This is a genomic window from Streptomyces sp. NPDC050422, assembly GCF_044458665.1.
Classification (GTDB): domain Bacteria; phylum Actinomycetota; class Actinomycetes; order Streptomycetales; family Streptomycetaceae; genus Streptomyces.
The window spans coordinates 1-57,671 of the sequence record NZ_JBITIE010000011.1 but is presented as its reverse complement, the minus strand read 5'-3'; the positions used below and the strand labels follow the sequence as shown (position 1 = coordinate 57,671).

Annotated in this window: 48 protein-coding genes and 1 riboswitch (1 of these 49 running past the window's edge); of the genes, 39 read left to right on the top strand and 9 right to left on the bottom strand. The window is 72.1% G+C overall.

The features are described from left to right. The 5 genes from ACIBJG_RS18645 to ACIBJG_RS18625 form a co-directional block, all read left to right on the top strand. Window positions 1-259: the 3' portion of a flavodoxin family protein gene (locus tag ACIBJG_RS18645; RefSeq protein ID WP_399308610.1), read on the top strand. It extends 194 nt beyond the left edge of the window; only the last 259 of its 453 coding nucleotides appear in the window; its start codon lies off the left edge, out of view; its stop codon occupies window positions 257-259. A gap of 203 nt (window positions 260-462) precedes the next feature. Further along, window positions 463-575: riboswitch (SAM riboswitch) on the top strand. Between the two features lie 39 nt (window positions 576-614). Further along, complete coding sequence (locus ACIBJG_RS18640; RefSeq protein WP_399308609.1) at window positions 615-731, top strand: putative leader peptide; 117 nt, start codon at window positions 615-617, stop codon at window positions 729-731. A gap of 73 nt (window positions 732-804) precedes the next feature. After that, window positions 805-2,031 carry an LLM class flavin-dependent oxidoreductase gene (locus ACIBJG_RS18635; RefSeq protein ID WP_399308608.1) on the top strand — a complete coding sequence of 409 codons (1,227 nt, stop codon included), beginning with the start codon at window positions 805-807 and terminating at the stop codon, window positions 2,029-2,031. Between the two features lie 18 nt (window positions 2,032-2,049). Then, window positions 2,050-3,453, top strand: a complete 1,404-nt coding sequence (locus tag ACIBJG_RS18630) for an NtaA/DmoA family FMN-dependent monooxygenase (RefSeq protein ID WP_399308607.1) — start codon at window positions 2,050-2,052, stop codon at window positions 3,451-3,453. A gap of 161 nt (window positions 3,454-3,614) precedes the next feature. Further along, the gene (locus ACIBJG_RS18625; protein ID WP_399308606.1) at window positions 3,615-4,142 is read left to right on the top strand and encodes a GNAT family N-acetyltransferase; all 528 of its coding nucleotides are present in this window, start codon (window positions 3,615-3,617) and stop codon (window positions 4,140-4,142) included. Between the two features lie 19 nt (window positions 4,143-4,161). Here ACIBJG_RS18625 and ACIBJG_RS18620 read toward each other — a convergent pair whose 3' ends face one another. Next, a complete protein-coding gene (locus ACIBJG_RS18620) occupies window positions 4,162-5,103 on the bottom strand; it encodes a LysR family transcriptional regulator (protein ID WP_399308605.1) in 942 nt (313 codons plus the stop codon). A gap of 96 nt (window positions 5,104-5,199) precedes the next feature. On the opposite strand from ACIBJG_RS18620, the gene mdlC reads away from it, so the two are divergent. The 3 genes from mdlC to ACIBJG_RS18605 are packed head-to-tail and all read left to right on the top strand — an operon-like array spanning window position 5,200 to window position 9,555. Beyond that, the gene (mdlC, locus tag ACIBJG_RS18615; protein ID WP_399308604.1) at window positions 5,200-6,780 is read left to right on the top strand and encodes a benzoylformate decarboxylase; all 1,581 of its coding nucleotides are present in this window, start codon (window positions 5,200-5,202) and stop codon (window positions 6,778-6,780) included. 41 nt (window positions 6,781-6,821) lie between these two features. Then, window positions 6,822-8,276: a benzaldehyde dehydrogenase gene (locus ACIBJG_RS18610; protein ID WP_399308603.1), complete on the top strand. Its 1,455-nt coding sequence runs from the start codon at window positions 6,822-6,824 to the stop codon at window positions 8,274-8,276. 34 nt (window positions 8,277-8,310) lie between these two features. Beyond that, on the top strand, window positions 8,311-9,555 hold the full coding sequence (locus ACIBJG_RS18605; protein WP_399308602.1) for an MFS transporter: 1,245 nt from the start codon (window positions 8,311-8,313) through the stop codon (window positions 9,553-9,555). Window positions 9,556-9,676: 121 nt separating this feature from the next. Here ACIBJG_RS18605 and ACIBJG_RS18600 read toward each other — a convergent pair whose 3' ends face one another. Continuing rightward, the gene (locus ACIBJG_RS18600) at window positions 9,677-10,609 is read right to left on the bottom strand and encodes an aminoglycoside phosphotransferase family protein (RefSeq protein ID WP_399308601.1); all 933 of its coding nucleotides are present in this window, start codon (window positions 10,607-10,609) and stop codon (window positions 9,677-9,679) included. A gap of 154 nt (window positions 10,610-10,763) precedes the next feature. Here ACIBJG_RS18600 and ACIBJG_RS18595 point away from each other — a divergent pair, with 154 nt between their 5' ends. The 3 genes from ACIBJG_RS18595 (at window position 10,764) to ACIBJG_RS18585 (ending at window position 14,769) form a co-directional block, all read left to right on the top strand. Then, on the top strand, window positions 10,764-12,167 hold the full coding sequence (locus tag ACIBJG_RS18595; protein ID WP_399308600.1) for a hypothetical protein: 1,404 nt from the start codon (window positions 10,764-10,766) through the stop codon (window positions 12,165-12,167). Window positions 12,168-12,271: 104 nt separating this feature from the next. Then, the gene (locus ACIBJG_RS18590; protein ID WP_399308599.1) at window positions 12,272-13,525 is read left to right on the top strand and encodes an AAA family ATPase; all 1,254 of its coding nucleotides are present in this window, start codon (window positions 12,272-12,274) and stop codon (window positions 13,523-13,525) included. Next, on the top strand, window positions 13,522-14,769 hold the full coding sequence (locus ACIBJG_RS18585) for a VWA-like domain-containing protein (RefSeq protein ID WP_399308598.1): 1,248 nt from the start codon (window positions 13,522-13,524) through the stop codon (window positions 14,767-14,769). The genes ACIBJG_RS18590 and ACIBJG_RS18585 overlap by 4 nt, the downstream gene beginning before the upstream one ends. Window positions 14,770-14,781: 12 nt before the next feature. On the opposite strand, the gene ACIBJG_RS18580 is transcribed toward ACIBJG_RS18585, so the two are convergent. Further along, a complete protein-coding gene (locus ACIBJG_RS18580; RefSeq protein ID WP_399308597.1) occupies window positions 14,782-15,381 on the bottom strand; it encodes a TetR/AcrR family transcriptional regulator in 600 nt (199 codons plus the stop codon). 238 nt (window positions 15,382-15,619) lie between these two features. Here ACIBJG_RS18580 and ACIBJG_RS18575 point away from each other — a divergent pair, with 238 nt between their 5' ends. From ACIBJG_RS18575 to ACIBJG_RS18545, 7 genes are all read left to right on the top strand, one after another. Beyond that, window positions 15,620-16,177, top strand: a complete 558-nt coding sequence (locus tag ACIBJG_RS18575; RefSeq protein ID WP_399308596.1) for a (2Fe-2S)-binding protein — start codon at window positions 15,620-15,622, stop codon at window positions 16,175-16,177. After that, window positions 16,174-17,166: an FAD binding domain-containing protein gene (locus ACIBJG_RS18570; RefSeq protein ID WP_399308595.1), complete on the top strand. Its 993-nt coding sequence runs from the start codon at window positions 16,174-16,176 to the stop codon at window positions 17,164-17,166. The genes ACIBJG_RS18575 and ACIBJG_RS18570 overlap by 4 nt, the downstream gene beginning before the upstream one ends. After that, complete coding sequence (locus ACIBJG_RS18565) at window positions 17,163-19,325, top strand: xanthine dehydrogenase family protein molybdopterin-binding subunit (protein WP_399308594.1); 2,163 nt, start codon at window positions 17,163-17,165, stop codon at window positions 19,323-19,325. Before ACIBJG_RS18570 ends, ACIBJG_RS18565 begins: the two co-directional genes overlap by 4 nt. Further along, entirely contained in the window at window positions 19,318-20,448 is a 1,131-nt protein-coding gene (locus ACIBJG_RS18560) for an XdhC family protein (RefSeq protein ID WP_399308593.1), read from the top strand. Before ACIBJG_RS18565 ends, ACIBJG_RS18560 begins: the two co-directional genes overlap by 8 nt. A gap of 30 nt (window positions 20,449-20,478) precedes the next feature. Beyond that, entirely contained in the window at window positions 20,479-21,348 is an 870-nt protein-coding gene (locus ACIBJG_RS18555) for a hypothetical protein (protein WP_399308592.1), read from the top strand. A 63-nt stretch (window positions 21,349-21,411) separates the two neighbouring features. Beyond that, the gene (locus ACIBJG_RS18550; RefSeq protein ID WP_399308591.1) at window positions 21,412-22,221 is read left to right on the top strand and encodes an NPP1 family protein; all 810 of its coding nucleotides are present in this window, start codon (window positions 21,412-21,414) and stop codon (window positions 22,219-22,221) included. Window positions 22,222-22,278: 57 nt separating this feature from the next. Further along, entirely contained in the window at window positions 22,279-24,468 is a 2,190-nt protein-coding gene (locus tag ACIBJG_RS18545) for an alpha-galactosidase (RefSeq protein WP_399308590.1), read from the top strand. A 21-nt stretch (window positions 24,469-24,489) separates the two neighbouring features. Here the strand turns inward: ACIBJG_RS18545 and ACIBJG_RS18540 are convergent, their stop codons facing one another. Beyond that, window positions 24,490-26,157, bottom strand: a complete 1,668-nt coding sequence (locus ACIBJG_RS18540; RefSeq protein ID WP_399308589.1) for an IclR family transcriptional regulator C-terminal domain-containing protein — start codon at window positions 26,155-26,157, stop codon at window positions 24,490-24,492. A 172-nt stretch (window positions 26,158-26,329) separates the two neighbouring features. Here ACIBJG_RS18540 and ACIBJG_RS18535 point away from each other — a divergent pair, with 172 nt between their 5' ends. From ACIBJG_RS18535 to ACIBJG_RS18485, 11 genes are all read left to right on the top strand, one after another. Next, window positions 26,330-27,115: a CoA transferase subunit A gene (locus ACIBJG_RS18535; protein WP_399308588.1), complete on the top strand. Its 786-nt coding sequence runs from the start codon at window positions 26,330-26,332 to the stop codon at window positions 27,113-27,115. Then, window positions 27,112-27,759 carry a CoA transferase subunit B gene (locus ACIBJG_RS18530; protein WP_399308587.1) on the top strand — a complete coding sequence of 216 codons (648 nt, stop codon included), beginning with the start codon at window positions 27,112-27,114 and terminating at the stop codon, window positions 27,757-27,759. The genes ACIBJG_RS18535 and ACIBJG_RS18530 overlap by 4 nt, the downstream gene beginning before the upstream one ends. A 58-nt stretch (window positions 27,760-27,817) precedes the next feature. Then, a complete protein-coding gene (gene pcaH, locus ACIBJG_RS18525) occupies window positions 27,818-28,615 on the top strand; it encodes a protocatechuate 3,4-dioxygenase subunit beta (RefSeq protein ID WP_399308586.1) in 798 nt (265 codons plus the stop codon). Beyond that, window positions 28,615-29,229, top strand: a complete 615-nt coding sequence (pcaG, locus tag ACIBJG_RS18520; protein ID WP_399308585.1) for a protocatechuate 3,4-dioxygenase subunit alpha — start codon at window positions 28,615-28,617, stop codon at window positions 29,227-29,229. Before pcaH ends, pcaG begins: the two co-directional genes overlap by 1 nt. Before the next feature lie 109 nt (window positions 29,230-29,338). Beyond that, entirely contained in the window at window positions 29,339-30,730 is a 1,392-nt protein-coding gene (gene pcaB / locus ACIBJG_RS18515) for a 3-carboxy-cis,cis-muconate cycloisomerase (RefSeq protein ID WP_399308866.1), read from the top strand. 127 nt (window positions 30,731-30,857) lie between these two features. Beyond that, window positions 30,858-32,048, top strand: a complete 1,191-nt coding sequence (pcaC, locus tag ACIBJG_RS18510) for a 4-carboxymuconolactone decarboxylase (RefSeq protein ID WP_399308584.1) — start codon at window positions 30,858-30,860, stop codon at window positions 32,046-32,048. A gap of 3 nt (window positions 32,049-32,051) precedes the next feature. Beyond that, window positions 32,052-33,227 carry a 4-hydroxybenzoate 3-monooxygenase gene (locus ACIBJG_RS18505; RefSeq protein ID WP_399308583.1) on the top strand — a complete coding sequence of 392 codons (1,176 nt, stop codon included), beginning with the start codon at window positions 32,052-32,054 and terminating at the stop codon, window positions 33,225-33,227. Window positions 33,228-33,247: 20 nt separating this feature from the next. Further along, entirely contained in the window at window positions 33,248-34,153 is a 906-nt protein-coding gene (locus tag ACIBJG_RS18500; protein WP_399308582.1) for a LysR family transcriptional regulator, read from the top strand. 130 nt (window positions 34,154-34,283) lie between these two features. Further along, the gene (locus ACIBJG_RS18495; protein WP_399308581.1) at window positions 34,284-34,841 is read left to right on the top strand and encodes a quercetin 2,3-dioxygenase; all 558 of its coding nucleotides are present in this window, start codon (window positions 34,284-34,286) and stop codon (window positions 34,839-34,841) included. Next, a complete protein-coding gene (locus ACIBJG_RS18490) occupies window positions 34,838-35,878 on the top strand; it encodes an alpha/beta hydrolase fold domain-containing protein (RefSeq protein WP_399308580.1) in 1,041 nt (346 codons plus the stop codon). Before ACIBJG_RS18495 ends, ACIBJG_RS18490 begins: the two co-directional genes overlap by 4 nt. An 82-nt stretch (window positions 35,879-35,960) precedes the next feature. Next, entirely contained in the window at window positions 35,961-37,190 is a 1,230-nt protein-coding gene (locus ACIBJG_RS18485; protein ID WP_399308579.1) for an MFS transporter, read from the top strand. A 29-nt stretch (window positions 37,191-37,219) separates the two neighbouring features. Here ACIBJG_RS18485 and ACIBJG_RS18480 read toward each other — a convergent pair whose 3' ends face one another. Both ACIBJG_RS18480 and ACIBJG_RS18475 read right to left on the bottom strand, forming a co-directional pair. After that, window positions 37,220-38,695, bottom strand: a complete 1,476-nt coding sequence (locus ACIBJG_RS18480) for a sulfatase-like hydrolase/transferase (protein WP_399308578.1) — start codon at window positions 38,693-38,695, stop codon at window positions 37,220-37,222. After that, on the bottom strand, window positions 38,692-39,654 hold the full coding sequence (locus ACIBJG_RS18475; protein ID WP_399308577.1) for a TauD/TfdA dioxygenase family protein: 963 nt from the start codon (window positions 39,652-39,654) through the stop codon (window positions 38,692-38,694). The genes ACIBJG_RS18480 and ACIBJG_RS18475 overlap by 4 nt, the downstream gene beginning before the upstream one ends. Before the next feature lie 531 nt (window positions 39,655-40,185). Between ACIBJG_RS18475 and ACIBJG_RS18470 the strand changes: the two genes are divergently transcribed. The 7 genes from ACIBJG_RS18470 to ACIBJG_RS18440 all read left to right on the top strand — a co-directional run bounded on the left by ACIBJG_RS18470 (window position 40,186) and on the right by ACIBJG_RS18440 (window position 49,092). Next, window positions 40,186-41,391 (top strand): ROK family protein, encoded by a 1,206-nt coding sequence (locus ACIBJG_RS18470; protein ID WP_399308576.1) that lies wholly within the window; start codon window positions 40,186-40,188, stop codon window positions 41,389-41,391. Between the two features lie 261 nt (window positions 41,392-41,652). Next, window positions 41,653-41,724: a putative leader peptide gene (locus ACIBJG_RS18465; protein WP_359142836.1), complete on the top strand. Its 72-nt coding sequence runs from the start codon at window positions 41,653-41,655 to the stop codon at window positions 41,722-41,724. 337 nt (window positions 41,725-42,061) lie between these two features. Further along, window positions 42,062-43,654, top strand: coding sequence for an ABC transporter substrate-binding protein (locus ACIBJG_RS18460; protein WP_399308575.1), 1,593 nt, complete (start codon window positions 42,062-42,064; stop codon window positions 43,652-43,654). Between the two features lies 1 nt (window position 43,655). Further along, complete coding sequence (locus ACIBJG_RS18455) at window positions 43,656-44,600, top strand: ABC transporter permease (protein WP_399308574.1); 945 nt, start codon at window positions 43,656-43,658, stop codon at window positions 44,598-44,600. 5 nt (window positions 44,601-44,605) lie between these two features. After that, window positions 44,606-45,493 carry an ABC transporter permease gene (locus ACIBJG_RS18450; protein ID WP_399308573.1) on the top strand — a complete coding sequence of 296 codons (888 nt, stop codon included), beginning with the start codon at window positions 44,606-44,608 and terminating at the stop codon, window positions 45,491-45,493. Further along, the gene (locus ACIBJG_RS18445) at window positions 45,490-47,343 is read left to right on the top strand and encodes an ABC transporter ATP-binding protein (RefSeq protein ID WP_399308572.1); all 1,854 of its coding nucleotides are present in this window, start codon (window positions 45,490-45,492) and stop codon (window positions 47,341-47,343) included. Before ACIBJG_RS18450 ends, ACIBJG_RS18445 begins: the two co-directional genes overlap by 4 nt. A 117-nt stretch (window positions 47,344-47,460) precedes the next feature. Beyond that, window positions 47,461-49,092, top strand: a complete 1,632-nt coding sequence (locus ACIBJG_RS18440) for an MFS transporter (RefSeq protein ID WP_399308571.1) — start codon at window positions 47,461-47,463, stop codon at window positions 49,090-49,092. Between the two features lie 148 nt (window positions 49,093-49,240). Here ACIBJG_RS18440 and ACIBJG_RS18435 read toward each other — a convergent pair whose 3' ends face one another. Next, window positions 49,241-51,532 carry a glycoside hydrolase family 3 N-terminal domain-containing protein gene (locus ACIBJG_RS18435; protein ID WP_399308570.1) on the bottom strand — a complete coding sequence of 764 codons (2,292 nt, stop codon included), beginning with the start codon at window positions 51,530-51,532 and terminating at the stop codon, window positions 49,241-49,243. 128 nt (window positions 51,533-51,660) lie between these two features. Here ACIBJG_RS18435 and ACIBJG_RS18430 point away from each other — a divergent pair, with 128 nt between their 5' ends. Further along, window positions 51,661-52,260 (top strand): TetR/AcrR family transcriptional regulator, encoded by a 600-nt coding sequence (locus tag ACIBJG_RS18430; RefSeq protein ID WP_399308569.1) that lies wholly within the window; start codon window positions 51,661-51,663, stop codon window positions 52,258-52,260. Window positions 52,261-52,545: 285 nt separating this feature from the next. Continuing rightward, window positions 52,546-55,545 carry a carbohydrate binding domain-containing protein gene (locus ACIBJG_RS18425; RefSeq protein WP_399308568.1) on the top strand — a complete coding sequence of 1,000 codons (3,000 nt, stop codon included), beginning with the start codon at window positions 52,546-52,548 and terminating at the stop codon, window positions 55,543-55,545. A gap of 93 nt (window positions 55,546-55,638) precedes the next feature. Here the strand turns inward: ACIBJG_RS18425 and ACIBJG_RS18420 are convergent, their stop codons facing one another. Next, the gene (locus tag ACIBJG_RS18420) at window positions 55,639-56,523 is read right to left on the bottom strand and encodes a carbohydrate kinase family protein (RefSeq protein ID WP_399308864.1); all 885 of its coding nucleotides are present in this window, start codon (window positions 56,521-56,523) and stop codon (window positions 55,639-55,641) included. 232 nt (window positions 56,524-56,755) lie between these two features. Further along, entirely contained in the window at window positions 56,756-56,989 is a 234-nt protein-coding gene (locus tag ACIBJG_RS18415; protein WP_399308567.1) for a hypothetical protein, read from the bottom strand. An 85-nt stretch (window positions 56,990-57,074) separates the two neighbouring features. Between ACIBJG_RS18415 and ACIBJG_RS18410 the strand changes: the two genes are divergently transcribed. Next, the gene (locus tag ACIBJG_RS18410) at window positions 57,075-57,539 is read left to right on the top strand and encodes a hypothetical protein (RefSeq protein ID WP_399308566.1); all 465 of its coding nucleotides are present in this window, start codon (window positions 57,075-57,077) and stop codon (window positions 57,537-57,539) included. The last annotated feature ends 132 nt before the right edge of the window (window positions 57,540-57,671 follow it).

Genomic DNA, 57,671 nt, shown 5'->3' with positions numbered 1-57,671 from the left:
CATGTCGGGCGCCCTCAAGCACTTCTTCGACCAGGTCTACTACCCGTGTCTGGACGCGACGCAGGGCCGCCCCTTCGGGTACTACGTGCACGGCGGCAACGACGTGACCGGGGCGGCTCGGGCCATCGAGTCCATCACGAAGGGCCTCGGATGGCGCCGCGCGGCCGACGCCGTGACCGTCACGGGAGAACCCGCCAAGTCCGACATCGACGCGTGCTGGGAGCTCGGGGCGACCCTCGCAGCCGGTCTGACCGACTGAACCGGTGGCCCCGAACCGGGGCACATCCGGTCCGGGACGACCACCACGGTTGCCAGGAACCCTCCGCAGAAGGGGACTTGCACGGGTTCCGGCCGGACGGAACAGATCGCGCGGCCGCGTTGTTGTGACTCAGGGCACGGCGAGCACGACCATGATCCACGGGGCATTGCGCGGCGCGGCCGTCGCGCGTAGCGTTCGCGGCAGGTCATGAGCGTCAGCGTCAAGCCCTGGCTTGCTGACCGGCAACCCTCCCGCGCGGCGGGGTGCTCCAGGTGACGACCAGGCGGAGCCCGTCCGGGTTCCGCAAGCGCGAGGCCCCAGGGCCCGCCGAGCCGGAAGAGCGGAGGCGAGGGCCATGCCAACGGTGTCCTGCCCGCTCGTCAAGGTGCTCGCCCCCCGGCGCCGCGTCCACCTCTACTCCCGGCCGCACATCGACCTCCAGCGCGTGGCCGGCGCGCTCTGTTGTTCCTGACCCGTACCCGCGACGCCGCACCTCCCGACGAGGCCCGGCGATCATCCACGGTCGTTCAGGAAGGCACCCTCCCGTGTCCGCATCGTCCTCCCCGCACCCTCCCCTTCCCACCCCTCTCCACCTGGCCGTCGCGCTCAACGGCGCGGGCTGGCACCCCGCCGCCTGGCGCGAGCCGGTGGCCCGGCCCGAGGAACTGCTCACCGCCGCGTACTGGACCGACATCGTGACCGAGGCCGAACGCGGCCTGCTCGACTTCGTGACGATCGAGGACGCGCTCGGGCTCCAGTCCTCGCAGTTCGCCGAGCCCGACGACCGCACCGACCAGGAGCGCGGGCGGCTCGACGCGGTGCTCATCGCCGCCCGCGTCGCCCCGCTGACCCGGCACATCGGGCTCGTCCCCACCGTGGTCGCCACCCACACCGAGCCGTTCCACATCTCCAAGGCCATCGCCACCCTCGACTACGTGAGCACCGGGCGGGCGGGGCTGCGCGTCCAGGTGTCGGCCCGGCAGCACGAAGCCGCCCACTTCGGCCGCCGTACGTTCCCGCGCTTCGGCGTCGACGAACTGGACACCCCGGCCGTACGCGAGCTGACCGGCGAACTCTTCGGGGAAGCCGCCGACTACGTCGAGGCGGTGCGCCGCCTGTGGGACAGCTGGGAGGACGGCGCGGAGATCCGGGACGCGGCCACGGGACGCTTCATCGACCGCGACAAGCTGCACTACATCGACTTCGAGGGCCGGCACTTCAGCGTCAAGGGCCCCTCGATCACACCCCGGCCTCCGCAGGGCCAGCCCGTCGTCAGCGCCCTGGCGCACCGGAGCCTGCCCTTCCGGCTGGTGGCCCGCTCCACGGACATCGGATACGTCACCCCGCACGACACCGGTCACGCCGTAGCCATCGTCGAGGAGATCCGCACCGAACAGGCGGCAGCGGGACGGGCGGCGGACCCCCTGCACCTCTTCGGGGACCTCGTGGTCTTCCTCGACGACGACCCCGCGGCCGCGGCGGCCCGCCGCGACCGTCTCGACGGCCTCGCGGGACACCCGTACTCCAGCGACGCGAAGGTGTTCACCGGCACACCCGCGCAACTGGCGGACCTGCTCCAGGAATGGCAGTCGGCAGGGCTCTCCGGCTTCCGGCTGCGCCCCGCCGTGATCGGCCACGACCTCCCGGCGATCACCCGCGACCTGGTGCCGGAACTGCAGCGCCGAGGCGCCTTCCGGACCGCCTACGAGGCCGACACCCTGCGCGGGCTGCTCGGACTCGCCCGCCCCGCCAACCGCTTCGCCACCGTCTGAGCCGGAGGGACCACCGACATGAGCACCAGCAACGGCGCCGGCCACAGCACCGGCAAGCCGCTCAAGCAGATCCATCTCGCCGCCCACTTCCCGGGCGTCAACAACACCACCGTGTGGAGCGATCCCGCGGCGGGCAGCCACGTCGAGTTCAGCTCGTTCGCGCACTTCGCCCGCACCGCCGAGCGCGCCAAGTTCGACTTCCTGTTCCTCGCCGAGGGGCTGCGCCTGCGCGAACAGGGCGGTGAGATATACGACTTGGACGTGGTCGGGCGCCCCGACACTTTCACCGTGCTGTCCGCCCTCGCCGCCGTCACCGAACACCTCGGCCTCACCGGCACGATCAACTCCACGTTCAACGAGCCCTATGAGGTGGCCCGCCAGTTCGCCAGCCTCGATCACCTCTCGGGTGGGCGCGCGGCGTGGAACGTCGTCACCTCGTGGGACGCCTTCACGGGCGAGAACTTCCGCCGGGGCGGATTCCTGCCGCAGGAGGAGCGGTACTCCCGGGCCAAGGAGTTCCTCGCCACGGCCAACGAGCTGTTCGATTCATGGCGCGGCGACGAGATCGTCGCCGATCAGGGGTCGGGGACCTTCCTCCGGGACGTGCGGGCCGGATCCTTCGTGCACAAGGGGCAGCACTTCGACATCGAGGGGCAGTTCAACGTCCCGCGCAGCCCGCAGGGCCGCCCGGTGATCTTCCAGGCCGGCGACTCCGACGAAGGACGGGAGTTCGCGGCGGAGGGCGCCGACGCGATCTTCAGCCGCTACAGCACCCTCAAGGAGGGGCAGGCGTTCTACACGGACGTCAAGGGCCGCCTCGCCCGCCACGGCCGCACCCCTGACCAGCTGCTGATCCTCCCCGCGGCGACCTTCGTCCTGGGCGACACCGACGCCGAGGCGCAGGAACTGTCCCGCGAGGTCCGGCGGCAGCAGGTCAGCGGTGCCACCGCGATCAAGCACCTCGAGTTCGTCTGGAACCGCGACCTCTCCTCGTACGACCCCGAGGGACCGCTCCCCGACATCGATCCGGACCTCGGCGAACACACCGTCGCCCGCGGCCGCGCCCAGGTGCGCATGTACCGTGACCCGCTCGCCACCGCCCGGGAGTGGCGGGAGCTCGCGGCCGCGAAGAACTGGTCGATCCGCGATCTGGTCATCGAGACCGGAAACCGTCAGGCCTTCGTCGGCTCGGCGGCCACCGTCGCCCGGACCATCAACGACTTCGTCCAGGCGGACGCCGCCGACGGCTTCATCCTCGTCCCGCACATCACCCCCGGCGGGCTGGACGTGTTCGCCGACACGGTGGTGCCCCTCCTCCAGGAACGCGGAGTGTCCCGTACCGAGTACGAGGGAACGACCCTGCGCGACCACCTCGGCCTGCCTCACCCCGACGCCGTCGCGGCCCGGCGGGTGGCCTCATGAGGTTCCTGCCCAGGGTCCTCGGGCGCCTGTCGATTCTGTCCGGCTCCACGACGGCCGACGCGGAATCCGGCTGATCGGCAACACCGTCGTGAGGCGCCTGCGCCGGCCGTTTTCATCCGGCGCACTGTTTTCATCCGACGCACTGTGACGAGGGATCAGCCATGGGCAACAGCACCGCGATCCGCCTGATCGAGCCCACCGACGCCGCTCCGATCGCCGCGCACCGGGTGCGAGACCTGGAGGCCTTCCGGCGGTGGGAACCGGCCCAGCCGGCCGGCTTCTTCACCCCGGAGGGCCAGGTGGAGCGGATCGACCGTCTGCTGGCCGGACACCGGACCGGCGGGGTCTGGCCGGGCGTGGTGCTCGCCGACGACCAGGTGATCGGGCAGATCACCGTCGGAGGCATCCTGCCGCAGCCCCACCTGCGCCGCGGCTCCGTCGGCTACTGGATCACCGGTCTCGCCCAGGGCCAGGGCCATGCCGGGCGCGCCGTCGGGCTCGCACTCCGGGTGATGACGGACGAACTCGGGCTGCACCGCGCCGAGGCGTCGACCCATCTGGAGAACCTGCCGTCGCAGCGGGTGCTGCGCCGCAACGGGTTCAGCCCGTACGGCGTCGCGCACTCCTCGATCCTTTTCGACGGGAGCTGGCGGGACGGGCTGCTGTGGGAGCGGATTCTCGGCGAATGAGAGGCTCCCGGGACAGCCCTCAGCCCCGGTCGCCGCTCCACGGCGGAAGCTGGGCCGGGCTCACCTGTTCGCCGAGGACCTCGGACATGAAGTGGACCAGCCACCGCTGCGCGGGGCTGCGCGACGACTCGTGCCGGGCGTACAGAGCCACCTCGATCGGCTCGGTGTCGAACGGCAGCCGTACCAGCCGTACTTGATGGGAAGCGGTGAACACCTCACCGACGTACTCGGGCACGATGGCGATCAGGTCCGTCTGTTCCAGGACGTACGGAAGGATGGACAGCCGGGTCACCTCCAGAGCCACCCGGTCCAGCAGTCCGTGCGACGCCAGCACCGCCCTCGGCGTGATGTGACCACTGGGGCCGAACACTGTCGCGTGGCTCTCCTCCGCGAGGTCCGTGAGCGTGACGGACTCTCCCCGGACGCGGGGGTGGCCGGCCGCGACCATGCCGACGTAGCGCTCGCGGAAGAGCGGGATCCGCACGATCTGCTGCGGTGACAGCACCGGCGTGGCCACGAACGCGTCGAGGTCCCCGCGACGCAGCTGGCCCTCGGCCTCGTCCACGTCGAGCGGCCGGATCGTGAAGGAGACCCCGGGCGCGCGCTCACGTGCCGTCGCCAGGAGGCGGGGGAGCAGCGTCGCCTCGCCGAGGTCGGTGAGGGCGACGGTGAAGCGCCCGGACATGCTCCCCGGATCGAAGTCATCGGCCTGGCGTGCCGCGCCGTCGATCTCCGTGAGCGCGCGCCGCAACGGCTCGTACAGCCGCCGCGCGTCGGCCGTCGGGGCCAGCCCCCGGCCGGTGCGGCGGAACAGCTCGTCGCCGAAGTGCCGGCGGAGCCTGCCCAGGCTGTAGCTGACCGTGGGCTGGGTGACGTGGAGTGTGTCGGCCGTCGCCGTGACGCTGCCCGTCTCGTACAGCAGCACGAAGACGCGGGCCAGGTTGAGATCGAACTCCTTCATATAGATGGATTCTATATCGCAGCACGGAAACATCTATTGGCGTTCATGTCGCGGTCTCCCTAGCGTGTCGCACGTCACTCCCGGAAAGGAACGTCCGTGCCCTCCGTGCGCCGCATCTCCCATGAACTCCTGGAACGCCAGGGCCTCACCACCGTCTTCGGTAACCCGGGCTCCAATGAACTGCCCTTCCTCGCCGGCCTTCCCGAGCCGTTCCGCTACGTGCTCGGGCTGCACGAGGGTGCCGTCGTCGGCATGGCCGACGGGTATGCCCAGGCGACCGGGCGCCCGGTCCTCGTCAACCTGCACGCCGCCTCCGGCTCGGGCAACGCGATGGGCGCGCTCACCAACGCCGTGGCCTCCCGGACCCCGCTCGTGATCGTCGCGGGACAGCAGGTACGGCCCGCCGTGGGGCCGGAGGCCAATCTGGCCAGCGTCGACGCCCCAGCGCTCATGAAGCCCCTCGTCGGCTGGGCCGCGGAACCGGCATGCGCCCAGGACGTCCCGCGCGCGCTCGCCCAGGCGGTCTTCGAAGCGGAGCTTCAGCGCCGGCCGACCTACCTCTCCGTCCCCTACGACGACTGGATGGCCGAAGCCGACGAGAACAGCCTCGCGGTGCTCGACCGGCGGGTCCACCGCGCCTCCACGCCCAGCGAGGAGCAGGGCCGCCGCCTCGTCGACCAGGTCACCGCGGCCCGGCGCCCTGCGCTCGTCCTGGGCGGCGACATCGACTCCGCCGGCCTCCTCGACGACGCCGTCCGGCTGGCGGAGCGCCTGGGCGGGCCGGTGTGGGCGGCACCCTCGCTCTTCCGGCTGCCCTTCCCAAACCGGCACCCGTTGTTCCGCGGAGTGCTGCCCGCCGGGATCGCCCCCATCTGCGAGGCCTTCGAGGGCCACGACCTCGTCCTCGTGCTCGGGGCGCCGGTGTTCCGCTACCACGAGTACCTGCCCGGCCGCTATCTGCCCGAAGGCACCCGGCTGATCCAGGTCACCGACGACGCGTCGGCCGCCGCACGGGCGCCCATGGGGGAGGCCCTGGTCGCCGCCCCCGGAGCCGTCATCGAGCTGCTGCTGAAGGCGCTCGACGCCCCGGCCACGCCCCCGGGCGCGTACCGCCCCTCGCCCGGGCCGCTCACCGCCGGCGGGACGAAGCTGCACCCCGAGGAGGTGTTCGCCGCCCTGCGGGACGAGCAGCCGGAGGACACCGCGTACGTGGTCGAGTCGACGTCGACGAACGCCTCGTGGTGGCGGCAGATGGACCTGCGCCGCACGGGCTCCTACTACTTCCCGGCCGCCGGCGGCCTGGGCTTCGGCCTGCCCGGCGCGGTCGGGGTCGCGATGGCCCAGCCCGGCCGCCCGGTCGTCGGCGTCATCGGCGACGGATCGGCCAACTACGGCATCACCGCGCTGTGGACCGCCGCCCAGCACCGGATCCCGCTGACCATCGTGCTGCTGCGCAACGGGACGTACGGCGCACTGCGGTGGTTCGGCGACCTGCTCGGCGTACCGGACGCACCCGGCCTGGACATCCCGGGCCTGGACTTCACCCGGATCGCGGAGGGTTACGGCGTCCGGGCCCGCCATGTCTCAAGCGCCGGGGAACTGCGCGCGGTCCTCGCCGAGAATCCGGAAGGACCCCGGCTCATCCAGGTGGACACGGCACTGACCACCCCCGCGTAGCGCGTGTGCTCATCACCTCTCGACAGAAGGAAGGCAGAAGCATGACAGTTCTGGACAACGGCGTCTGGAGCGGGAGGTTCTTCAGCGACGGCTGGCAGGACTCCACTTCGACGTACCCCGTGCTCGAACCGGCCACCGGGGAGCAGCTCGGCACCGTCGGCGCGGCCACCGCGGACGACGTACGCAGGGCGGCCACCCGGGCCGCCGAGGCCCAGCGAGAGTGGGCGGCGACCTCGCCGCAGCAACGGGCGGCCGTCCTGCGCCGCGCGGGCGAGATATTCCGGGAGTGCGCCGACGAGGTCGAGGGGTGGCTGGTGCGTGAGGCCGGCTCCGTACGGGCCAAGGCGGGCTTCGAGGTGGAGCTCGCGGTCGGCGAGTGCTTCGAGTGCGCCGGGCTGCCGACCCACCCCCAGGGCGAGGTGCTCACCTCCGAGGACGCGCGCTGGTCGTTCGCCAGGCGCCGCCCGGCCGGCGTCGTGAGCGTCATCGCACCCTTCAACTTCCCGCTGATCCTGGGGCTGCGCTCGGTGGCGCCCGCACTCGCCCTGGGCAACGCGGTGCTCCTGAAGCCGGACCCGCGTACGGCGGTCAGCGGCGGGGTGGTCATCGCGCGCGTCTTCGAGGAGGCGGGGCTGCCCGCCGGGGTGCTGCACCTGCTGCCGGGTGACGGCGCCGTCGGGCAGGCGGTCGTCGAGGCCCCGGAGGTCAGGGTCGTCTCCTTCACCGGGTCCACCCCGGTCGGGCGCGCCATCGGTGAGCGGGCCGGGCGTCTCCTCAAGCGGGCGCACCTGGAACTGGGCGGAAACAACGCGCTCGTGGTCCTGCCCGGTGCCGATGTGGCGAAGGCGGCCTCCGCCGGGGCGTTCGGGTCCTACCTCCACCAGGGCCAGATCTGTATGACGACCGGCCGCCACATCGTGCACGCGTCGCTGCTGGAGGAGTACACGGCCGTCCTCGCCGCGAAGGCCAAGGCGCTGCCGGTGGGTGACCCCGCCCGCGAGGACGTGGCACTCGGGCCGATCATCGACCGCCGGCAGCTGGAGCGGGTCCACGGCATCGTGACCGACAGCGTGGCAGCGGGCGCTTCCCTCGCGGCGGGCGGTGAGATCGCCGGAGCCGGCTACCTCGCCACCGTACTGACCGGGCTGACACCGGACATGCCTGCCTGGCGCGAGGAGATCTTCGGCCCCGTGGCGCCCGTCATGGGCTTCTCGGACCTCGACGACGCAGCCCGGATCGTCAACGACTGCGAGTACGGGCTGTCCGTCGGCATCCTCGGGGACGTCGGTACGGCGATGAAGCTCGCCGACCGCATCGAGTCCGGCAAGATCCACATCAACGAACAGACCGTCAGCGACGAGCCCAACGCGCCCTTCGGCGGGGTCAAGGCCTCCGGCACGGGGTCCAGGTTCGGTGGCGCCGCCGCGAACATCGAGGCGTTCACCGAGGGCCAGTGGATCACCGTCCGTCCCGATATCGCCGACTACCCGTTCTGACTCCGGTCTCCCGACAACGCTGAGGGGAATCCCCATGACATCTGTCATTTCGTCCGAGGCGCCGGACCGGGCCGGCCGAAGCAACGCGTGGACGGTGGTCCTGTGCTGGACCACCGTCATGCTGGAGGGCTACGACCTCGTGGTCCTGGGCGCCATCATCCCGACCCTGCTCAAGACCCACCATCTCGGCATGACGGCGGGCGACGCGACCACCATCGCGACGCTCTCGCTCGTCGGCGTCGCCATCGGCGCGGTCTCCGTCGGCCCGCTCGCCGACCGGCTGGGGCGCCGCCGCCTGCTCATCGGCTCGGTGGTGCTGTTCTCGGTGTTCACGTTGGTGGTGCCGCTCGCCGACTCCGTGGGCATGTTCGCCGCCCTCCGCCTCATCGCCGGGCTGGGCCTCGGCGCCTGCATGCCCGTGTCGCTCACGATCATGTCGGAACACATGCCGGCCGACCGCCGGGCGCGGGCCAGCACGCTGACGATGACCGGTTACCACACCGGCGCCGTGATCACCTCGCTGCTGGCGCTCCAGGTCACCGACAACTGGCAGGTCCTCTTCTACGTACTCGGCATCGCCGGCCTCGGCGTCGCCGTCATCCAGTGGTTCCGCCTCCCGGAGTCCGAGGCGTTCGTCCGGGCCAAGGAGAAGACCGGGCAGCGCGTCCCGTTCACCGAACTGCTCAAGCCCGCTTACCTGCGCGCGGGCATCGGTATCTGGGTGGCCTCCTTCATGGGCCTGCTGCTGGTCTACGGCCTCAACACCTGGCTGCCCAAGCTCATGAACGACGCCGGCTACCCCGTCCCCGCAGCCGTCACCCAACTCCTCGTGCTCAACGTCGGTGGTGTGGCCGGACTGATCGTCGGCGGGCTCGTCGCCGACCGGCGGGGCATCAAGGGCACCACCCTCGGCTGGTTCGGCGCGGCCGTGCTCATGCTGGCGTGCCTGAGCGTCAAGATGGACAGCGACCTCCTGCTCAACGTCGTCATCTTCTTCACCGGAGTGTTCGTCTTCTCGGCCCAGGTCCTGGTCTACGCCTACGTGACGAACTTCTACCCGGCCGACATCCGCAGCACCGCACTCGGGTCCGCTTCGGGCATCGGCCGGATCGGCTCGATCGTCGGCCCGTCGATCACCGGAGCCCTGGTCGCGTCCGGGATCGGCCATCCGTGGGGCTTCTACTTCTTCGCGGCGGTCGCGGTCCTCGGCTTCCTCGCGGTACTGACCCTGCCACGCACCGCGCGCGGCCCCCGGGAGGAGTTGGGTACCGCCGCCTGACACGGTCCGGGACGAGTCGTCCACCACCCCGCGGCGGCACGGGCCTTCCTGGTTCCGTGCCGCCGTACCCGTGTCGTGCGGTCCCTGCGGAGTCCGCGGACCTGCCGTGCGCTCGGGGCGGTCAGGTGCGGTCGGTGAGCAACTCCGCAAGGGCGTCGGCGAATTCGGTGAGCCGATCGCGCTGTGGGCCGCTGCGGGCCCTGCGGAACCCGTGCCGCCGCACCCAGAACGCGGCTTGGACCGCGTGAAGTTGTGCCCAGCGCCGGGTGCGCTCGCGGTCCAGTTCCGCGGCCTCCGTGAAGACGTCCAGTGTGCGGTCCACCGCCCTGCGCAGGTCTTCCGCCCCGAGGAGGGACGGGACCCGGGACTTGAGCAGGGTGCCGCCGTCGTACGCGGGGTCCCCCACGTGCCCCTTGGGGTCGACGGCCAGCCACGGCTCCCGTTCGGCACGCAGGATGTTCCTGGCATGGAGGTCGCCGTGGATGAGGATGTCCGGCTGGCTGCCACCCAGTTCGCGCGCCGTCGCCACGGCGGCGTCCAGCACACGGCGGGGCAGCGAGTGGTTCAACTCCGCTGCGTCCCTGCGCACCTGCTCCTCCCAGGCCCCCGCCTGCTCGCACAGCCGGGGCAGGCCGGACGGGGCCGCCACGGCCAGCCTGCGGCTGATCCGCCCGGCCACCCGCACGACTTCGTCTTCGTCCTCGACCTCACCGAGGTTCGACGGCCCCACGCGCTCCAGCAGCATCGAGAAGTGCTCGCCGTCGCGCGCGTACAGGCGTACGGCTCCGCGTCCGTCCCACGCCGCGAACGCGTCCGGCTCATGAACGTTGCCGGGGTGCGGGAACGACACCTTCAGCACGGCGTCGGCCGCACCCCGCCGCCGAACCGGGACGACGAGGCCGACGCCCCCGTACATGACCTCGCCGTCCGGAACGCACTCCCAGCGCCCGCACAACTCGTCGACCACTGCGGGCAGTCCGGCGATCCAGGCAGCACCGGGCGCACCCTCACGCCCAACGGTGCCGCGCACGAACGCCTCGGGGATCTCGACCATCCCGGCACCCTACGCGCTCACCCCGCATGCGGCGGCTGCCGACGGGCCACGCTAAAACACCTGGCGGGCACGGGGGCGGGAGGCTAGGCTGCCTCGCGATGACGACACACACTGATCACAGATTGGGGGACCCGTCCGCGCAAGGTGAGTGCTGATGCTCACTGAGAACGCGAATCGGGACCCTTTCCTCTCCTTCTGGCTGCGCGTACGCGAGTTTGCCGTGCCGCCCTCCATGATCGACACCGCGACTGCCCGCCGCCGTGCCGGTGACTGGGCGGGGGCATGCGCTGCCGCGGGCATCGACGTCGATCTCCAGCTGCGCTCGCTGGCTCGCACTCACGGCCGCGAACTCACCGCCCGGGTACGGGCCGACCTGCGGCACCTGGTGCCGGATCTGCTGCGCTGGCACCTGCCGAGGATCGCCCCGTTCGGGCTGCTGCGCCCGGGGCTGACGATCACCCTCGCACGGTACGACGCCGAGGCACCGGGCGCCCCCGGCCACCCCGTCCACCTCGTGGTGCGGACCCCGCCCGCCTGGGCCGACGCCGGCCAGCGGATCAGCCTCGCCCTGTGGGACGGGACCCGCTCCGACGCGGGCGCCCGCCGCCATCCGCATCCCCGGCCCAGCCGGCGCTTCCGCCTCGACCTGCACCGTCACCTGTGGGACGCGCGCAGGACGGGCGAACTGCTCGTCCGGTCGGGAGCCGACCGACCGCCCGCCGACGCCATGGACCCGGCCGTGCCGGACCAGGTGCCGCCGGGGCGTCGGGTCGCCGCCGGACGATGGGCGGCCGAGGCGGCCCTGCTGCTGGGGGCCGAGGGGCGGGCCACCGGAACCTTCGTCGTCCGCTTCGGGGGCCGGCACCGGCTGCTCCTCGAACTGGACGGCGACGGCGACGGCGCAGGCCCGCCCGCACTGCGGATCGCGGAGGCGTCCGCGGCCGGCGCCCGCTCCGTGCTGCCGGTCCTGCCCGACGCCGCGACCTGGGCGCTGCCCGACCTGGAGCTCATCCGTAGCGGGGCGTTCGAGGCCGACCGGCTGCACCCGCTGGTCGTCCGGGCGTTGCTCCCGGAGCACGCGCCGGCCGGGCCCGCACCGGTTCCCGACGCGGCCGGACAGCCTCGCCTCGTGGAATGCCGTGGAGCGCGGCACCGGATCGGCCTCGTCGACGGGGCGCTGGCCCCACTCGACCACGACCCGGCCGAACTCCGCCGCGAGGAAATCCTGGCCGCCCTGACGGGCACACCGATGCCCTGTCTCCAGGCGGTCGACGAGGCCCACCGCCGCCCGGACTGCCTCACCGGTGTCCGTGAACGCCTGGACCACGGTGACATCGAAGGTGCGCTGGCCGTCGTCGAAGGCCTGCTGGGCCCCGGTGCGATCCTGCGCAGCGGCCCTCTGCGGGACGAGCTGGAAACCGCCGCGCTGCGACGGATCGCCTACGGGCTGTTCCGGGCGGACCTCGCCGGGTCCGGGGCCCGCCACCCCCGTCCGGAATTCCGGCGCTCCCGGGACCGCCGGCCGTACCGGCATCCGTTTCACGCGACCGTCCGCTGATCCCGACGGCCCCGCTCCGCGCAATCATCCGCTGATCCGGGGGCCTTCGTCCCACGCTCGAAGCCCTGTCCACATGCGTACCGAGACCCCTCAGGTGACCACACATGCCCACACGCACCCTGCCCGCCCCCACCCACAACCCGGCCCCGGCCTCCCAACTGGACGTCGCCGGCGAGCTGATGGCCCTCCTGCGCGACACCACCACCGAACCGCGCCCCGACACCCAGCTGGAGGCCCTCACCCTGGCGGTCGCCGCCGACCTGCCGGTGCTCCTGTGGGGCGAGCCGGGGATCGGCAAGAGCGCCGCCCTCACCCAGCTCGCCGAGTCGCTGGAACTCCCGCTGACCACGGTCATCGCCAGCGTCCACGAGCCGTCCGACTTCTCGGGGCTGCCCATCGTCGGTGACGATCCCGCGGAACAGGGTGTCCCGATGGCACCGCCGGACTGGGCGGTGCGCCTGGTGCGGGCGGGCCGCGGGCTGCTGTTCCTCGACGAACTGTCCACCGCCCCGCCCGCTGTGCAGGCCGCCCTGCTCCGTCTCGTACTGGAGCGGCGGATCGGTGCGCTCCGACTGCCGCCCGGCGTACGGATCGTGGCCGCCGCCAACCCCCGCTCGTCGGCGGCCGACGGATGGGAGCTCAGCCCGCCGCTCGCCAACCGGTTCGTGCACCTCCAGTGGGTCCACGACCACGAGGTGGTGGTACGCGGTCTCGGCGGGACGTGGCCGCGGGCGACCCTGCCGCAGCTCGCCCCCGAACGGCTCACGGAGGCGGTGGACTTCGCCCGCCGCGCGGTGTGCGGACTGCTCTCCGCCCGCCCCGCGCTCGTCCACCGGCTGCCCACGGGGGAGACGCGCCGGGGCGGAGCCTGGCCCTCGCCGCGGAGCTGGGAGATGACGCTGCGCCTGATCGCGTTCGCGACCGCGGCCGGCGCCTCACGCGACGTGCTGTCCCTGCTGGTCAGGGGCACGGTGGGGGACGGGCCGGGGCTGGAGCTGCTGGCGAGCCTGGACCGGATGGACCTGCCGGACCCGGAGGACCTGTTGGCTGACCCGGCGGGCGCCGACCTGCCCGAGCGGGGAGATCTGCGCCAGGCCGTGCTCGACGGCGTGGTGGCGGCGGTCCGCCGGACTCCGGAGAAGTCCCGCTGGGACGCGGCGTGGGCCCTTCTGGTCCGGGCGCTGGAGACGGGGGCTCCGGATCTGGTCGTCGTCCCCGCGACGACACTCGCCACACTGCGGCAGCAGGACTGGGACGTGCCGGAGTCGATCGAGGCGCTCGTCGGAACGGTCTCGCTCTCCCGGCGCGCCGAGCAGGCAGCGGCCCGTGCCGCGGTGGCCACCAAGGCCCGCCGGTGACCCCGGGCGAAACGGGGGCGCTGGACCTCGACAAGCTCTTCGCCGCCCGGCTGCAGGCGGCCCGGGCCCGCCCCTACCTGGCGACCGCACTGTTCGCCCTGCACACCGTGGAGTCGCGGCGGGTCCCGACGATGGCCGTCGACCGCCACTGGCGGTGCTACGTCTCGCCCGCCTTCGTGGACCGCACACCGGTGGAGGAACTCGCCGGTGTGTGGGTGCACGAGGTGTCGCACCTCCTGCGCGACCACCACGGGCGCAGCGACCGGTTCGCGCGGGAGCACGGTCCGGCCGGTCCGGCGGAGCGGCTGCGGATGAACATCGCCGCCGACTGCGAGATCAACGACGACGTGTTCGGCGACGGACTGGTGAGGCCCGCGGGGGCGGTGGAGCCCCGGCATCTGGATCTGCCCGCGGGGGAGCTCATGGAGGACTACCTGCGGCAGTTCCGGCTCGGACCGCGTACCCAGCACCTGGCGTGGCTGGACTGCGGCAGCGGCGCCGACGGCCTGGAACGGGAATGGGACCTGGAGCCGGACGGGGCCCACGGTCTCAGCGCACAGGAGCGGGACGCGGTGCGTTTCCGGGTGGCCCAGGGCATCATCGGCCGGCCGGGGAAAGCCTCGAAGGGGTGGAAGAGGTGGGCGCAGGAGGCGTTCCACCCGCCGCAGCCGTGGCGGCAGTTGCTGGGGGCTGCGCTCCGGTCGGCGGTGTCGGGTCCGGGGGCGGGCGAGGACTACACCTACGGCCGTCCGGCCAGGCGTGCGGCCGGGGTGCCCGGTGTCGTTCTGCCGAGCCTGCGCCGCAGGCCGCCGCGGGTCGCGGTGGTCGTCGACACGTCGGGTTCGGTCAGTGACGCCGAGCTGGGCAGTGCGCTGCTGGAGGTCGCCGCCATCTCCCGTGCCGTGGGCGGCCGGCGGGACCTGGTCACCGTTCTGGCCTGCGACGCGGCGACCCGCGTCGTGCACCCGCTGTGCCGTGCCGAGGGGATCCCGCTGGTCGGCGGTGGCGGCACGGACCTGCGCTCGGGTTTCGCCAAGGCGCTCCGGTCGCAACCCCGGCCGGATGTCGTCGTGGCCCTCACCGACGGACAGACTCCTTGGCCGAGCTCGCCGCCGCCGTGCCGGACGGTGGTGGGTCTGTTCGACCGGCCCCACGCGCAGAGATGGGACGAGGATTCCGAGTACGTTCCGGACGCACCGCCCGAGTGGGCGCGCACGGTGGTCATCGGGGCCGTCGCTTCGTGAACCGTACGGAATCTACGGCTGAGCCGGCGCTCCGCCCGCGCCGGGCGCCCCCGCCCGCAGCCCGTCCATCACGAGGTCGAGCAGCCGGGCGGCCCTCGGCTGCCAGTCGCTGTGCGGGTCGAGCTGCCACAGGCCGGCGATGGCGAGCAGGAAGTCGTCGGGGGTCACCCCCGGGCGGATGGTGCCCGCCTCCTCGTTGGCGTGCAGCAGGATCGTGATGCCGCGGGTCACCGGGCCGTGGCCCAGCTGCCCCAGGCTGCCGCACGGGCCGGCGGTCGCGCGCAGGGCGACGGCCAGCCCGGCCTTGGCCATGGCGTACTGCGCCAGCCGGTCCATCCACTCCCGCAGGGCCCGGTCGGGGGCGCGGGTCCCGAGCAACTGGGCCGCGGTGTCGGCGACCTGTTGCATCTCGTAGCGGTAGACCTCAAGGACGAGCGCCTCGCGGTTGGGGAAGTTGCGGTAGAACGTCCCCTGGCCGACGCCGGCCTTCTTCGCGATCGCGCTCACCGGAGCGTCCGCCGACCGCGTCAGTTCCACCAGGGCGACTGCCAGGATGCGTTCGCGGTTCCGTTGCGCGTCCGGACGCTGGGGCGTGCTCTTCTCCTCGTCCACGCCTCCTCCTTCCGGAAACACGGCCACGACGGTCTTGCTAAGCGGACAGCTGTCCGCTAGGTTCGACGAATAAGCGGACACGTGTCCGCTTCACCCCATCCTAGCGGTAGATCCGGCCAATGTGGCCGACCGGTGTCCCCGGTCGCCCGCCCCCCACCCGAACCGCCCTCTCGCTCCCGGTGCGGCTGCCGGGACCGTCTCGTTCGACGCGCATAAGCAATGCGAAAGAAGGCTGATCATGGCCCCATCGACGTCCAGTGCCATCACCCTGAACATCAATGGCGAAAAGTACACGCTGCCCGTCGACCACCGCACCACCCTCCTCGACGCCCTGCGCGAGCGTCTCGATCTGAACGGCACCAAGAAGGGCTGCGACCAGGGGCAGTGCGGTGCCTGCACGGTGCTGCTCGACGGGCGTCGGGCCGTCTCCTGTCTGCAGCTCGCGGTCGCGGCCGAGGGGCGCGCGATCACCACCATCGAAGGCGTCGCCGACGGCGACCGGCTGCATCCGGTGCAGCAGGCCTTCCTCGACCTCGACGGCTACCAGTGCGGCTACTGCACCCCGGGCCAGATCTGTTCGGCGCTCGCGGTGATCGAGGAACACGCGGCGGGCTGGCCGAGCGCCGTGACCGACGACGTCCGGCCGGAAGCGGGGGTTCCCGCTCTCACCGCGGAGGAGATCCGCGAGCGGATGAGCGGCAACCTCTGCCGCTGCGGCGCCTACATGTCGATCGTGCAGGCCGTGGCGCGCGCTGCCGAGGCGTCCACCGTCGAGGCCAAGGAGGCCGTGGCATGAGGGAGTTCGAATACAGGCGTGCTCTCGACGTCTCCGGCACCGTGGCGCTGCTCGCCGAGGACCCCGACGCCCGCCTCCTCGGCGGCGGCACCAACCTCGTCGATCTGATGAAGGCCGGTGTGGAGCGGCCGACGCTCCTTGTCGACGTCCAGGAACTCCCGCTCGGCGACATCGTGTTCACGCCCGAGGGAGGGCTGCGCATCGGTGCGACCGTCACCAACAGCGACCTCGCCGCCCATGCCGACGTCCGCCGGCACTACCCGGCCCTGTCGCAGGCGCTCCTGGCCGGTGCCTCCGGGCAGCTGCGCAACATGGCCACCGTCGGCGGAAACCTGCTCCAGCGGACCCGCTGCGGATACTTCGGCGACCTTGCCAAGCCGTGCAACAAGCGCACCCCCGGCAGCGGTTGCCCCGCACTGGCGGGCGAGCACCACAACCACGCGATCCTCGGTGCCTCCGAACACTGCGTGGCGACGCACCCCTCGGACATGGCGGTCGCGCTCGCGGCCTTCGACGCCGTCATCTCGTACGAAACGGCCGACGGCCCGGGTGAGTTGGCGATGGCCGACTTCTACTCTCCGGTGGGGGAGACCCCGCACATCGAGACGGCTCTCCCGTCCGGCGCGCTGATCACCGGGGTGACCGTGCCGCCGGCAGCCGTCGCCGCGCACTCGCGCTACCGGAAGGTGCGGGAGCGGGCCTCCTTCGCTTTCGCGATCGGCTCCGTCGCCGCGGCGCTCGACATCGAGGACGGTGTCGTACGCGAAGTGCGGCTGGCCTTCGGTGCGGTGGCGTCCCGGCCCTGGCGGGCCCGCGCGGCCGAACGGGCCCTGACCGGCGGCCCCGCGAACGCGGAGGCGTTCGCCGCCGCGGCGGACGCCGAACTGGCGGCGGCCGAGCCCCTTGCGGAGAACGGATACAAGGTGACCTTGATGCGCAACCTCGTCACGGCCGTGCTCACCGAACTCGCCGAGGAGGCCGCCCGATGACCACCACGACCGAGAACAGTACCGTGACGGGAGCGGTCGGCTCCGCCCGTACGCGCGTGGAGGGCAGGGACAAGGTCACCGGCGCGGCCCGCTACGCCGGAGAGATCCCCTTCGCCGAGCTCGCCCACGGCTGGCTGGTGCTGTCGACCGTGGCCCGTGGGCGGATCCGGTCCGTGGAGGATGCCCCCGTCCTGGACATGCCCGGTGTCCTCACCGTGCTCCACCACGGGAACGCTCCGCGTGTCGACACCGCGTACGTGGGCATGATGGGACCGCCCAACCCGGTCGTCGGGATCTTCCAGCACGACCGGGTGCCCTTCATGGGCTGGCCCGTGGCGCTGGTCGTCGCCGAGACGTCCGAGCAGGCCCGGGAGGCTGCCGAGGCGCTCGTGGTCCACTACGAGGCGGAACCGCACGACGTGGGGTTCTCCGCCGGGCACGCCGGTGCGTACACCCCCGACGAGAGCGTGATGGCGCAGGCCGACACGGAGAAGGGGGACGTGGAGGCCCGGCTCCGGGAGGCCGCCTTCGTCGTGGACGAGGAGTACTCGACCCCGGAGGAGCACCACAACTCCATGGAGCCGCATGCGGCGACGGCCCGGTGGGAGGGCGGCCGGCTGGACGTCCTCGACTCCAATCAGGGCACCTTCTGGGTGGCGAGCGAACTCGCGTCGCTCTTCTCCCTCGACCCGGCGTCCGTCCGGGTGCGCTCCGAGCACGTCGGCGGCGGCTTCGGATCGAAGGGCCTGTCCCCGCACCAGGTGGCCGCCGTGATGGCCACGACCCTGCTCCACCGCCCTGTCCGCGTCGTACTGACCCGCCGCCAGATGTTCTCGCTCGTCGGATTCCGCAGCCCCACCGCGCAGCGGATCACGCTCGGAGCCGACGCCGGCGGGCGCCTGCGGGCCTTCGACCACCAGGCGCTGAGCCTCACGTCGACCGTGCACGAGTTCGTCGAGTCGAGCGCCAACGTGGGACGCACCATGTACGACGCCGACGCTCACCGGACCGGGCACCGGCTGGTGCGGCTCGACGTGCCGACCCCGACCTGGATGCGGGCGCCGGGTGAGACGCCGGGTTCCTTCGCGATCGAATCGGCCATGGACGAGCTGGCCGAGAAGTGCGGGCTGGACCCGGTCGAGCTGCGCGTGCGCAACCAGCCCGAGGTGGGTCCCGTGTCGGGGCTGCCCTTCAGCCGCCGCAACCAGCTCGCCTGCTTCGAGGAAGGCGCCCGACGCTTCGGCTGGGCAGACAGGGACCCCCGTCCCGGGCTGCGCCGCGAGGGGCGCTGGCTCCTCGGGACCGGCATGGCGGCGGCGTCCTTCTTCGCGGGTGTCGGCCCGTCCACGTCGGCCGTGACCGCGGAGCAGGACGGCAGCTTCACCGTTCGGATCAACGCGGCGGACATCGGGACCGGGGCGAGGACCGCGATGCTCTCCGTCGCCGCGGACGCGCTGCGGGTGGACCCGGCCCGGATCCGGGTACGTCTCGGGGACAGCGACCTCGGTCCGGCGTGGATCGCCGGAGGGTCCATGGGCACGCGCTCCTGGGCCTGGGCGGTGCGTCTGGCGGCGGAAGAACTGCGCGAACTGCTCGCGCTCGACGCTGCCGTCCCGCCGGAGGGTCTCACCACCCGGTCGGACACCACCGACGCCATCGGCGCCCTGGCACAGAAGGAACGGCACTCCTACGGGGCGCAGTTCGCCGAGGCAGCCGTGGACATCACCACCGGTGAGGTGCGCGTACGCAGGCTGCTGGGCATCTTCGCCGCGGGCACCATCGTCAACCCGCTCACCGCCCGCAGCCAGCTCGTCGGCGGCATGACCTGGGGCCTGTCCATGGCCCTGCACGAGGAGGCCGTCCGCGACGCGGCGTCCGGCGGATACGTCAACGCCGACCTCGCCGGCTACCACGTCGCCGCCCACGCCGACGTGCAGAACATCGAGGCGGACTGGGTCGAAGACCACGACCCGGAGGACCCGGTCGGGATCAAGGGCATCGGTGAGATCGGCATCGTCGGCGTCGCCGCCGCGATCGCCAACGCGGTGTGGCACGCGACCGGGGTACGCCACCGCCGCCTGCCGATCCGTCCCGACCGCGTCCTCGCGGCGGCGGAAGAGGTTCGGCAGCGGGCCGCGGAGGAAGCCCGGGGTGCTTGACATCGCGGAGGCCCTGCACCGCTGGTCCCAGGAGGGCCGCGACTTCGCCGTCGCCACCGTGGTCGCGGTCGACGGCAGCGCGCCACGGGCCCCGGGCGCGGCCATGGCCGTCGACAGCGAAGGCACCGCCATCGGCTCGGTCTCCGGCGGCTGCGTGGAAGGCGCCGTGTACGAACTGTGCGTCCAGGCACTCCAGGACGGCCGGACGGTACGGGAGCGGTTCGGGTACAGCGACGAGGACGCCTTCGCCGTGGGGCTCACCTGCGGTGGCGTCATCGACGTCCTCGTCGTGCCGGTGCGCTCCGAGGAGCCGGTGCTCCGGGAGGCGTTGTCGGCGGCCGGCCGCGACGAGCCGGTCGCGCTCACCCGGGTGGTGCGCGGGCCGGGCGCACTGCTCGGCCGGGCGTTGCTGGTCCGGGGCGACGGATCGTACGAGGGCAGCCTCGACGGACGTCCGGCCCTGGACCGCCGGGCGGCCGCGGAGGCCCGGGCGCTCCTCGACGGCGGGCGCACCGGCACCGTGGAGATCGCGGAGGACGGGACGAGCTGCCCGGGCGGCCTTACGCTCTTCGTGGAGTCGAGCGTGCCGCCGCCCCGGATGATCGTGTTCGGCGCGGTGGACTTCGCCACGGCGCTGGTGCGGGCGGGCAAGTTCCTCGGCCACCATGTGACGGTGTGCGACGCCCGGCCCGTCTTCGCCACCCGCGCCCGCTTCCCCGAGGCGGACGAGGTGGTGGTCGACTGGCCGCACCGGTATCTCGGGAGCACCGCCACCGACGAGCGCACCGTCCTGTGTGTGCTCACCCACGACGCCAGGTTCGACATCCCGCTCCTGGAGACGGCGTTGCGGCTGCCGGTCGCGTACGTCGGCGCGATGGGCTCGCGCCGCACGCACGAGGACCGCAACCAGCGGCTGCGGGAAACAGGCGTCACCGAGGCCGAGTTGGACCGTCTGCACTCCCCGATCGGCCTCGACCTCGGCGCCCGTACGCCGGAGGAGACCGCCCTGTCCATCGCGGCGGAGATCGTGGCGGAGCGCCGGGGTGGAACGGGTGCTCCGCTGACCGGAGTGCGGACGCCCATTCACCATGACACCGACGGCGCCTTTCAGGCGCTGCGTTGACTGTCAGTGGTGTGAGGTTGACTGCGGGGCATGGCTGAACCCGCATTCATCAACACCGTCTGGAAGCACCTCCGTCAGGTGCTCGGGCCCGCTCCATCGTCCCGTCCGGTCGTCCTCCTGGACGTGCCGGACGGGACGGACTTCCGGGAACTCGTCGATGAGATCTCCGGCAGGGCGGGGAGCCCCAGGACGCTGATCGACGACGGCCGACGGGTCGAGCCCGTCAACGCGCGCACCGGGCTGCCCCTCGTCGAGCCCTTCGGCGAGGAGCTGCTGGAGCTGCGTGCGTGGCCGCACTGGAACGACTGGATCGGGTGCGCCCGCGTGGTCCGTGCCGGATGGGAGCAATCGGTCGTCGTGATTGCGCACCGCGACGACCCGGCCGCCGAGGAAGTCCCGGCGGGTGCTTCGTGGCCGGAGAGGCTGCGCCTGCTCACCGGCTGGGAGCCGCTTCCCCGCGAGCCCGTCGACTGGCGGGCCACCGAACAGGCATTGGGCACGCGCCTGCCCGGCGACTACAAGGAAGTAGTGAACCTGTTCGGGTACGGCAGCTTCGACATGTACCTCGAAGTGCTCGTACCAGGCGTCCGCGGCCTGGACCTGGTGGAGTGGTCCGCGTCCGCTCGGGCCCACACGGCGGACCTCTGGCGGCCCCATCCCGTCTACCCGGCGCCGGGGGGTCTCCTGCGCTGGGGAACGTCGGAGCAGGAGCTCGACTTCGTCTGGCAGACGGGTGCACCCGATCCGGACGACTGGCCCGTACTCGTCCGCACGGACTTCGACACCTGGGAGCGATACGAGTGCGGTGCGGGCGAGTTCATCGTGCGTCTGCTCACGGATGTGGGGCTCAGCTATCCCACCGGCCGAATAGCGGCCCACTGCTTTCTCGACTACGCGTGACGGATGCCTTGACGGTGACCGACGGGTGTCGAGGGGTTCCGCAAGCTTGGACATGGGCATGCCATGGCATGGTCCGGTCCGGCAGGCGTGAACCAGGAGGATGCAGTGAAGAACCCAGGACGACTCCGTAGAACGTCACTCACCCTCGCCGCTGCCGCGGTCCTGGTATTCGCCACGTCCGGCAGCGCCTTCGCCGCCGTGCCGGGCGCGCTGCCCGCCAACGCGGACGGGCTGGAGCAGACGTTCCAGCCCGCCTTCGACTACGACGGCGACGGCTGTTATCCGACGCCCGCCATCGGCGCCGACGGGGCCATCGCTCCCGGACTGAAGACCACGGGCGCCGTCAACGGCAGTTGCCACGACTCCTGGGACCTCGACAACACCAACGGCTACGCACGCTCCCTGTGCAACAACGGCTGGTGCGCCATCATGTACGGCCTCTACTTCGAGAAGGACCAGGCCGTGGCCGGAAGCGGTCTGGGCGGACACCGCCACGACTGGGAGCACGTCGTGGTCTGGGTGCAGGACAACGAGGCGAAGTACGTCTCCACCTCCGCCCACGGAGACTTCAACGTGTACGGCCGGGACGGGATGCTGTGGGACGGCACGCACCCCAAGGTCGTCTACCACAAGGACGGAATCGGGACGCACTGCTTCCGCCGCGCGACCAGCGGCGACGAGCCGCCGGAGAACCACTACCACCAGTGGCAGTTCCCGGACCTGGTCGGCTGGAACGGCTACCCCGCCGGCATCCGGGAAAAGCTGGTCCAGGCCGACTTCGGCAGTGCCGTCTTCGGCCTGAAGGACGGAAACTTCGCCGGCCACCTCGCCAAGGCCAAGCCCGCGGGGATCCCCTTCGACCCGTACGCCTGACAGTCGCGAACGGGGCGGCGCGACCAGGCGCCGCCCGCCGGTCACGAGAGGACACGCATGACCAGCAGCACCACCCGGATCGCACACCTGCGCGCGGCAGGCGTGAGCTTCGTCGTCGAGCTCCACGCCCCGCTGCCCCGCATCCTGCACTGGGGCGAGGACCTCGGGGAACTGGACGACGACGGTCTGGCGTCGCTGGCACTGTCGGCGGACGCGGCCTCGCTCCACTGCGCGCTCGACGAGCCACGGCAGTTCACGGTCTGGCCCACCCAGGCCGACGGCTGGTCGGGCACCCCCGCCCAGGAGGGCCACCGGGCCGGGACGGCCACCACGCCCCGCGTCACGATGACGAGCGCCGAGGAGAGCCCTGACGCACTCGTCATCGCGCTCCACGACGCCGACGCCGGGCTCGACCTCACCCTCACCTACCGGCTCGACCCGTCCGGCGTCCTGGGTGTGCGCACCCGGGTGTCCGCCCCGCCCGACGCCCCCGGCCCCGCCCCGTACGACCTCGCCGCCACCACCGCCCTGCTCCCGCTGCCGAACCGCGCCCAGGAGATCCTGGACTTCACCGGCAAGTGGTGCCGCGAACGCACCCCGCAGCGTGGCCGGCTCGCCTTCGCCGGCCACGTCCGCGAGGTCCGCAGGGGACGCCCCGGGCTGGACGCACCCCATCTGCTGACGGTCGGCGTGCCCGGTTTCGGATTCCGTACGGGTGAGGTCTGGGCCCTGCACGTCGGCTGGAGCGGCAACCAGCGCTGGCTGGCCGAGCGGCTGCCCGAAGGCGCCGGGGTGCACGGCGGCGTCCTCGGCGGGGGCGAGCTGCTCGCGCCCGGCGAGATCCGGCTCGCCCCGGGCGACAGCTACTCCTCGCCCGAGTGCTGGTTCGCCTGGTCCGCCGAAGGCCTGGACGGTCTCGCCGGCCGCTTCCACACGCTGCTCCGCTCCCGCCCCGGGCACCCTTCGTCGCCGCGTCCGCTGACCCTGAACACCTGGGAGGCGGTCTACTTCGACCACCGGCCCGAGCGGCTCCTCGCACTGGCCGACGACGCCGCCGCGGTCGGGGTGGAGCGCCTCGTCCTGGACGACGGCTGGTTCCTCGGCCGTCGCGACGACACGGCCGGACTCGGCGACTGGACGGTCGACCCGCAGATGTGGCCCGACGGGCTGACTCCGCTGGCGGACCGGGTACACGACCACGGCATGCAGTTCGGGCTCTGGGTGGAACCGGAGATGGTGAACCTCCGCTCGCGCCTCGCGCGGGAGCACCCCGAGTGGATTCTCGGCCCGTCCGCGGGCGTGGGGCCGAGCTCCCGCCACCAGTACGTGTTGAACGTGGCCCACGAGGAGGCGTTCGCGTATCTGCTGGAGTCGCTGGACGCCCTCGTCGCCGAGTACCGCGTCGACTATCTGAAGTGGGACCACAACCGGGAGCTGCACGAGGCGGTCCACCGCGACGCGCACGGCGGTGACCGGCCCGGGGTCCACGCCCAGACGCGGGCCCTGTACCGGCTGATGGACACGCTCAGGTCCCGCCGGCCCGGCCTGGAGATCGAGTCCTGCTCCAGCGGGGGCGGACGCGTCGACCTCGGCGTCCTCGCCCGCACGGACCGGGTGTGGGCCTCGGACTGCAACGACCCCGTGGAGCGCCAGGCCATCCAGCGCTGGACGGGACAGTTGCTGCCGCCCGAGCTGATCGGCGCCCATGTCGGGGGCCCGCACAGCCACACGACGGGCCGGGTCGCCGACGACTCGTTCCGCCTGATCACCGCACTGTTCGGGCACGCGGGCATCGAGGACGACCTGACCGCCCGCACACCCGCGGAGCGGCAGGCACTGACCCGCTGGGCGGCGCTGTACAAGGAGGTACGGGGACTGCTGCACGGCGGACGGGTCGTCAGGGCGGACCTTGAGGACGAGGCGACGTACCTGCACGGAGTCGTCGCACCGGACGCCGGTGCCGCGCTGTACTGCTGGGCGCGTACGGAGACCTCCGCACCGGCCCAGTCGGGCCGCGTCCGCCTCCCCGGCCTGGCCCCCGGCCTGCCCTACCGGGTCCGCGTCCGCACGGAGGCCGGACTGCCCTCCATGCACCAGGTCATCGCCCCCGCCTGGTACCGGGCGGCCGTCAAGGGCTGGGTACCGATGGCCGGCACGGTACTGACCGGGGCGGGGCTGCCCATGCCGACGCTCAACCCCGGGCAGGCGCTGCTGATCGAGGTCGCCGTGCCGGAACCGGCGAACTGACCGGCCCCCACACCCTGAGCGTCACATCGCCGGCACCCGGACATACCGTTCGGTGATGTGCAGGTCGGCCTCGATGCCGCCGGCCGCCGCGCGCAGGCGGGGCAGCACGTCGGTGACGCACTCCTCCAGGGTGCGGCTGCTGCTGTGCATGGCCACGTTGACCGCCGCCACGACCGCGCCGCGCCGGTCGTGGACGGGGACGGCGACCGAGCGCAGACCCACCTCCAACTCCTCGTCGACCAGCGCGTAGCCGTCGGCCCGGACCCGGTCCAGGGTGGCGCGGAGCTCGTCGGGACGCGTGACGGTGTACGGGGTCAGGGCGTGCGGTCGCGTCCGGGCGAGGCGGCTCTCGCGCTCCGTCGGCGGCAGTGCGGCGAGCAGGACGCGGCCCATCGACGTCGCGTGCGCGGGGAAGCGCGTGCCGACCGTGATGTTGACGTTCATGATGCGCCGGGTCGCCACGCGCCCCGTGTACTGGACGTCGTCGCCGACGAGGACCGCGAGCGAGGCCGAGTCCCGGACTTCCCCGGTCAGCGCGGCGAGGTGGGGCTGGGCGATCTGCGGCAGCGTCGCGAGGGACAACGGCGGGTAGCCGAGGGCCAGTACGCGCGGGGTGAGGTGGTGGGCCCGGTCCTGCGCGGTGACGTAACCGAGGTGTTCCAGGGTGATCAGCGCCCGCCGGGCGGTGGCTCTGGCCAGCCCGGTGGCCCGGGCGACGTCGGCCAGCGTCAGCCCGTCCCGGCCCTCGCCGAAGCCGGCCAGCACGGTCAGACCGCGTGCGAGCGACTCGTTGAACTCGCGGCCCAGTTCCTGTTTGGAGGCGCCGGTCCACGAGGCCAGTGCGGTGGGGGAGTCAGGGGCGGCGGCGGGCGGGGCCTGGCGGAGGTCCTGCTCCATGGCCGCGGCGGCCGCCAGCACCCGGGGCAGCAGGGTGTCGCGCAGAGAGGCCGCGGTGTGCCGGCTGGTGTGGCTCACGACGCTGACGAGACAGGCCACCTCACCGTCGGGGGAGCGGACCGGCACGGCGAGGGCGACGAGACCGGGCTCGATCAACTGGTCGTCGAGGGCCCAGCCGTCGTGGCGCGACCGCTCCGCACGTACGGCGAACTCCTTCTCGTCCGGGGGCTCATGCGGGGGAACGGCGGGGAAGGCCCGCCCCTCCGGGTCCGCGGCCCGCCGCTCCCGCCACCGCTGCCACTCCCGCGCATCCCAGTCGGCCGCCAACAGCGGTCCGGGAGCGGTGCGTTCGGCGGGCAGCAGGTCGCCGATCCGGAAGCTCAGCGACATCGCGCGGCGCCGGGTGGCCTGATGGATGAAGCGGATGCCGTCGTCGTCGCCGACCGCGAGGGACACCGACTCGTCGAGCTCGTCGGCCAGCGCGTCGGCCCGCCGGCCGAGCAGCGAGGGGAGACGGAGGGCGGAGAGGTAGGCGTTGCCCAGTTCCATCAGGCGTGGGGCGAGCGTGACATCCCGTCCGTCCACCCTTACGTACTCCATGCGGGCCAGGGTCGCGGTGATCCGGTCCACCGTGGACCGGGCCAGACCGGTGGCTCGCTCGATGGCGCTGGGGCTCATCGTCCCGCCCTCGTCGGTGAGCCGGCGCAGGACGGTGATGCCGCGCATGAGCGGGGCGACGGCTTCGGCCGGTTCCGGCGTCTCGGCCGGCTGGAGCGTGTGGGTCGGTGGCATCGGCTCTCCGTCGTGCGTCGTGGGGACACAGTAGTGAACACCGGCAGGTGAGGGGCGGTCTCCCCGGCCGCGGTGGGACGCCGACCGTTGACAGGGCTCCGGACGGGCGGCAGACTCCGTGCCAAGAATAGTGAAAGAAACTTCACTCTGCGAACACGTGAGGAACGGTCCCATGGACAAGGTGGTCGCCTCCGCCGCGCAAGCCGTGGCCGACGTGCCGGACGGTGCCTCGATCGCGGTGGGCGGCTTCGGACTCAGCGGCGTCCCCGACGCCCTGATCGCGGCCCTCCACGAACGGGGCACCGGGGACCTTCGCGTCGTCTCCAACAACTGCGGCGCGCAGGAATCCGGGCTCGCGGTCCTGCTGGCGGCCGGCCGGATCAGCCGGGTCACCGGCTCGTACATCGGAGGCAACAAGGAGTTCGGCCGCCAGTACCTGGCCGGCGAGCTGGAGCTCGAACTCATCCCGCAGGGCACCCTCGCCGAGCGCCTGCGCGCCGGCGGGGCGGGCATCCCCGCCTTCTACACCCCGGCCGGGGTCGGCACCCTCGTCGCCGACGGCGGCATGCCCTGGCGCTACGACGGGAACGGCGGCGTCGCCATCGGCTCCCCGGCCAAGGAGGTACGCGACTTCGACGGCACCCCCTATGTCCTGGAGCGCGGCATCCGCACCGACTTCGCCCTCGTCAGGGCCGCCAGGGGGGACCGGCACGGGAACCTCGTCTTCAACAAGGCGTCCCGCAACTTCAACCCGCTCGCCGCCATGGCCGGCCGCATCACGGTCGCCGAGGTCGAGGAACTGGTCGAGCCCGGCGAGATCGACCCCGACCACGTGCACCTGCCCGGCATCTTCGTCCGGCGCGTGGTGGAACTGACGCCGGAGCAGGCGGCCGACAAGAGGATCGAGCAGCGCACCGTGACACCACGGACCAACCCGGACGAGGACGGCCACCGATGAGCTGGAACCGCCAGGAGATGGCCGCCCGCGCGGCCGCCGAACTCCGCGACGGCGAGTACGTCAACCTGGGCATCGGCCTGCCGACGCTGATCCCCAACCATCTGCCCGACGGTGTGCACGTCGTCCTCGAATCGGAGAACGGCATCCTGGGCACCGGCCCCTTCCCGTACGACGAGGACGTCGATCCCGACCTGATCAACGCCGGCAAGGAGACGGTGACCGTCCTGCCGGGCGCCTCGTTCTTCGACTCGGCCCTCTCCTTCGGCATGATCCGCGGCGGACACATCGACACCGCCGTGCTCGGCGCCATGCAGGTGTCCGCGCGCGGCGACCTCGCCAACTGGGCCGTCCCGGGCAAGCTGGTGACCGGGATCGGCGGCGCCATGGACCTCGTACACGGCGCCCGCCGCGTCATCGTGACGATGACCCACACCGCCAAGGACGGCAGCCCGAAGATCGTCGGGGAATGCAGTCTGCCGCTCACCGGCCGGGCCTGCGTCCACCGCGTCATCACGGACCTGGCCGTTCTCGACGTGACCCCCGACGGGCTGGTCCTCGTGGAGACCGCACCCGGCGTCGAGATCGCCGAGGTGCTCGCCCGGACCGCCGCCCCGGTCCGTGTCGCCGAACAGACCATGCCGTGAGACCCGGCCCGCCCGCACGGGCAGCCGCCCCCGTACCGGAAAGGAAGCACCCACGCCCATGAGCACCCCATCCGCCCCGGCCGCCCCCCGCGCGCTGAACCAGGCCGACATCACCGCCGAGATCGCCGCGGCGCGCGAGAAGTACGCCACGTCCCTCGCCGGCGGCGCGCCCGCGCGCCCGCACCCCGCCCGGGACTACGCCCCGTATCGCAGCAGCACCCTGCGTCACCCGAAGCGGCCCCTGATCGCCGCAGGCGCCGATCCGGAGGCCGTCGAACTGTCCGGTCCCGTCTTCGGCGTCACCGACATCACCGAACTCGACCACGACCTGACCAGGCAGCACCCCGGAGAACCGCTGGGGGAGCGGATGACGGTCTCCGGCCGGGTCCTCGACCGGTCGGGCCGTCCCGTGCGCGGCCAGCTCGTCGAGATCTGGCAGGCCAACGCATCCGGCCGCTACGCCCACCTGCGCGACCAGCACCCCGCACCGCTCGACCCGAACTTCACCGGCGTGGGCCGCTGCCTGACCGACGACCAGGGCGCGTACTCCTTCGTCACCGTCAAGCCGGGCGCCTACCCGTGGCGCAACCACACCAACGCCTGGCGCCCCGCGCACATCCACTTCTCGCTGTTCGGGGCCGCGTTCACCCAGCGCCTGATCACCCAGATGTACTTCCCGGGCGACCCGCTCTTCGCCTACGACCCGATCCTCCAGTCCGTCACCGACGACGACGCCCGCGGCCGTCTCGTCGCGGCGTACGACCACGACCTGTCCACCCCCGAATGGTCGCTCGGCTACCGCTGGGACATCGTCCTCGACGGCCCGTCCGCCACCTGGATCGAGGAGGGCCGCTGATGTCCGCCGCCATACCTGCCGCCGCATCCGGATCTGCGCCTGAAGGGCTCCTGCCCACTCCGTCCCAGACCGTCGGCCCCTTCTACGGCTACGCCCTGCCCTTCCCCGGCGGCGGCGACATCGCACCGGCCGGCCGGTCCGGCGCCGTGGTCCTGCACGGCCACGTCCTCGACGGAGCCGGTGAGCCGGTGCCCGACGCCCTCATCGAGGTGTGGCAGCCCGCACCCGACGGATCGCGGCACGGGGCGCCCGGCTCCCTGCGCCGCGACCCCGTCACCGGAGCGGTCATCGGCCGCCACGGCGTCGCGTTCACCGGCTTCGGGCGGGTGGCGACGGACGCCGACGGGCACTACACCGTCACGACGCTGCCGCCGGGCGGAGCCCCGTACCTCGCGCTCGCCGTCTTCGCCCGCGGCCTGACGCACCACCTGCACACCCGCGCCTATCTGTACGACGCCGCGGGCCTCGACCAGGACTGGCTGCTCGCCGGGCTTCCCGAGGAGCGGAGGGCCACGCTCCTCACCACGCCGGAGGACACCGGCGTCCACCGATTCGACATCCGTCTGCAGTACGACGGCGTACATGAGGAGACGGTCTTCCTTGACTTCGGGTGACGCGGCGGCGTCGGGTGACGCGGCGACTCCGGCTGATGCGGTGACTTCGGCCGCCCCGGCAGCTTCGGCCTACGCGGCAGCTTCCGCTGACGCGGCGGCGGACGTCGGCCTGCTGGCGCCGGTCCGCGCCGGCACGGCGGTCGAGGACGCGACGGGCGACGCGGCGTACGTACGCGCGCTGCTCGACGCCGAGGTGTCGCTCGTCCGCGCCCAGGAAGCGCTGGGGCACGCCCCGGCCGGGGCGGCGGACGCCGTCGCCTCGGCCGCCGCCGACGCGGCCCGGTTCGACCCGCGTTCCCTGGCGCTGCGGGCCCGTTCGGGCGGCAACCCGGTCATCCCGCTGGTTTCCGACCTGACAGCCGCCGTCGCCGAACGGTCACCGGAGGCCGCCGCCCACGTCCACCGGGGGGCGACCAGCCAGGACATCCTCGACACCGCCGCCATGCTGGTGGCGTCCGAGGCCCTGCGCCTGATCCTGGCCGACCTCGACCGTGCCGCCGCCGCCCTGGCCCTCACCGCCGCCGGGCACCGTGACACTCCCATGGCGGGCCGCACCCTCACCCAGCACGCCGTGCCGACGACCTTCGGCCTCAAGGCCGCGGGCTGGCGCAGCCTGGTCCTCGACGCCCGCGACCGGATCGCAGCGGTCCGGTCCGCGCTCCCGGTGCAACTGGGCGGCGCGGCCGGGACGCTGGCAGCCTTCGCCGCCTTCGCGGAGTCAGCGAATCCCGTCGCGGGGATGCTTGCGGCGTCGGCCGGGGACACCGGCCCCGGCCTCGTCGAGGCGTACGCCACCGCGACCGGACTGGCCGTGCCGTCGCTGCCCTGGCACACCCTGCGCACGCCGGTCGCCGACCTCGGGGGAGCGCTGGCCTTCACCGCCGGGGCCCTCGGCAAACTTGCCGCGGACGTCCTCGTCCTCTCCCGCACCGAGATCGGGGAGGTGGCCGAGAGCGCCGGCGGAGGATCATCGGCGATGCCGCACAAGGCCAATCCGGCCCGTGCCGTCCTCATCGCCGCGGCCGCCCGCCAGGTCCCGGCGCTCGCGGGGATCCTGTACGGAGCCCTCGCCGCCGAGGACGAACGTCCGCCCGGTGCGTGGCACGCCGAATGGCAGCCGCTGCGGGAGGCGCTGCGCACGGCCGGCGGGGCCGCCGACGCGACGGCCACCCTGGCCGAAGGGCTGCGCGTCCACCCCGGGCGCATGCGCGAGAACCTCGACGCGACCGGCGGACTGATCGTCAGCGAACGGCTCGTCGCCGTCCTCTCGGCCAGGACTGGACGGGCCGCGGCCCGCACGGCGGTGACCGAGGGAGCCGCCCGAGCGGCCCGCGAGGGGATCCACCTCCACGAAGCCCTGGCCCAGGACCCGGTACTGGCGGACGTGGCGTCGCCGGACGAACTGAGGGCGCTGACCGACCCGTCCGGATACACCGGCTCGGCCGGCCTTCTCGTCGATCGCGCGCTGCGCCGGCACAGCGGGGAAACGGTTCCGGAATGACGTGCAGGCCGCACACGACGACCCCGACACGCCCCGGTCGCCCCGCGACAGCACACCCACCCCGTGCACTCCCGGCAGCCGCCGCCAGGCACACATCGCATCCGGCACCGACCGGCCCAGGAGCCCCATGACCACCCCGAACGCACCCACCACGCGCCTCCTCCACCACCAGGTGGCCGGCGACCTCGGCGCACCGCCCCTCCTCCTCGGGCCCTCACTCGGCACCGCACTGTCCGTCTGGGACGCGCAGATGGCCGGACTGGCCCGCGCCCACCGCGTCGTCCGCTGGGACCTGCCCGGCCACGGCGGCACCCCCGCGGCTCTGTTCCCCGCAGGCGGTGGCGTCGCCGAACTGGGACGGCAGGTGCTCCGCCTCGCCGACGCCCTCGGCATCGAGCGGTTCGCGTACGCGGGCCTGTCTCTCGGCGGCGCGGTGGGGAGCTGGCTGGCCCTCCACCACCCCGACCGGATCACGTCGCTCGCGCTCGTCTGCTCCTCGGCACGCTTCGGTGAACCGACGGCATGGCGCGAACGCGCCGCCCTCGTACGGGCAGAAGGCATCGGCCCGGTGGCCGGCACCGCGGCGGCCCGCTGGTTCACGGCGGACTTCGCCGACAGCCCCGATGCCCGCGCCGTCGTGGCCGGCCTGCGCGACGTCGACCCCCTCGCGTACGCCGCGCTGTGCGACGCCCTCGCCGCCCACGACCTGCGCGGCGTACTCGCCGGCGTCACCGTCCCCACGCTCGTCGTCGCGGGCCGCGACGACCCCGCGACGCCGGTCGCCCACGCCCGTGAACTGGCCGACACCATCCCCGGCTCGACGCTCGTCGAACTCCCGGGCGCCTCGCACCTGGCCAACCTCGAACGGCCCGCGCCCGTCACGTCGGCGCTGCTCACCCACTTCGCGGCCGTGACAGCGACCGACGACGCCTCCCGCCACAGCGCGGGACTCGCCGTACGCCGTACCGTCCTCGGCGACGCGCACGTCGACCGGGCCATCGCCCGGACCACGCCCTTCACCGCCGTCTTCCAGGACTTCATCACCCGCTACGCCTGGGGCGAGGTGTGGACCCGGCCCGGCCTCGACCACCGGACCCGGCGCTGCCTCACCCTCACCGCCCTGGTGGCACTCGGCCACCACGAGGAACTGGCCATGCATCTGCGGGCCGCGCTCGTCAGCGGCGACCTCACACCCGAGGACGTCCAGGAGGTCCTGCTCCAGGCAGCCGTCTACTGCGGAGTCCCGGCAGCCAACGCCGCGTTCGCCGCCGCGGACCGGATTCTCACCGAAATCAGCCATGCCGCAGAGGAGAAGTAGCTCATGCACACGACCGTAGGGATCATCGGCGGCGGCCCGGCGGGCCTTCTGCTCGCCCGCCTGCTGCACCGCGCGGGTGTCGACTGCGTGGTCCTGGAGAGCCGCGACCGCGCCTACGTCGAACAGCGTCAGCGCGCCGGGATTCTCGAACAGCCCACCGTCGACGCGCTGCGCGAGGCCGGGGCCGCCCAGCGCCTCGACGCCGAGGGGCTGGTGCACGACGGCATCGAGCTGCGCTGGGACGGCCGGTCCCACCGCGTCGGCTTCCCCTCGCTGACCGACGGCCGCCGGGTGTGGGTCTACGCCCAGACCGAGGTCGTCAAGGACCTCATAGCCCTGCAACTCGCGGACGGTGCACCGCTGTTCTTCGGGGCACAGGTCACCTCGGTCGAAGGTGCGGACACCGACCGGCCGACCGTCCACTACACCCACGAGGGCCGCGAGGAGGTGCTCACCTGCGACTACGTGGTCGGCTGCGACGGATTCCACGGCGTCACCCGGGCCGCGATCCCGGCCGGGGTGCAGCGCACGTACGACCGGGTGTACCCGTACTCCTGGCTGGGGATCCTGGCCGACGTACCGCCGTCCTGCGACGAACTGATCTACGCCCACTCGCCGCGCGGCTTCGCCCTGCACAGCATGCGGTCGCCCGAGGTCAGCCGGCTCTACCTCCAGGTACCCAACGGCACCGACCCCGCCGACTGGTCCGACGAGCGGATTTGGGACGAGCTGGACGCCCGCTTCGCCGTGGACGGGGAGTGGAAACTGCGCCGGGGCCCCATCACCTCCAAGTCCGTTCTGCCGATGCGCAGTTCCGTCACCGAGCCGATGCGATACGGCCGGGTGTTCCTCGCCGGGGACGCCGCCCACATCGTCCCGCCCACCGGGGCGAAAGGGCTCAACCTGGCGGCGGCCGACGTCGTCGTGCTGGCACGCGCCCTGGAACGTCAGCACACGACCGGATCGTCCGACCTGCTGGACGCCTACTCCGACACCTGTCTGAGCCGGGTGTGGCGGGCCGAGCACTTCTCGTACTTCATGACCACCACGCTCCACACCGACCCCGAGCAGAGCGGCTTCGACACCCGGCTGCAGATCTCGCAGCTGGACAGGATCGCCGCCTCGCCGCACGCCGCCGCCGAACTCGCACAGAACTACGCGGGCCTGCCCCTGCCATAGGTCCCACCAGGAGGATCTCCGTGGATCTCACGGTCCAGCAACTGCGGTACTTCGTCGCCGTGGCACACGAGCTCCACTTCGCCCGTGCCGCGCAGGGCCTGCGCATCTCCGCCCCGTCGCTGAGCCAGCAGATCGCCGCGCTGGAAAGGAAGTTCGGTGCCCCGCTGTTCCGGCGGGACGCGCGTCACGTCGAACTCACCGAGCTGGGGTCCGAGCTGCTGCCGATGGCCCGCCGCTCCATCGCGGCGCTGGACGAGGTCGTGTCCTGGGCCGAGGAGCGGCGGGCGGGCGGGGCGGTGGTGCGCGTGGGTCTCGTCGTCGGGAGCCACATCGGTTCCGCCATTCTGGGCGAGGCGGCGCGCGCCTTTCCCGAAACGCGTTGGAAGATCCGGCGCCTCGGGTTCGACGGCTCCCTCACAGCGCTGCGGACGGACCTGGTCGACGTGGTCCTCGCGCCGGCCCTGGCAGCTCCCTCGGGCCCGGACCTGCACGTGGTCCCGCTGTGGACCGAGGGCCGGGTCCTGGTGGTCGGCGCCGGTCACCCGCTGGCCGGGCGCGACAGCGTGACCGTGGACGAGGTGGCGGACGAGCACTTCGTCGCGACCCTGGGCGACGAGGCGCTCACCGACTGGCTCGGGCTGCCGCGCAGCGACGGGTTCGCTCCCCGGATCGCGTACGTGGCCGCCACGTTCGAGGAGGTCCTCGACATCTGCGCCGCGGGTCTCGGAGTCAACATCGCCGGCGCCGGAGCGGTCTCCGGATCGCCCCGGCCCGGTGTCGTGTTCGTTCCGGTGCGAGGGCTGCCCGACGCCACGGTCTACCTGCTGCGGTCGGCCAGGGGCCCCTCAGCGGCCGTGCTGGCGGTCGAGGAGCTCGCCGTACGCGTGGCGCGTCGCGAGACGGGAGGGTCGAGTTCCGGTGGGTGACGTCAGGCATACCCCGTCCGACCTGCGAGATTAAGTTCACCCTCATGATGGTTGGGGTAAGAAGTCGTGGCTCCGGGGGAGGCTCGTCAGCAGACTTGATCACACGCGCACCCGCCCCCTGGAGGCACCTGTGACATTCGATCAAGTCCCCGACCGCCGGTCCAAGCCGTCGTGGGAGGGAGTCCTTCCCGGACGCCCCGCACCCTTCTTCCTGGAGGACGGGGACGGCGAACGGGCGAAGCTGTTCGACAGCGTCGTGACGGTCCTGCTGTCGGCGGACGAGACGGAGGGCCAGTTCGGGGTCTTCACCACCCGCCAGCCCAAGGGCGACCTGATCGTCGCGCACTCCCACGAGGACGTGCACGAGATCTTCTACGTGGTCGAAGGAGCCGCCCGCGTCTTCCTGGAACACCCCGACGGCCGTCAGGAGAGCAAGCTGCTGCGCCCCGGCGACTTCGGCTACGTGCCCGCGGGAATCGTTCACTCGTACCGCACCGAAGGCGAGTACAACAAGATACTCGGCGTCTCCACCGGCGGATTCGAGCGCTTCTTCCAGGCGCTGGGTGATCTGACGGAGGAACGGGACGTGCCGACCGTGCCGTTCATCCCCTCCCCGGACCGGATGCAGCAGGCGTTCACCCGCTACCGGAACATTCCCGCCCCGGGCCAGCAGTGGGAGGGAGCGTGAGCCCGCGTACGGAGGCCGATGACCGGGCCGACGCGGAACAGCGCGGCCGCAACGCGACCTTGATGCAGACCTACGTCGAGGGCCTCGCCTCGACCTCCCCACCCGGACCGACGGCGCCCGCACCGGCCGTGACGGTCCTGCGTGATCTGGTCTTCTCCGAGCCCGGCACCACCGGCGGTGAACTGAGGCTGGACCTGTATCTGCCCGAGGACGTGCCCGGCCCGCGCCCCGTCATCGTCTGGCTGCCCGGTGGCGGGTGGCAGCGGGCCGCGCGGGGCATGGGCCCGCATCTGGGCCGCCTGTTCGCCCAGCGCGGCTACGCCATGGCGGACGTCGAGTACCGGTCGAGCCGCACGGCGATCTGGCCGGCCCAACTGCACGACGTGAAGGCCGCAGTGCGCTATCTGCGGTCGGTGGCGCAGGAGCGCGGCCTGGACGCGGAACGCATCGGCGTATGGGGAAGCTCCGCCGGCGGGCACCTGGCCGCGCTCCTCGGACTGACCGGCGGCGACCCGGTGTGGGAAGGGGAGGGCGGGCACGCCGCGCAGTCCAGCGAGGTCCAGGCCGTCGTCGACGGTTACGGCCCCGCTGACCTCCCCCACATGGACACCGATCGCCTGCCGGGCGGAGTTGTCAACGACATCGACCCGTCGTCCCCGCCCTGGGGACTGCTCGGCGGCCCGACGAAGGACCGCCTCGAACTCGCCGCGCAGGCGAGCCCGGTGAGCCACGTCAGCGGGCCGACAGCGCCCTTCCTCATCCTGCACGGGGACGCGGACCTCCTGGTCGGGCCGAGGCAGAGCCGTCGGCTGTTCGACGCCCTGCACGATGCGCGCAGCGAGGCGACCCTGGTGTCGGTCCACGGGGCCGGGCACGGGTTCTTCAACACCGACGCCCTTGAGCGGACGCCGCCTCTGCCCACGACCGTGCACACCACCCGGTGCGGCGAGCGTGCCCCGGAACGGCCGGGTGCGCTCACCTCCGGTCTCGTCGAGCGGTTCTTCGACCGGCACCTGCGCCGGCACTTCTCCGACTGAGCGACGACGGCCGAAGTGGCCCACTCGCGTGGTGCCGAATTGCCCCACGCGGGTGAGCCGCACCCTGCGTAACGTCAACGCCATGCCGAACCTTCTGCCACCGAACGGACCTCAACGAACGCTTGCCCTCGCCCAGTTGAGCAACTCCGTCGGCGACGGCGCGTACTACGTCACCTCGGCCCTCTACTTCACCCATGTGGTCGGACTCGCCCCCGCCAGGATCGGTCTCGGCCTCACCGTGGCCTGGGCGGCCGGCTCCGTCGTCGGGGTACCCCTCGGCCGGATCGCCGACCGCCGGGGCCCGCGGGGAACGGCGGTCCTGCTCGCCCTCGCGACCGGTGTCGCGGTCGCGTCCTTCCTCGTCGTACGGGACTTCGCGCTGTTCCTCGCGGCCGCCTGCCTGTACGCCACCGCGCAGTCGGGCCTCGCCGCCGCCCGCCAGGCGCTGCTCGCCGGCCTGGTCGCCAGGGAGGAGCGCACCGGGGCGCTCGCCCATCTCCAGTCCACGCTCAACGCGGGCCTTGCGGTGGGCGCCGCTCTCGGCGGCATCGCCCTGTCCGCCGGAACCACGGCGGCGTACCTCGCGGTCTTCGCCGTCGACGCCGCGAGCTTCCTGCTCTGCGCGCTCGTCCTGCTACGGCTGCCGTCCGTCGCGGCGGTGCCCGGGGACCGCCGCGTGAAGCTCGCCGTGCTGAGGGACCGGCCGTACGCCGTCGTCACGCTCCTCAACACCGTGCTGCTGCTGCGCATGCCGTTGCTCAGCCTCGGCCTGCCGCTGTGGATCACCGAGCGGACCGAAGCCCCCGAGTGGGTGGTCTCCGCCCTCTTCGTGCTCAACACCGGTGCGGTGATGCTCTTCCAGGTCCGCACCGCCCGCTCCGTGAACGGCATCCCCACGGCGGCCCGTGCCCTCCGCCGGTCCGGCGCGCTCATGGTGCTCACCTGCGCCGTCTTCGCCATGTCGGCGGCGGACTCCCCTTGGGTCGCGTTGGCCGCCCTGACCGGTGGCTCCGTGCTGCTGGTCGCTGCCGAGATGCTGCACTCGGCCGGCTCCTGGCAGCTCTCCTTCGATCTGGCACCGGCGGGGCGCATCGGCGAGTACCAGGGCTTCTTCGGTACCGGCGTCACGGTCGCCCGCACGCTGGGGCCCCTCCTGCTCACCGCGCTGCTGGTCGGATGGGGCACGGCGGGCTGGCTGCTGCTCGGTGGGACGGTGCTCGCCGCGTCGTACGCACTGGGGCCGGCGGCGCGGTGGGCGGCGGGGACGCGTCAGGAGTCCGCCCCCGCAGCCCCCGTCGCCCAGGGCGTCTGAGCAGGGCCCGGCGCCGCAGCCCGGTGGGCTCAGGGGCGCGGGCGGTGACCGAACCGCACCCCCTCCCACGGGGCATCGGCCGGGAACGACTCCGCGCGGCGCTGGCCGGACGGGCGTGCGGCCGCCCGGTCGATCCCGGGCTTCGCGGCTTCGAACCGCTCCAGCCAGTCCAGCAGTTCCCCGCGCAGCTCATCGGCGACCTCCCGGTGCGAGTCCAGCCCGGCGAGGTTGTCCAGCTCGTACGGGTCGGCCGCCAGGTCGTACAGCTCGGTCTCCGTGTAGTGGTCCGCGCCGGGGTCGTTCCAGGCGTCGGCGTCCGGTGCGTCCACCGCGTACTTCCACCGGGAGGTACGTACGGCGCGTCCCACCCGGTCCTCGCTGATCTGGACGAATACGGAGCCGGGCCGGCCGGGGTCACGGCCCCCGCCGGTAAGGGGAAGCAGGGAACGGCCCTGGACGCCGTCGGGGACCGGAAGGCCCGCGGCCGCGAGCAGGGTCGGCATCAGGTCCACCGTTCCGACAGGCCGGCGGACGAGCCCGCCGCCGGTGAAGCCCGGCCCGGTGAGCGCGAACGGCACATGGACGGACGCCTCGTGGGCGGAGCGCTTGTACTCGCTGTTGCGGGTACGGAAATGGGAACCGTGATCCGCCGTCCAGGCCAGCACGGTGTTCTCCTCGGTTCCGATGCTTCGCAGAGCGTCGCGCAGCCGCCCGACCCCCTCGTCGACCCGCTTGATCTGCCCCAGATAGCCGGCCAGATGGCGGTGCGCGCCGCCCTGCGGGGCGTCCGATGAGAGCGCGGCGAGGTCCGGGGGCAGCCACGCGCCCTCGTAGCGCTCGCGGTAGCCCGCCGGAGCCGGGTAGTCGTCGGTCGGATTCTGGTGGTGCGGCTCCAGCAGGGAGAGGAACAGCAGGTACGGGCGGTCGTGGTGGTCGGCCACGAAGCGGATGGCCGCGTCGATGAGCGCATCGGAGCGGTATCCGGGCAGCCGGACCGCATCCCCGTCCTCGTCGTACACCACCGTGCGGTAGGCGACCGAGGTGAACTCGAGCCGGTCCGAGGCGAGCCAGCTGCCGTAGCCGCCCCGGCGGTCCGGTTCCACCGGGCCGTCCGGCTGGTCCTCGCCCGCCAGATGCCACTTGCCGATGTAGCCGGTCGCATACCCGGCCGCGGCGAACTCCCCGGCGAGTGTGGGGATGTCCTCGGAGAGCGGCAGACCGTTGCGGAAGACGCCCGCGGCGGTCGGGAAGCGACCGGTCTGCAGCGCCGACCGGGCCGGTGCGCAGACCGGATTGGGCGTGATCGCGTTCTCGAACAGGGTGCCCTCGCGGGCGATCCGGTCGAACTCGGGAGTCACCCCCGCCCGGTTGCCGTGCACGCCGGCCGTGTCCCAGCGCTGCTGGTCGGTGAGGACCACGATCACCTGTGGGGGCGCCCCGGCGGGCGCCGCCGCAGCGCCGCCCGCCGGGACCGGTGCCTCACCGTGCGGGACGGGCACGCTCACGCGCCCGCCGTCCCGGCCGTGGAGGCGCCGGACGCGATGCCGAACGACGGGTCCGGCACCGCCTCGGGGCTGATGAGGGCGGAGGAGCGGCCGTCGGTGCCCACCGGGACGTCGCCGTCGATGGTGACTCGCCGCAGCTTGCGCTCATGGGTGTCGGAGTCGTCCACGCCGTAGTGCTGGGTGGCGCGGTTGTCCCAGATGGCGACGTCGCCCACCTGCCAGTCCCAGCGCACCGTGTTCTCCGGGCGCTCGATGTGGGACTGGAACAGATCGACCAGGGCCCGGGAGTCGCGGCCGGTCAGCCCGCTGATCCGCTGGACGAAGTTGCCGAGGAGCAGGACACGCTCGCCGGTCTCGGGGTGCACGCGGACGACCGGGTGCTCGGTGAGGAACTTCGTCGAGGTGAACACCTCCTGGTACTTGGCGAGCGCCTCCGGCAGGGCGTTCGGCCGCAGGGCGACGTAGTCGTAGTCGTTGGAGTGGACGGCTCGCAGGCTGTCCGCCAGGGTGCGCAGCTGCTCGGGCAACTCGGCGTAGGCGGCAGCGGTGTTGGACCACAGGGTGTTGCCGCCGTACGGCGGGATGACGACGGCGCGCAGAATGGAGAAGGCGGGGTAGGCGGGGACGAACGTGACGTCCGTGTGCCACTGGTTGGCCCGGCCGCCGTGGTCGGAGTCGATACCGAGCGAGTAGCGGCCGTCGGCGGACGGGACGGTCGGGTGGGCGACCGGAGTGCCGAGCAGCCGGCCGAACGCCTCGTGGCTGTCCTCGTCCAGATGGTCCTGACCACGGAAGAACACGACCTTGTTGGCCAGCAGCGCCGCCCGGACGGCCGCGACGGTCTCCGGGGTGAGATCGCCACCGAGACGGACGCCGGAGATGACGGCCCCGATACGGCCGCCGAGCTTCTGGACGGTGATGGCGGGAGCGGGAGCAGGAGCGGTGGTGGTGGAGGTCATGGCGGATTCCCTTCGAAGGACACGCTCGGCGTGGGCCGCTCGTGGATCCCGGTCAGCGATTAATTCGGGAGCGGAAGTAATGCGGGCGTGTGGCGTTCACCGACGGACGCAGTGCTGTCCGGGAGCGGAGTGTGGGTGATGAGCCGTCCGACGTGCGGTGCGGGGCAGCCTGGTCAGGCGGCGGTACAGCGGCCCGGACACGCGGCCGGCATTGCGGTGCGGCCGGCGCGGGCGGGCCGCGCATCGGTAACGGCCGTCGCGAACATGTTCCGGAGACTCGCAGCGCCCCGCGTCGTACGTCAAGCGCCCGTAGGTGTCCCGCAGGGCGCCGGGCAGTGGTTCAATCGGCGCCTGCGCGGGGCCTGCGCGCCCTCCGTGAAGGCCCTGCAAAACTGCCTCTGAACTGCGGTTTTCCCTGCCGGTCCGGAGGAGTCTCACGCCCTGCCCCGGCACCTGGTGCGAACCCGGAGACGATTTCATGCCGCCGTTACGTTGCGACCGGTCCCGTGTCGCACGACCTGAGGAAGGCCCATGACAGCTGCCCCCCACCTCTTCCGGGCGACCGGTGACGGCCGCCGCGAGGCGAACGCCGCCACGGTGCTGCGCACCGTTCTCGACCACGGGCCGGTCGCGCGCCGGACCATCGCCGATCTCTCCGGGCTGAGTCCGGCCGCGGTGTCCCGTCAGTGCACCGACCTCGTGGGCCTCGGCCTCGTAAGGGAGTTGCCCGAGCTGGTGGCGAGCAGCGGAGTCGGCAGACCCCAGATCCCGGTCGATCTGCACACCGGGGAGAGCGGCGGACCGGTGGCGGCCGGAGTCCACATCGGTGTGCCCGGTTCGACGTTCGGCCTCGTGGACCTGCGCGGACGGCTGCTGGCCCGCCGCGCCCTCCCGTACGACGGCATTCCGCCCGGGGAGCTGCCGCTGCGGATCGCTCAGGGTCTGCGCGCGTTCCTCGGTGACGTGGGCAGCGGCCGGCGCCTGCTGGGTGTGGGCGCGGCCCTCGGCGGCTGGGTGGACCCGGCCACCGGGACGGCCGTGCGGCATGACGCGCTCGGCTGGCATCAGCGGCCGCTGGCCGCCGAACTCGCCCGTAGCCTGGGCGGACTCGAGGTGCGGATCGACAACCACGCCCGGGCCGTCGCCCAGTCCGAGATCCTCTTCGGCCGGCCCGAGGCACGCCGCAGCCTGGTACACCTGTTCATCGGCAACGTGGTCGACGCGGCCCTCGGTATCGCCGGCGTGGTCCATCAGGGCCCGGGGTCGGGGGCCGGTGACGTGGCGCATCTGCCCGTCCCGGATTCCACGGCCCCCTGCCCCTGCGGGCGGTCCGGATGCCTGGAGGCGACCGCCTCCAACACGGCCGTCGCGCAGACCGCCGTGCGGCGCGGGATCGTGCCCGAGCCGGACGCGTTCCTGGTGGTGGACGCCGCGGCGGCCGGCGACCGGCGCGCGGACCGGCTGCTGCGTGAGCGGGCCCGCGCGGTCGGCCGGGCGGCGGCCCTGCTCCTGGACGTCCTCAACCCCGATCTGGTCGTGGTCACCGAGCACTCCAGCCTGGTCAATCCGGAATACCTGGAGGAGATCCGGGGCGCGGCGGTGGACCGTTCCCATGTCTGCCGGGACCCCGAAAGGATCGTCAGTCCGCATGCCGGGACGGCCGTCATCCCCGTCGCCGCAGGAACCATCCTGCTGAACCCGCTGTTCAGGAGCCCGCTGACAGCGTTCCCCTGCTAGGGCCTTTCGTTTGGACCATGCCGGGCTCGCGGGTCCGGTGCGCACACCTGCGGCGTTGTCGTCGGTCGCCAATGCTCCGCAGTGACTCCCTCCTCCGCCCTGCAGCTGCACGCACCGGACCCCGCTCCCTGATCCGGCCTGATCCAAACGAAAGGCCCCAGCCGCTCGCAGAGGACGGGAGGGGGCCGCGTGTCAGGATGCGGACAGACCGGGTTGACCGTCCGGCGACGCCACTGTCATATTGCTCCCGTGAACCCGGACATGCGCCTCATCTCCCGCAGGCACGTCGACCTCTGTCGACAGGCCAGCGCGGTCTGTGCCGTCCACAACTGACCCGGACCGCCTCTCCCGCCGGCCCTTCCCGGGTGTTCGCCGTGCCTCGCTGACACCTCACCGGTGGTACGACTCTCCCGTCCGGAGCTGATTACCCGAGGTCCGGCACCGCGTGACGACGTAGTGCGCCGCACCTCTGCCCTCCCCGCACGGGGGCAGGCCCCCTCTCCCGCTGCCGGTGCCGATTCCGTACGTCTTCGAAGTGCCTCCGAACGGTGCGCGCTTCAAGCCGTGTGACCTCCTCCTCCTCCTTCAATTCCTCCCGCAGCGGAACGAATTCGTCGGCATCCGGCAGCTCCCTCCCTTCACCGTCCCTCACCGTCACAGGCAGGCTTCGATGACCGAGCTGTACTCCCTCACGCCCCCCGGACCCTCCCGGCGCTCGACACTGCGCGCCGCGGGAGGCGGCGCCCTGCTTCTCGGACTGGGCCTGGCGGGCTGCCGCTCGGCGGTGTCGGACGCCTCGTCCGCCCCGCAGGGCGCGAGCGCCGCACCCAAACGCGGCGGTGTGCTCAACGTCGCGGTCAACAGCGACTTCACGCCCGCCCTGCTGTTCTCGCAGAGCGGGCAGTCCCTCCAGCACCGGCTGATCTACAACACCCTGACCCGCTACGACGACCGGCTCAGCCCGAAGCCGGAGCTTGCCCGCTCCTGGACGTACGCCAAGGACGGGCGCAGCATCACGCTGCGGCTGCGTGACGACGTGACGTTCCACAACGGTCGTAAGTTCACCGCCGACGACGTGATCTTCGCCGTGAAGAACCTGCAGAAGCCTGTGCGATCCGCCCAGTTGCGCGCCACGGCCGCCACGATCACCGGATTCGAGAAGCGCGGCGACCACGAACTCGTGCTGAAGCTGGCGCATCCGGTCAACAACCTCTTCGACCTGTTCGAGTTCATGATCATCGCCGATTCGGAGACGGTCGGGGACGCCGTCACCGGGAAGAAGCTCATCGGCACCGGCCCGTTCAGACTGAAGAAGTGGAGCCCCGGCTCCGGTCTGAGCCTCGCCCGGAACGACACGTACTGGCAGGCCGGCCGCCCCTACCTCGACGGTGTCGAACTGCGCGTCATACCGCAGGCCGACGCGCTGATCTCGTCGCTGCGCTCCGGCCAGTCCCAGCTCTCCTTCAACGTGCCCGGCAAGAGCCTCGGCGTGGTCAAGAGCGATCCGCACCTCACCATCAGCGACTACGACACGGGCGGAGGCGCGGTCTACCTCGGGGTCAACACCACCATCGCCCCGCTGAACGACCGGACCGTACGCCAGGCCCTCGCCTGGGCCGTCGACCGCGACCGGCTGCTCGCGCAGACCCTCGGCGGCTACGGCCTCGCCTCCGCCGCTCCCTGGCCCAAGTCCTCGCCCGCCTTCACCGAGGCGCACCGCACCCACTACTCCCACAACCCCGCCAAGGCGCGGGAGCTGCTGAAGTCCGCCGGGCACAGCAAGCTGGAACTGCCACTGCTGCACCTCGCGTTGCCTGGTGACACGGCGATCGCCGAATCGCTCCAGTACGACCTCAAGCAGGTCGGCGTCCACGTCACACTCCAGCCCACCGACCCGGCCACCGGGCAGAAGAAGCTGATCTCCCAGGACATGCCGGCCCTGTGGACCATGGGGCACGGCTTCGCCCAGGTCCAGCCCTCCACCCTCGCGGTGAGCGCCTATCCGTTCAACGAGGCGAAGAACACCTCCAAGTACCGCTCGGCCGCGTACACCGCGGTCGTGCAGGATGCCTGGACCAAGCCCGAGACGAGCGCGGCGACGGCCAACGCCCAGCACGAGAAGATCTCCACCATCCTGCTCGACGAGGCGTTCCTCATCGACCTCGTCGTCCGCGGACAGGTCCAGGTCGCCGCCGACCGGCTGCACGGCGTCACCGTGAACAAGTTCTCGTACCTCAACCTCGACAACGCCTACCTGGTCTGACATGCGCAGCTACCTGATACGACGGCTGCCGTCGGCCCTCCTCGTCCTGCTCGCCGCCTCCTTCCTGATCTTCACCATCCTGCGGCTCGTCCCCGGTGACCCCGCCACCACACTCGCGGGCCCGGACGCCGACGTGGCGACCGTCGCCGCGATCCGGGACCGGCTCGGCCTCGACGCGCCGCTCCTCTCCCAGTACGTCCACTGGATCGGCTCGCTGCTCACGGGCGACCTCGGAGCCTCGTACGCGATCGGCGGGCAGACCGCCGACCTGATCGGGGACGGGCTCGGCGCCACCACCGAACTCACCGTGGCCGCACTCCTGTTCGTCGTCCTGCTCGGGACGGCCTTCGGCGTGCTCGGGGCCACCTCCCGCAGCCGTTGGATCCGCACCGCGGTCCGGGTGACCACGACGGCCGCCCTGGCCGTGCCGCCCTTCGTCAGCGGAGTCCTGCTCGTGCTGCTGTTCGCCGTGATCCTCGGCGTGCTGCCCCCGGGCGGGCGGGTCGCCTTCGTGACCGCGCCCGACCTCGCCGCGCAGTACCTGCTGCTGCCCGCCCTCTGCCTGGCCCTGCCCAGCGCCGCCGTACTCGGCCGCTACCTCAAGGACGGCATCGAAAGAGGGCTCGCCGAGGACTACATCCGCACCGCGACCGCCGCCGGAGTCGCACCGCGCCGGCTGCTGTGGCGCCACGCCCTGCCGAACGCCCTCCCGCCCGTCGTCACCCTGCTCGGCATGCAGGTGGGGCACCTGCTCGGCGGCGCCGTGCTCGTCGAGGCGATCTTCGCCTGGCCGGGCCTCGGCCAGCTCGCCGAACAGGGTCTCCAGCGCCGGGACTACCCGGTCGTCCAGGACCTCCTGCTGCTCCTGGTCGCCGTCTTCGTCCTCGTCCAGCTGCTCACGGACCTCGTGTACGCATGGCTCGACCCCCGGATCAGGTGGGAGTAACCCTGATGACCTCGACGACCGACCTGCTCACCGCAGGCCCGCCCCCGGCCCCCCGCAAAGCGCGCGGCCGGGCCCGCAGCCGCCACCCCTACCGCAACGCCCTGTCCACCGCACGCGCCCGCACCGGCCTCGTCCTCGTCGGCGCGGTGATCCTCGCCGGGCTGCTCGCACCGATCCTCGCCGGGCACGGGCCCACCGACCAGAGTGGTCAGAGCCTCGCCGCCCTGGGCTCCCCGGGGCATCCGCTGGGCACCGACGACCTCGGACGGGACCTGCTCAGCCGGGTCCTCCACGGCATCAGGACCGACCTCGGCATCATCGCGATCGCCGTCCCCCTCGGCGCCGGCCTCGGCTGCCTGTTCGCCCTCGTCGCGGCCGCGCACCCGGTGGCCGACACCGTCGTCCAACGGATCTTCGACCTCCTTCTCGCCTTTCCGGGCCTGATCCTCGCGCTAGCCGTCACCGCGATCCTGGGCCCCGGCCGCCTTCCCGTCGTCCTGGTCATCGCACTCGCGGAGATCCCGGCGTTCGGACGGCTGCTGCGGGGCGGGATCCTCGTCCAGCGGGAGCGGGAGTACGTGACCGCCGCCCGGGTCGGCGGCAGCTCCGGCCCCCGGGTGCTGGTCCGGCACATCCTGCCCAACGCGGCCGACCCGCTCATCGTCCAGATCGCCGTCTCCCTGACCGTCGCCGTCTTCATCGAGGGCGCGATGAGTTTCCTCGGCGTCGGCGTACGGCCGCCGGAACCCACCCTCGGAGCCGTACTGAGCCAGTCCATGCCCTATCTCGCCCAGGCCCCGAACTTCGCCGCGGGCCCCCTGATCACCGTGACCGCGCTCGTCCTCGGACTCTCGCTCATCGCCGAGGCGCTCAACCGGGAGATACGCCGATGACCGCCCAGGAACTGCTTCAGGTCCGCGACCTCGGCGTCGAGTTCACCGCCCCCGGCGGCTCGGCGCTTCGCGCCGTCCGTGGCGTCTCGTTCACCCTGAGGCGGGGCGAAACCCTGGCCGTCGTCGGCGAGTCCGGCTCCGGCAAGTCCACCACCGCTCTCGCCCTGACCCGGATGCTGCCGGGCACCGGCCGTGTCACCACCGGCACGGTCCGGCTGGACGGCCAGGACCTGGCGGCTGCCACCGAGCAGGAGCTGCGCGCCGTGCGCGGGGCCCGCATCGGCATGATCTTCCAGGACCCGATGACGGCCCTGAACCCCGTCCTGACGGCCGGCCGCCACATCGACGAGGTGCTCCGCGCGCACGGCAACCGGGACAAGGCCGCTCGCAGGGCCCGTACCGTCGAACTCCTGGACCGGGTCGGCATCCCGGAGCCGCACCGGCGCTCCGACGACCACCCGCACCAGTTCTCCGGCGGCCAGCGCCAGCGCATCCTCATCGCCATGGCCCTCGCGGGCGAACCCGACATCCTGCTCGCCGACGAACCGACGACCGCGTTGGACGCCACCGTCCAGGACCAGATCCTCACCCTGCTCGCCGACCTCAACCGGGAGACCGGCACCGCCCTGGTCCTCATCACGCACAACATGGGCGTCGTCGCCCGCGCGTGCGAGCGGGTCCTGGTCATGTACGGCGGCACGGTCGTCGAGGACGGGCCCACCGCCGAGGTGCTCACCCGCCCCCGCCACCCGTACACCGCGGGGCTCCTCGCCGCAGTGCCCCGCCTCTCCAGCCCGTCCGGCACCCGGCTCACCGGCATCCCCGGCAGCCCGCCCGACCTCACCCTGCTCGGGGACGGCTGCGCCTTCGCCGACCGCTGCACGCTCGTCGAGGACCGCTGCCGCACCGCAACGCCTCCGCTCACCCGGTCGGCGGGCGGCGTGCACGTGGCCTGCCTGCCCGCCGCGGACCGCACCGAGCCCCTGCCCGCGCCCGCCCCGCCAACCCGCATCGACCGCCCCGTCCCCGGAGCCGTAGTGCTGGAGGCCGACGGACTGCGCAAGACGTACAAGGTGCGAGGCCGGCGGCACGGGGCCCCCGCGCTCGACGGGGTGTCGCTGACCCTGGCGGCAGGGGAGACCCTCGGCATCGTCGGGGAGTCCGGCTCCGGGAAGTCCACCCTCGCCCGCGTGCTGGCGCACGCCCACTCCGCCGACGCCGGCAGCATCCGGCTGCGCGGCGAGGACATCACCCGGCCTTCGCGGAGCGCCCTGCACGCCGTCCGCCGGCAGGTCCAGATGGTGTTCCAGGACCCGTACGCCTCGCTCAACCCCCGCATGACGGTCGGCGAGATCGTCGCCGAACCCCTGATCGCCTTCGGCCTCGGCGACCGGGACCAACGGCAGGAGCGGGTGGCGGAACTGCTGTGCCGGGCCGGCCTGGACCCGGCAGTGGCCGACCGGCCTCCGCGCGCCTTCTCCGGCGGCCAGCGCCAGCGCATCGGCATCGCGCGGGCACTCGCCCCGGAGCCCTCCGTCCTCATCTGCGACGAACCCGTCTCCGCGCTCGACGTGTCCGTCCAGGCCCAGATCGTCGGACTGCTCACCGACCTCCAGCGCGACCTCGGTCTCGCCCTCGTCTTCATCGCCCACGACCTCGCCGTCGTCCGGCAGGTCAGCCACCGCATCGCGGTCATGCACCAGGGCCGGATCGTGGAGACCGGCAGCGCGGACGAGGTCTGCGAGCACCCCCGCGACCCGTACACCCGCGCCCTGCTGGCGGCGGCGCCCGAACCCGTACCTCCGGCCACCCGTGCCGTCCGGACGCAGAAGACTGGAGCACTCGCATGAGCGCGTGCTGCGGCCCGGGCTTCGGTCACCCGATTGGCGGTGGCCCGCGGGCAGGTCTACCGTCGGGTGAGTGAGCGACTGCGTTCACTGACGGCTTGAGTGGCAAGCAGACAACCCATGACGGGCTCCCACGCGACACCCCGGCAGGCTGCCGAATCCCCGAAGAAGGGACGAGGCAGCGGGATCGCCCTACTCGTCATCTGCTCGTGCCAGTTGATGGTGGTTCTCGACATCACCATCGTGAACATCGCGCTGCCGCACATCCAGACCTCGCTGGGCTTCTCGACCGAGAACCTGTCCTGGGTCATCAACGCCTACACGCTCACCTTCGGCGGGCTCCTCCTGCTGGGCGGGCGGCTGGGCGACATCCTGGGGCGCCGCAGAGTCTTCATGTTCGGCGTCGCCCTCTTCGTCTTCGCCTCCCTGCTAGGCGGGCTCTCCCAGGAATCGTGGCAACTGCTCGCCGCCCGCTCCCTGCAGGGTGTCGGTGGCGCGATCGCCTCACCCACCGCCCTCTCGCTCATCACCACGACCTTCCGCGAAGGCCCGGCGCGCAACAGGGCGTTCGGTGTGTTCGCGGCCGTCTCGGCGGGCGGCAGCGCCATCGGGCTGCTGGCGGGCGGCGTGCTGGTGGAGTGGCTCGACTGGCGGTGGATCTTCTTCGTGAACGTCCCCATCGGTCTGGTGATCGTGCTTGCCACACGCCGCTACATCCGTGAGTCCGAACGGCATCCGGGCCACTTCGACGTCGTGGGCGCACTGACGGCGACCCTCGGGATGGTGTGCCTCGTCTACGGCTTCATCCGCGCCTCCGAGAAGGGCTGGAGCAACACGCTGACCCTGGTGGCGTTCGCCGCGGCCGTGGTGCTGCTGGCCCTGTTCATCAGGATCGAGAGCCGGTCGCGGCAGCCCATCACACCGCTGTGGATGTTCCGCGACCGCAACCGCGCCGGCACGTACGGAATGATGCTGAGCCTGGCCGCCGCGATGTTCGGCATGTTCTTCTTCCTGACCCTGTTCGTGCAGAACATCCTGAACTTCAGTCCGCTGAGGACGGGCCTAGCCTTCCTGCCCATCAGCGTGATCATCGCGGTGGGCGCCGGGATCGCCTCCCGGCTGCTTCCCAAGTGGGGTCCGAAACCCTTCATGGTGACGGGCGCCCTCCTGGCAGCCGTCGGGCTGGGCTGGCTGACCCAGACCGACGTCAACAGTTCGTACCTGGGAAGCCTCTTGGGCCCGGTGCTGGTGTTCGGCCTCGGTATGGGCCTGCAGTTCGTCTCGCTGACGCTGATGGCCGTCTCGGGGGTGGCCCCGCACGAGGCCGGCGCGGCTTCCGGCATCCTCAACACCACCCAGCAGGTCGGCGGATCGCTCGGCCTCTCCATCCTCGTCACGGTCTTCGGCACGGCCAGCCGCAACGAGGCCACCGACCAGGTGCCGAAGTTCCTCGCGGACGCGACTCCGGCCCAACTGGCCGAATTCCGCCGGACCGGACAGCTTCCGGGAACCTGGGGAGACCAGGTCCTGGCATCGGGCGTCTCCACCGCGTTCGTCGTCGCCGCGGTCTTCGCCGTCGTCGCCGCGCTGATCGCCCTGATCGTCATCCAGGTGCGCCCTTCGGACCTGGAACGCCTGCGCGGAGACGGTGCGATGCCCGGTGCGGGGGAGGAAGCGGGCACGCAGGCGGAGAGCGGTGCGGGCGCCGGAGTTCCGGGCCCGGCCGGTGAACGTCCGGGTCCGCAGGAGTGAGTGCGGCCGGCGGAGGGTTTTGCGCTACGGCGCGGCGAACGAGGGCCCGGCCGTTTGAGGACCCGGACCCGGTGAGGCACCGTGCCCGCGCCGCCGGTCAGTGATCCTGTGCTCCCGGCTCCGGGGCCGCTGCCGGGCCCCGGTTGGGCTACCCCTTGACTGTGAACCCCGCCCGCAGCAGGGCGGCGTCGCGCGACGACGGACCGACCAGAAGCTCGAACGCCCCCGGCTCCACGATCCGCCTGCCCTCGGCGTCCACGAGGCTGCACTCGGCGACCGGCAGCTCGATGACGACGTCGCGCGACTCGCCGGGGGCCAGCGGCACCTGGCGGTAGGCCTTGAGCTCCTTCTCCGCCCAGGTCACGGAGGTCACCGTGTCACTGACGTACGCCTGCACGGTCTCCAGCACGGGGCGCTCACCGGCGTTGCGGACGGTGACACGCGCCCTCAGCGTGTCACCCGCGCCGAGGACGTCGGTGAGCACCTCCAGATCCGTGTACGTGACCGTCGTGTAGCTGAGGCCCTCGCCGAAGACGAACGCCGGACGCTGCGTCAGGTCGGCGTAGCGGGTGCCGTGCTGGCCGCGCACCTGGTTGTAGTACGTCGGCTGCTGTCCCGCATGACGCGCGAAGGAGACGGGCAGCCGCCCGGACGGCTCGACGATTCCGAGCGCGAGTTCTGCGACGGCCCGGCCGCCGAGCATCCCGGGGTTGAACGCGTGCACGATCGCCGCGGCGCGGTGGGCGGACGGCGGCAGGACGAGCGGCTTGGAGCTGATGACCACCACGACGAGCGGCTTGCCCGTCGCGGCGAGCGCGTCGAGCAGCGCGACCTGGCCGCCGATCAGCTCCAGGGTCGCCGTGGAGCGGCCCTCACCCACGAGTTCGATCCGGTCGCCCACGACCGCGACGACGTAGTCGGCCGCCTCCGCAGCAGCGACCGCCTCGGCGATCATGGCCTCGGACGGCTCCGCAGGGACGACGATCTCCGGCCGCGGCTGCCCGTCGGGGAAGAAGGCGCCCTCAGGGTCCGGGCCCACGGTCAGGATGTCGGCCCCCCGGGCGTGCGTGACGCTCCAGCCGTCCGGCACGTGCTCACGGAACCCGTCCAGCACGGTACGGATCATGGCGCGCGGATGACCGTCCGGCAGCCAGTCCGCCTGTCCGGACGAGCCCGCCCAGTCGCCGAGCTGGGTCTGCGCGTCGTCGGCGTTGGGACCGATGACGGCGACCGTGCGCGGCACGGATCCGGCACCCGCGACCGCTCGGCCGTTGGGACCGGCCCCGAACCCGCCCGCAAGCGGCAGCGTCCCGTCGTTGGCCAGCAGCACCAGCGAGCGGCGCGCCGCTTCGAGGTTCACCTCCGCATGGTCCGCGCTCCCGATGACCGCGGCCTGGCGGTCGCGGTCGGGGTGGCGCGGATTCTCGAACAGGCCCAGTTCGAACTTGAGGGTGAGGATGCGACGGACCGCCGCGTCGACCTCCGCCTCGTCGAGCGTGCCGGCGGCGACCGCCTCCTGCGCGCCTTCGAAGAAGGCCGGAGTCGTCATCACCATGTCGTTGCCCGCGCGGACCGCGGCGGCGGCAGCCTGCGCGTGCTCGGCGTACACGTGCTGCTCCCACACCATGCGGCCGACGTTGTCCCAGTCGGTCACCAGCGTTCCGGTGTAGCCCCACTCGCCGCGCAGCACCTCGTTCAGCAGCCAGTTGTTGACCGTGACCGGCACTCCGTCCATGGACTGGTAGCCGAGCATGAACGTCCGGCAGCCCTCGCGGGCGACCCGCTCGAACGGCGGCAGGAACCACGAGCGCAGCTTGCGCCGGGAGATGTCGGCCTCGCTGGCGTCCCGGCCGCCCTGGGTCTCGGAGTACCCCGCGAAGTGCTTGGCGCACGCGAGGACCGCCGTCGGGTCGTCCAGACCGTCGCCCTGGTAGCCGCGCACCATCGCCGAGGCGAGCTCGCCGATGAGGAAGGGGTCCTCCCCGAACGTCTCGCTGACCCGGCCCCAGCGCAGGTCCCGGGTGATGCACAGGACCGGGGAGAACGTCCAGTGGACCCCGGTCGCGGCCACCTCGACGGCCGTCGCCCGGGCGATGCGCTCCACCAGCTCCGGGTCCCAGGTCGCCGCCATGCCGAGCTGGGTGGGGTAGATCGTCGCACCCTCCCAGAACGAGTGACCGTGGATGCAGTCCTCCGCGACGAGCAGGGGGATCCGCAGCCGGGTCCGCCCGGTGAGTGCGGCGGCCTCCAGGACCCGGTCGGGGGAGGCGTGGAGGATCGATCCCGCGTGCATCTCCTCGATGAGGTGCCGCACCCCGTCCTTCGCGTTCAGTTGAAGCATCTGCCCGACCTTCTCCGGCAGAGTCATCCGGCCGACCAGGTCGGCGACGCGCTCCGGGACGGAGAGGGCGGGGTCGAGATAGGGCAGGGAGGAGCCCACGGGATTTCCTTTCACAACGCCGGTGACGTTCTGTGGACCACCGTACGCCGAATCCCGACCGGGTGGTAAGTATGTGGGTGTGCGACCGTACGCAGGAGTGCCGTTCGACATGACCGGGAGAGTGGCGAGTGACGGGTGAGGCGCGTCGTGGCTACGCGAAGGGCCGGGCCAAGCGTGTGGAGATCCTCGACCAGGCCATGAGCATGTTCGGCGAGGTCGGATACCGGGGTGCCTCGCTGCGCGTGATCGCGACCCGCTGCGGCATCTCGCACCCGGGCCTGCTGCACCACTTCCCCACGAAGGGGTCACTTCTGCTCGCGGTCCTCGAACACCGTGACGAGGTGGACGGTCGGTGGCTGTCCGTCGGCGGTCCGACCGGAGTGGACCGCCTGCGCCGGCTGATCGGCCTCGCGGCACTGAACGCCGAACGGCGGGGAATCGTCGAGCTGTTCACCGTACTCGCCGCCGAGGCCACCTCCGCCGATCACCCGGCTCACGCCTACTTCGTCGAGCGGTACCGCGACTCGGTCATGACCACCGCCGTCTCCTATACGGAAGCCCGCGACGCCGGGGCCCTTCGGGACGGGATCGCCCCCGGTGAGGCGGCCCAGCAGTTGATCGCGCTCATGGACGGACTCCAGACGCAGTGGCTTCTCAGCGGCTGCGCGACGGACATGGCGGGCGTGCTGCGCGCCCATGTGCAGGCACAGTTGACCGTACGACTCTGAGCGGCGAGGGCGGCAGGAGCGGCCACCGGGCCGGAATTTTGCCTTCCGCTTGAGGAGGGCCCGCTGCGGGGTGCCGAACCCCTTTACGGTCTTGTCATGTGCCGGTAACTTCCCAGCTGCAAGAGATTGCAGCAATATTCCGGCTGGAATTTCAGTCGTAACGCACCCCCATCGTCAGGGCCTTGAGGCGCGTCAGGGTTTCCGGCGGGACGGCGCAGGTCCCCGACTCCTGCGTCCTGGACGCCACGGCTTCGCCGTCGCCGTGGCCCTTCCCTGGAGACACCGATGAAACACACCCCTCACCGGCTGCTCAGACGCCCCCTGGCGGCAGCTGCGGCCGCGGCCGCCGTGCTCGGCCTGTTCACCGCGCTGCCGGGCACCCCCGATCTCGACGCGAAGCCCGTCGCCGCCTCCGAGACCTCCACGACCGTCTTCTACTACACCAAGACGAAGAACTGGACCGCCTACAACCTGCATTACGCGCCGGACGGCGGTTCCTGGACCGCGGTGCCCGGTGTGGCGATGGACGCCGCCTGCACCGACTGGGTCAAGAAGACGGTTCCGCTCGGCACCGCTCAGGGGCTGAAGGCGACCTTCAACAACGGCTCGGGCGTCTGGGACAACAACGCCGGCAACAACTACGACCTCGGCAGCGGGAACGTCACCGTCAAGGACGGGGTCGTGGCCCACAGCGACCCGTGCGGGGGAACCGGCCCGGACCCCAGCCCGAGCCCCACCGACCCGGGCGCCAACACCGCCTCGGTGTACTACTCGACGGCCACGGTCGGCTGGACCACCACCAACCTGCACTACCAGCCTGCGGGCGGGTCGTGGACCGCGGTGCCCGGCGTCGGCATGGAGCCCGCCTGTACCGGCTGGGTGAAGAAGACGGTCGCCCTCGCCGCTGCCACGTCGATGCAGGCCGTGTTCAACAACGGCAACGGGGTCTGGGACAACAACAACGGCGGCAACTACACGATCCCCGCGGGTGTCAGCACCGTGAAGGACCGCACGGTCGTCAAGGACGCCAAGGACCCGTGCGTCGCCGAACCCCCGGACACCGAGGCGCCCACCGTGCCCACCGCGGTGACGGCCAAGGCCGACGGGGTGTCCGTCGTCCTCACGTGGGAGCCCTCCTCCGACAACAGGAAGGTGACCAAGTACCAGGTCACCCGGACCGGCGGCACCAAGGGCAGCGTCGTCACCGACGTGAGCTCGACCGTGCTCTCCGAGCAGAACCTGGAGGAGAACACCGCCTACACCTACACCGTCAAGGCGGTCGACGCGGCGGGCAACACCTCCGCGGCCTCCACCGCCGCGAAGGCGGCCACGGGGGTCAAGCCGCCGACGGCCGCCCAGGGCACACCGCTGGGCACCGACCCCCGCAAGGACCCGATCTACTTCGTCCTGACCGCCCGCTTCAACGACGGGGACGCGAGCAACAACCGGGGTGGCAGCCAGGACGTGAAGTCCGGCAACGCCGCCAACAACGACCCCATGTTCCGGGGCGACTTCAAGGGCCTGGTCAACAAGCTCGACTACATCAAGGGGCTCGGCTTCTCGGCCATCTGGATCACCCCCGTCGTCCTGAACCGGTCCGACTACGACTACCACGGCTATCACGGCTACGACTTCTACAAGGTCGACCCCCGCCTGGAGTCCGCCGGAGCCTCGTACCAGGACCTGATCAACGCGGCCCACGCCAAGGGCGTCAAGATCTACCAGGACGTCGTCTACAACCACTCCTCGCGCTGGGGCGCCAAGGGCCTGTTCACCCCGACCGTCTACGGGGTCCGGGACAGCCAGTGGAGCTGGTACTACGACGAGAAGAACGAAGGCTTCGAGTACGACGGACTCACCGTCGACCCCAAGAGCGGCAAGTCGTACTACAACGGCGACCTGTGGTCCACCGCCGAGCCCGCGGGCAACACCTGTCTCAACTGGGGCAAGCCGACCGGAGCCACCTCGCCCGAGGGCTACAGGATCTACAACTGCCAGTGGCCCAACCCGACGTCGGGAATGTTCCCGACGGAGTACTACCACAACTGCTGGCTGGGCAACTGGGAGGGCGAGGACTCCCGCTCGTGCTGGCTGCACGAGGACCTGGCCGACTTCAACACCGAGTCGGCACCGGTCCAGAACTACCTGATCGGCGCGTACAACAAGTACATCGACATGGGCGTCGACGGGTTCCGCATCGACACCGCCGTCCACATCCCCCGCACCACCTGGAACCGCCGCTTCCTGCCCGCGATCCAGGAGCGGGTCACCCAGCAGTTCGGTGCCGAGGCGGCGAAGAACTTCCTGGTCTTCGGCGAGGTCGGCGCGTTCGTCAACGACAAGTGGAACCGCGGATCGGTGAACCACTCCGCGCAGTTCTTCACCTGGAAGGAGCGCAAGGAGTACGACGCCGACGACGCCAAGGCCGCGCTGGAGATGTACAACTACGAAGAGCAGCTCGGCACCGGGTCGCAGCCGACCTCGGACAACGCGTTCCTGAACGGCAACACGTACCACGAACCCGACCACAGCAAGTTCTCCGGCATGAACATCATCGACATGCGCATGCACATGAACTTCGGTGATGCCACGAACGCCTACAACAACGGCAAGGACTCCGACGACTCGACGAACGACGCCACGTACAACGTCGTCTACGTCGACAGCCACGACTACGGCCCCAACAAGAGCAGCGAGCGCTACACGGGCGGCACCGACGCCTGGGCCGAGAACATGGCCCTGATGTGGACCTTCCGCGGCATCCCCACCCTCTACTACGGATCGGAGATCGAGTTCCAGGCAGGCAAGAGGATCGACTGCGGTCCGACCTGCCCGCTGGCCACGACAGGGCGGGCCTACTACGGCGACCACCTCGCCGGGAACGTCACGTCCTCGGAGTTCTCCGAGGTCGACTCCGCCACCGGTGAGGTGGCCAACACGCTGTCCCAGCCGCTGGCCAAGCACGTGCAGAGGCTCAACCGGATCCGCCGGGCCGTGCCCGCCCTGCAGATGGGCCAGTACTCCACCGAGGGCATCACCGGCCAGATGGCGTACAAGCGCCGCTACACCAGCGGCACGACGGACAGCTTCGCCCTCGTGACCGTCACGGGCGGAGCCTCGTACACCGGGATCCCCAACGGGACGTACAAGGACGCCGTCACCGGCGACACGCGGGTCGTCACGGACGGAAAGCTCACCGTCGCCGCCCCGGGCAAGGGCAACATGCGCGTCTACGTGCTGAACGGCCCGGGCATGATCGGCACCGCGGGCCCCTACCTGAAGTAGCGGCGCGGCAGCGGGACTTCCCCGGCGGATCAAGCGCCCCGGCGGGCCGTAATCCTCCGGCCCGCCGGGGCGCGTCCGCGCGTGGCGGAGCGGCTACGAGCCGCTGTCCGCCGCCAGCAGGGCCTCGTGGCCGATCATGGCGGTGGAGCCCGGTGCCGTACAGGCGAAGGCGCCGGCCACCGCGCCCAGACGGGCGGACCCGAGGGCGTCCCGGCCGTCGAGCCTCCCGTACAGGAAACCGGTGACGAACGCGTCGCCCGCGCCATTGCTGTCCACCACCGGTGCGGGTGGCACGGTCGCCGGTACATGGCGCGGGTCCGGGCCGCCGTCACGGGTGAGGACGTAGGAGCCCTCCGCCCCCGCCGTGGCGACCACGGTCGCGGCCCGGCCCTCGCTCAGGATCTTCCGCATCAGCGCGGGCGTGCGGTCACCCGTCGCCGCCGCACTGAAGAACACGAGATCCGACCGGAGCGCGAACTCCCTCTGATGGTCCGCCAGTCCGTCCCAGTCGTGCAGATCGGTGGAGACCGGGACACCGAGCGCCTCGATGTCGTCGTAGAGGAAGCGCGTGAAGTTCATGATGGACAGATGCACATGGCGGGCGCGCCGCAGCCGGGGGAGGTAGAAGTCCCGCGGCATCCGCAGGTCCTCCGGATCGCGGGCGTCGTAGAACGACATCCGCCGGCCCGTCGCATCCACCAGGTTCACCGCGCGGCGGGTGCCCGCCGCCGAGATCAGCGGGTGGAACTCCACATCGCCCGCGGCCAGCCGCTCGCGCACCTGCGCACCGGTCCAGTCGTCGCCGATGCAGTCGAGCAGCGCGACGTCCAGACCCAGCGCACGGGCGCCGAGAGCCACATTGCCCCCGGTGTGACCGGGCCACTCCTCGATCGGGCCGACCATCACCGAGTCGGCGAGCGGGACCGGCAGGGCGTCGACGCGGACGATCGTGTCCACCCCGCTGCCGCCGACCACCAAGACGTCGTATTCCGTTAGTTGTTGGGCCACTGTGCCGCCTCTCCGTTCCCGCCGTGATCAGTATGGCCGAGCCTCCGTACGGATGTCTGTCCCGCCCTCCCGAATGCGGTCGATGAGTTCCGGCCGCGCGCAGTCCCCACTGGTGTCACCGCGAACGCGGACGACCTCACAGCGAAGGACGGTCTGCCATGACCACCAGCCACACGGTCGGCGCTCCCGGCGGGAGCCTGTACTACGAGGTCCGCGGCACGGGGCCCGTCCTCGTCATCACCGGCTCGCCGATGGGCGCCACGGCCTTTGCCCCGCCGGCGGACGCCGCGACGAGGTCGTCGGCCCGCAGTTCGGGCGTGGAGTCCTGCTCGATGTCGTCGAGGGTGCTGCGCGAGATGCCCCGGGGGCCGTGGGTGACGACGGTGTACGTGTCGGGCCGCGTGAGCCACCCACGAACGGCGTCCGTCCGGCCCACCCCGGCGGCCGTTCTCTGCGCGCGACCGGGAGGCCCGCTGGCTATGCTCGGTCAGGGGCCCACGACCTGACACATGGAGGCACCCATGCTGCCGCTGTCCGAACCGCGCGACTTCCCGCCGCGCATCGTCACCGGCGCGTTCATCCTCAACTCCGGCCTGGGCAAGCTCAAGGCGGACGAAGCGACCCAGCAGGGCCTGCACGGCATGGCCTGCACCGCCTACCCGTTCCTCAAGAAGCTCGAGCCCGACCGGTTCACCCGACTGCTGGCCTGGTCCGAGATCACGGTCGGCAGCAGCCTGCTGGTCCCGTTCGTCCCGACCAGGCTGGCCGGGCTGGCCCTCACGGGGTTCTCCGGCGGGCTGGTCGGCCTGTACCTGCGGGTGCCGGGCATGCGTGAACCGGGCAGTCTGCGGCCGACCCAGGACGGTGTCCCACTGGCCAAGGACTCCTGGATGCTCGGTATGGGGCTGGGCTTCCTCGGCGCGGGCGCGCGCCGGGGCTGCGCGGCATCGCACCGCTGCCGGCGGCACCGAAGGTGTGCACACTGACCCACCGGGACCGACCCGCCGGGGGGGGGGGGGGGGGGCGCCGCGGGCGGCCCCCCCCCCCCCCCCACCCCCCCCCCCCCCCCCCCCCGCCCCCCCCCCCCGCGCCGCGGGGGGGGCCCCCCCCCCCCCCCC

Bases quoted from the DNA above. Each gene is read 5' to 3' on its own strand.
- ACIBJG_RS18640 (WP_399308609.1), top strand. From the start codon at position 615: ATGCCAACGGTGTCCTGCCCGCTCGTCAAGGTGCTCGCCCCCCGGCGC.
- ACIBJG_RS18630 (WP_399308607.1), top strand. From the start codon at position 2,050: ATGAGCACCAGCAACGGCGCCGGCCACAGCACCGGCAAGCCGCTCAAG.
- ACIBJG_RS18625 (WP_399308606.1), top strand. From the start codon at position 3,615: ATGGGCAACAGCACCGCGATCCGCCTGATCGAGCCCACCGACGCCGCT.
- ACIBJG_RS18620 (WP_399308605.1), bottom strand. From the start codon at position 5,103: ATGAAGGAGTTCGATCTCAACCTGGCCCGCGTCTTCGTGCTGCTGTAC.
- ACIBJG_RS18610 (WP_399308603.1), top strand. From the start codon at position 6,822: ATGACAGTTCTGGACAACGGCGTCTGGAGCGGGAGGTTCTTCAGCGAC.
- ACIBJG_RS18605 (WP_399308602.1), top strand. From the start codon at position 8,311: ATGACATCTGTCATTTCGTCCGAGGCGCCGGACCGGGCCGGCCGAAGC.
- ACIBJG_RS18600 (WP_399308601.1), bottom strand. From the start codon at position 10,609: ATGGTCGAGATCCCCGAGGCGTTCGTGCGCGGCACCGTTGGGCGTGAG.
- ACIBJG_RS18595 (WP_399308600.1), top strand. From the start codon at position 10,764: ATGCTCACTGAGAACGCGAATCGGGACCCTTTCCTCTCCTTCTGGCTG.
- ACIBJG_RS18590 (WP_399308599.1), top strand. From the start codon at position 12,272: ATGCCCACACGCACCCTGCCCGCCCCCACCCACAACCCGGCCCCGGCC.
- ACIBJG_RS18575 (WP_399308596.1), top strand. From the start codon at position 15,620: ATGGCCCCATCGACGTCCAGTGCCATCACCCTGAACATCAATGGCGAA.
- ACIBJG_RS18570 (WP_399308595.1), top strand. From the start codon at position 16,174: ATGAGGGAGTTCGAATACAGGCGTGCTCTCGACGTCTCCGGCACCGTG.
- ACIBJG_RS18565 (WP_399308594.1), top strand. From the start codon at position 17,163: ATGACCACCACGACCGAGAACAGTACCGTGACGGGAGCGGTCGGCTCC.
- ACIBJG_RS18555 (WP_399308592.1), top strand. From the start codon at position 20,479: ATGGCTGAACCCGCATTCATCAACACCGTCTGGAAGCACCTCCGTCAG.
- ACIBJG_RS18550 (WP_399308591.1), top strand. From the start codon at position 21,412: ATGGCATGGTCCGGTCCGGCAGGCGTGAACCAGGAGGATGCAGTGAAG.
- ACIBJG_RS18545 (WP_399308590.1), top strand. From the start codon at position 22,279: ATGACCAGCAGCACCACCCGGATCGCACACCTGCGCGCGGCAGGCGTG.
- ACIBJG_RS18540 (WP_399308589.1), bottom strand. From the start codon at position 26,157: ATGCCACCGACCCACACGCTCCAGCCGGCCGAGACGCCGGAACCGGCC.
- ACIBJG_RS18535 (WP_399308588.1), top strand. From the start codon at position 26,330: ATGGACAAGGTGGTCGCCTCCGCCGCGCAAGCCGTGGCCGACGTGCCG.
- ACIBJG_RS18530 (WP_399308587.1), top strand. From the start codon at position 27,112: ATGAGCTGGAACCGCCAGGAGATGGCCGCCCGCGCGGCCGCCGAACTC.
- pcaH (WP_399308586.1), top strand. From the start codon at position 27,818: ATGAGCACCCCATCCGCCCCGGCCGCCCCCCGCGCGCTGAACCAGGCC.
- pcaG (WP_399308585.1), top strand. From the start codon at position 28,615: ATGTCCGCCGCCATACCTGCCGCCGCATCCGGATCTGCGCCTGAAGGG.
- pcaC (WP_399308584.1), top strand. From the start codon at position 30,858: ATGACCACCCCGAACGCACCCACCACGCGCCTCCTCCACCACCAGGTG.
- ACIBJG_RS18505 (WP_399308583.1), top strand. From the start codon at position 32,052: ATGCACACGACCGTAGGGATCATCGGCGGCGGCCCGGCGGGCCTTCTG.
- ACIBJG_RS18485 (WP_399308579.1), top strand. From the start codon at position 35,961: ATGCCGAACCTTCTGCCACCGAACGGACCTCAACGAACGCTTGCCCTC.
- ACIBJG_RS18475 (WP_399308577.1), bottom strand. From the start codon at position 39,654: ATGACCTCCACCACCACCGCTCCTGCTCCCGCTCCCGCCATCACCGTC.
- ACIBJG_RS18470 (WP_399308576.1), top strand. From the start codon at position 40,186: ATGACAGCTGCCCCCCACCTCTTCCGGGCGACCGGTGACGGCCGCCGC.
- ACIBJG_RS18460 (WP_399308575.1), top strand. From the start codon at position 42,062: ATGACCGAGCTGTACTCCCTCACGCCCCCCGGACCCTCCCGGCGCTCG.
- ACIBJG_RS18455 (WP_399308574.1), top strand. From the start codon at position 43,656: ATGCGCAGCTACCTGATACGACGGCTGCCGTCGGCCCTCCTCGTCCTG.
- ACIBJG_RS18450 (WP_399308573.1), top strand. From the start codon at position 44,606: ATGACCTCGACGACCGACCTGCTCACCGCAGGCCCGCCCCCGGCCCCC.
- ACIBJG_RS18445 (WP_399308572.1), top strand. From the start codon at position 45,490: ATGACCGCCCAGGAACTGCTTCAGGTCCGCGACCTCGGCGTCGAGTTC.
- ACIBJG_RS18440 (WP_399308571.1), top strand. From the start codon at position 47,461: ATGACGGGCTCCCACGCGACACCCCGGCAGGCTGCCGAATCCCCGAAG.
- ACIBJG_RS18425 (WP_399308568.1), top strand. From the start codon at position 52,546: ATGAAACACACCCCTCACCGGCTGCTCAGACGCCCCCTGGCGGCAGCT.
- ACIBJG_RS18410 (WP_399308566.1), top strand. From the start codon at position 57,075: ATGCTGCCGCTGTCCGAACCGCGCGACTTCCCGCCGCGCATCGTCACC.